Annotated in this window: 47 protein-coding genes; 15 read left to right on the plus strand and 32 right to left on the minus strand. The window is 52.6% G+C overall.

Annotated elements, in window-relative coordinates:
- Nucleotides 1–104 precede the first annotated feature (104 nt).
- From METAL_RS19435 to METAL_RS19530, 20 genes are all read right to left on the minus strand, one after another.
- On the minus strand, nt 105–902 hold the full coding sequence (locus METAL_RS19435; protein WP_005375184.1) for a DNA/RNA non-specific endonuclease: 798 nt from the start codon (nt 900–902) through the stop codon (nt 105–107).
- A 446-nt stretch (nt 903–1,348) separates the two neighbouring features.
- Complete coding sequence (locus METAL_RS19440; protein WP_005375186.1) at nt 1,349–2,029, minus strand: hypothetical protein; 681 nt, start codon at nt 2,027–2,029, stop codon at nt 1,349–1,351.
- Nucleotides 2,030–2,159: 130 nt separating this feature from the next.
- A complete protein-coding gene (locus tag METAL_RS19445; RefSeq protein WP_005375187.1) occupies nt 2,160–2,378 on the minus strand; it encodes a helix-turn-helix domain-containing protein in 219 nt (72 codons plus the stop codon).
- A gap of 92 nt (nt 2,379–2,470) precedes the next feature.
- Entirely contained in the window at nt 2,471–2,974 is a 504-nt protein-coding gene (locus METAL_RS19450) for a siphovirus Gp157 family protein (RefSeq protein WP_005375188.1), read from the minus strand.
- A 1-nt stretch (nt 2,975) separates the two neighbouring features.
- The gene (locus tag METAL_RS19455; protein WP_005375189.1) at nt 2,976–3,797 is read right to left on the minus strand and encodes a hypothetical protein; all 822 of its coding nucleotides are present in this window, start codon (nt 3,795–3,797) and stop codon (nt 2,976–2,978) included.
- 70 nt (nt 3,798–3,867) lie between these two features.
- Nucleotides 3,868–4,719 (minus strand): DUF932 domain-containing protein, encoded by an 852-nt coding sequence (locus METAL_RS19460; protein ID WP_005375190.1) that lies wholly within the window; start codon nt 4,717–4,719, stop codon nt 3,868–3,870.
- A 68-nt stretch (nt 4,720–4,787) separates the two neighbouring features.
- On the minus strand, nt 4,788–5,093 hold the full coding sequence (locus METAL_RS19465; protein ID WP_005375191.1) for a hypothetical protein: 306 nt from the start codon (nt 5,091–5,093) through the stop codon (nt 4,788–4,790).
- A gap of 76 nt (nt 5,094–5,169) precedes the next feature.
- Nucleotides 5,170–5,463, minus strand: a complete 294-nt coding sequence (locus METAL_RS19470; protein WP_005375193.1) for a hypothetical protein — start codon at nt 5,461–5,463, stop codon at nt 5,170–5,172.
- Between the two features lie 177 nt (nt 5,464–5,640).
- On the minus strand, nt 5,641–6,219 hold the full coding sequence (locus METAL_RS20210) for a hypothetical protein (protein ID WP_051040513.1): 579 nt from the start codon (nt 6,217–6,219) through the stop codon (nt 5,641–5,643).
- Nucleotides 6,212–6,586: a hypothetical protein gene (locus METAL_RS20215; protein WP_213069554.1), complete on the minus strand. Its 375-nt coding sequence runs from the start codon at nt 6,584–6,586 to the stop codon at nt 6,212–6,214. The genes METAL_RS20210 and METAL_RS20215 overlap by 8 nt, the downstream gene beginning before the upstream one ends.
- A 597-nt stretch (nt 6,587–7,183) precedes the next feature.
- Entirely contained in the window at nt 7,184–7,801 is a 618-nt protein-coding gene (locus tag METAL_RS19480; RefSeq protein WP_245549554.1) for a retropepsin-like aspartic protease family protein, read from the minus strand.
- Nucleotides 7,802–8,280: 479 nt separating this feature from the next.
- The gene (locus METAL_RS19485; protein ID WP_005375196.1) at nt 8,281–9,048 is read right to left on the minus strand and encodes a hypothetical protein; all 768 of its coding nucleotides are present in this window, start codon (nt 9,046–9,048) and stop codon (nt 8,281–8,283) included.
- Nucleotides 9,049–9,141: 93 nt separating this feature from the next.
- The gene (locus METAL_RS19490) at nt 9,142–9,591 is read right to left on the minus strand and encodes a hypothetical protein (protein WP_005375197.1); all 450 of its coding nucleotides are present in this window, start codon (nt 9,589–9,591) and stop codon (nt 9,142–9,144) included.
- A gap of 84 nt (nt 9,592–9,675) precedes the next feature.
- Nucleotides 9,676–9,975, minus strand: a complete 300-nt coding sequence (locus METAL_RS19495) for a hypothetical protein (protein WP_005375198.1) — start codon at nt 9,973–9,975, stop codon at nt 9,676–9,678.
- Nucleotides 9,968–10,618: an AAA family ATPase gene (locus METAL_RS19500; protein WP_005375199.1), complete on the minus strand. Its 651-nt coding sequence runs from the start codon at nt 10,616–10,618 to the stop codon at nt 9,968–9,970. The genes METAL_RS19495 and METAL_RS19500 overlap by 8 nt, the downstream gene beginning before the upstream one ends.
- Before the next feature lie 77 nt (nt 10,619–10,695).
- Nucleotides 10,696–11,226, minus strand: coding sequence for a hypothetical protein (locus METAL_RS19505; RefSeq protein WP_005375200.1), 531 nt, complete (start codon nt 11,224–11,226; stop codon nt 10,696–10,698).
- A gap of 74 nt (nt 11,227–11,300) precedes the next feature.
- Complete coding sequence (locus tag METAL_RS19510) at nt 11,301–11,846, minus strand: hypothetical protein (protein WP_005375201.1); 546 nt, start codon at nt 11,844–11,846, stop codon at nt 11,301–11,303.
- A 41-nt stretch (nt 11,847–11,887) separates the two neighbouring features.
- The gene (locus METAL_RS19515; protein WP_005375202.1) at nt 11,888–12,373 is read right to left on the minus strand and encodes a putative molybdenum carrier protein; all 486 of its coding nucleotides are present in this window, start codon (nt 12,371–12,373) and stop codon (nt 11,888–11,890) included.
- Nucleotides 12,374–12,946: 573 nt separating this feature from the next.
- Nucleotides 12,947–13,528 carry a cold shock domain-containing protein gene (locus METAL_RS21910; RefSeq protein WP_005375203.1) on the minus strand — a complete coding sequence of 194 codons (582 nt, stop codon included), beginning with the start codon at nt 13,526–13,528 and terminating at the stop codon, nt 12,947–12,949.
- Nucleotides 13,518–13,814: a DUF6794 domain-containing protein gene (locus METAL_RS19530; RefSeq protein ID WP_005375206.1), complete on the minus strand. Its 297-nt coding sequence runs from the start codon at nt 13,812–13,814 to the stop codon at nt 13,518–13,520. The genes METAL_RS21910 and METAL_RS19530 overlap by 11 nt, the downstream gene beginning before the upstream one ends.
- 214 nt (nt 13,815–14,028) lie before the next feature.
- Here METAL_RS19530 and METAL_RS19535 point away from each other — a divergent pair, with 214 nt between their 5' ends.
- The 11 genes from METAL_RS19535 to METAL_RS20225 all read left to right on the plus strand — a co-directional run bounded on the left by METAL_RS19535 (nt 14,029) and on the right by METAL_RS20225 (nt 31,991).
- The gene (locus tag METAL_RS19535; protein WP_005375207.1) at nt 14,029–14,322 is read left to right on the plus strand and encodes a hypothetical protein; all 294 of its coding nucleotides are present in this window, start codon (nt 14,029–14,031) and stop codon (nt 14,320–14,322) included.
- A 466-nt stretch (nt 14,323–14,788) separates the two neighbouring features.
- Nucleotides 14,789–15,721, plus strand: coding sequence for a tyrosine-type recombinase/integrase (locus METAL_RS19540; RefSeq protein ID WP_005375209.1), 933 nt, complete (start codon nt 14,789–14,791; stop codon nt 15,719–15,721).
- Between the two features lie 409 nt (nt 15,722–16,130).
- On the plus strand, nt 16,131–18,218 hold the full coding sequence (locus METAL_RS19545; protein ID WP_005375210.1) for an AAA family ATPase: 2,088 nt from the start codon (nt 16,131–16,133) through the stop codon (nt 18,216–18,218).
- A gap of 314 nt (nt 18,219–18,532) precedes the next feature.
- A complete protein-coding gene (locus METAL_RS19550; RefSeq protein ID WP_005375212.1) occupies nt 18,533–19,114 on the plus strand; it encodes a recombinase family protein in 582 nt (193 codons plus the stop codon).
- A complete protein-coding gene (locus METAL_RS19555; RefSeq protein WP_005375214.1) occupies nt 19,108–19,368 on the plus strand; it encodes a WGR domain-containing protein in 261 nt (86 codons plus the stop codon). Before METAL_RS19550 ends, METAL_RS19555 begins: the two co-directional genes overlap by 7 nt.
- Nucleotides 19,369–19,380: 12 nt before the next feature.
- Entirely contained in the window at nt 19,381–24,495 is a 5,115-nt protein-coding gene (locus METAL_RS19560) for a DEAD/DEAH box helicase (protein ID WP_005375215.1), read from the plus strand.
- Nucleotides 24,492–27,365, plus strand: a complete 2,874-nt coding sequence (locus tag METAL_RS19565; protein WP_005375216.1) for a helicase-related protein — start codon at nt 24,492–24,494, stop codon at nt 27,363–27,365. Before METAL_RS19560 ends, METAL_RS19565 begins: the two co-directional genes overlap by 4 nt.
- A 19-nt stretch (nt 27,366–27,384) precedes the next feature.
- Entirely contained in the window at nt 27,385–27,624 is a 240-nt protein-coding gene (locus METAL_RS19570) for a DUF2281 domain-containing protein (RefSeq protein WP_005375217.1), read from the plus strand.
- Nucleotides 27,624–28,022 carry a type II toxin-antitoxin system VapC family toxin gene (locus tag METAL_RS19575; protein WP_005375219.1) on the plus strand — a complete coding sequence of 133 codons (399 nt, stop codon included), beginning with the start codon at nt 27,624–27,626 and terminating at the stop codon, nt 28,020–28,022. Before METAL_RS19570 ends, METAL_RS19575 begins: the two co-directional genes overlap by 1 nt.
- Before the next feature lie 9 nt (nt 28,023–28,031).
- The gene (locus METAL_RS20220; RefSeq protein WP_051040515.1) at nt 28,032–30,455 is read left to right on the plus strand and encodes an Eco57I restriction-modification methylase domain-containing protein; all 2,424 of its coding nucleotides are present in this window, start codon (nt 28,032–28,034) and stop codon (nt 30,453–30,455) included.
- Nucleotides 30,456–30,479: 24 nt separating this feature from the next.
- Nucleotides 30,480–31,991 (plus strand): hypothetical protein, encoded by a 1,512-nt coding sequence (locus METAL_RS20225; RefSeq protein ID WP_213069553.1) that lies wholly within the window; start codon nt 30,480–30,482, stop codon nt 31,989–31,991.
- Nucleotides 31,992–32,072: 81 nt separating this feature from the next.
- Here METAL_RS20225 and METAL_RS19585 read toward each other — a convergent pair whose 3' ends face one another.
- Nucleotides 32,073–32,360 carry a hypothetical protein gene (locus tag METAL_RS19585; protein WP_005375221.1) on the minus strand — a complete coding sequence of 96 codons (288 nt, stop codon included), beginning with the start codon at nt 32,358–32,360 and terminating at the stop codon, nt 32,073–32,075.
- Nucleotides 32,361–32,733: 373 nt separating this feature from the next.
- On the opposite strand from METAL_RS19585, the gene METAL_RS19590 reads away from it, so the two are divergent.
- On the plus strand, nt 32,734–33,180 hold the full coding sequence (locus tag METAL_RS19590; protein ID WP_005375222.1) for a LexA family protein: 447 nt from the start codon (nt 32,734–32,736) through the stop codon (nt 33,178–33,180).
- On the plus strand, nt 33,180–34,457 hold the full coding sequence (locus METAL_RS19595; protein ID WP_005375224.1) for a Y-family DNA polymerase: 1,278 nt from the start codon (nt 33,180–33,182) through the stop codon (nt 34,455–34,457). The genes METAL_RS19590 and METAL_RS19595 overlap by 1 nt, the downstream gene beginning before the upstream one ends.
- A gap of 235 nt (nt 34,458–34,692) precedes the next feature.
- Here the strand turns inward: METAL_RS19595 and METAL_RS19600 are convergent, their stop codons facing one another.
- The 6 genes from METAL_RS19600 to METAL_RS19625 form a co-directional block, all read right to left on the minus strand.
- The gene (locus tag METAL_RS19600; protein ID WP_005375225.1) at nt 34,693–36,588 is read right to left on the minus strand and encodes an anti-phage dCTP deaminase; all 1,896 of its coding nucleotides are present in this window, start codon (nt 36,586–36,588) and stop codon (nt 34,693–34,695) included.
- Nucleotides 36,589–36,970: 382 nt separating this feature from the next.
- A complete protein-coding gene (gene recD2 / locus METAL_RS19605) occupies nt 36,971–39,172 on the minus strand; it encodes an SF1B family DNA helicase RecD2 (RefSeq protein WP_005375226.1) in 2,202 nt (733 codons plus the stop codon).
- Nucleotides 39,173–39,260: 88 nt separating this feature from the next.
- Nucleotides 39,261–39,479, minus strand: a complete 219-nt coding sequence (locus METAL_RS19610) for a hypothetical protein (protein ID WP_040578614.1) — start codon at nt 39,477–39,479, stop codon at nt 39,261–39,263.
- A gap of 197 nt (nt 39,480–39,676) precedes the next feature.
- Entirely contained in the window at nt 39,677–40,786 is a 1,110-nt protein-coding gene (locus METAL_RS19615) for a metal-dependent hydrolase (RefSeq protein WP_005375229.1), read from the minus strand.
- Nucleotides 40,787–40,827: 41 nt separating this feature from the next.
- Nucleotides 40,828–41,751: an ATP-binding protein gene (locus METAL_RS19620; RefSeq protein ID WP_005375230.1), complete on the minus strand. Its 924-nt coding sequence runs from the start codon at nt 41,749–41,751 to the stop codon at nt 40,828–40,830.
- On the minus strand, nt 41,744–42,397 hold the full coding sequence (locus tag METAL_RS19625; protein ID WP_005375232.1) for a hypothetical protein: 654 nt from the start codon (nt 42,395–42,397) through the stop codon (nt 41,744–41,746). The genes METAL_RS19620 and METAL_RS19625 overlap by 8 nt, the downstream gene beginning before the upstream one ends.
- Before the next feature lie 66 nt (nt 42,398–42,463).
- Between METAL_RS19625 and METAL_RS19630 the strand changes: the two genes are divergently transcribed.
- On the plus strand, nt 42,464–42,691 hold the full coding sequence (locus METAL_RS19630) for a hypothetical protein (protein WP_040578615.1): 228 nt from the start codon (nt 42,464–42,466) through the stop codon (nt 42,689–42,691).
- A 21-nt stretch (nt 42,692–42,712) separates the two neighbouring features.
- On the opposite strand, the gene METAL_RS19635 is transcribed toward METAL_RS19630, so the two are convergent.
- The gene (locus METAL_RS19635; RefSeq protein ID WP_005375236.1) at nt 42,713–42,955 is read right to left on the minus strand and encodes a DUF6868 family protein; all 243 of its coding nucleotides are present in this window, start codon (nt 42,953–42,955) and stop codon (nt 42,713–42,715) included.
- A gap of 126 nt (nt 42,956–43,081) precedes the next feature.
- On the opposite strand from METAL_RS19635, the gene METAL_RS19640 reads away from it, so the two are divergent.
- Nucleotides 43,082–43,438, plus strand: a complete 357-nt coding sequence (locus METAL_RS19640; RefSeq protein WP_005375237.1) for a hypothetical protein — start codon at nt 43,082–43,084, stop codon at nt 43,436–43,438.
- Between the two features lie 40 nt (nt 43,439–43,478).
- Here the strand turns inward: METAL_RS19640 and METAL_RS19645 are convergent, their stop codons facing one another.
- From METAL_RS19645 to METAL_RS19660, 4 genes are all read right to left on the minus strand, one after another.
- A complete protein-coding gene (locus tag METAL_RS19645; RefSeq protein WP_005375240.1) occupies nt 43,479–43,682 on the minus strand; it encodes a hypothetical protein in 204 nt (67 codons plus the stop codon).
- A 223-nt stretch (nt 43,683–43,905) separates the two neighbouring features.
- Entirely contained in the window at nt 43,906–45,225 is a 1,320-nt protein-coding gene (locus METAL_RS19650) for a replication initiation protein (RefSeq protein ID WP_005375243.1), read from the minus strand.
- A 771-nt stretch (nt 45,226–45,996) separates the two neighbouring features.
- The gene (locus METAL_RS19655; protein ID WP_005375244.1) at nt 45,997–46,218 is read right to left on the minus strand and encodes a hypothetical protein; all 222 of its coding nucleotides are present in this window, start codon (nt 46,216–46,218) and stop codon (nt 45,997–45,999) included.
- A 7-nt stretch (nt 46,219–46,225) separates the two neighbouring features.
- Nucleotides 46,226–47,167 (minus strand): DNA-binding protein, encoded by a 942-nt coding sequence (locus tag METAL_RS19660; RefSeq protein ID WP_005375245.1) that lies wholly within the window; start codon nt 47,165–47,167, stop codon nt 46,226–46,228.
- Nucleotides 47,168–47,177: the final 10 nt, after the last annotated feature.

Below are 47,177 nucleotides of genomic sequence, written 5' to 3' on the forward strand. Positions count from 1 at the left end.
CTAGCAGGTGGTAGATGGGTTAAGTGTAGCAGGTAAATTGCACTATTAAAAGTGTAATTACGGTAATTACATAATTATCGTAATTACCGTAATAAGTGTAATTCTTAGCTTTTATCACATCCTGCCGGGATCATCCAGGAGGTCGCTGGCTTGTCGTGCTTGGCATAGTCCGCCACGGGAATCTGCTCGCCGGTCAGCTGCTCGATCTCGTCGACGGTGACCAGGTAGCGGTCCAGGTTCCGCCTCGTCGCCTGCGCCGAATTCGGAATCACCCAGGCGATCGCGCGCTCGTCCTGGCCGGTGCCTCGAATAATAACCTTCCAGAAGGCGTCCGGTGTCGCTACGCCGTGCGACTCCAGAAAATGGTCGTCGTCCGGGTTGTCGCCCCATATCACCCCGCCGATCACCAGCAGCTCGTCGATATCGCGGTAGCATTCGACGATTTCCTCGGTCAGCAGCCACGCGCCCCGATTCATTTGGGAAACCTGAGGCAGAATATTGGTCATGAAATTGCTCTGCCTTATCGCGACCGGCGAGGCATCCAAATGGTTGGCCGGCACCTGGTGGCCGCGGTCGTAGCCGCCGCCATAGGCGGCCGCGCTGGTTTGTTGGCATTCGGGCGGTACGTCCGGATCCAGCCTAAAGCTCGATGCCCTGGCTTCGCTCCCCATGTCGTGCTGCGCGTTGTATTGGAACTTCATCGGCCCGCGCCGCGCGCAGTCGAGCCAGACCATGAAGCCTTCGTAATCCAGTTTCAGGACATTCCCGCCGGCGCGGACTCCGCCCAAACCGGCATCAGGAAGCGCCGTAGGCCTCGCTCTCTGCGATATCGGCGCCGTCATGCATGCAGCCAACAGCATCAATAAAGTCGCCGCTATCGCGCTTTGCTTCGTGATTTTCACTTGGTTTCTCCGTAGTCTCAGGCAAAAGGCACCTATGATACGGCGGCTCAGGCCCCGGCGTCTTTAATCGCTAATTAACCGCTTTTTAGCCGCGCGGCGATTGAGCGCATAAAACGCCGGCAGGAAGCCGGCGAAAGGAATCAAGGAAGATTCCTTTTTTCTAACTGAAAGGAGGCTGATTAAGTTGATCCACCTAACGGCATCAAGTACCGACGCTTATGCGCGAGGTCAATCCGTCCGGGCGGCCTCGGTTTCCGGCGCACCAACACTTATTTTCAAAAAAGAAGGGATTATGGGGGACAGGCAAAAAGAGGCTCAATCCGGAAAAATAAGCGTAAATTAAGGATTACAGCGAAGGAATAAACGGCTTACACGATGATTCCATAAGGCACGGCTATCCGTGCCCCGGATATCAGGAGTCAGGAAAAAACGAAGGTTTTTATGGCTTACGGGTCGGAATCACTGAGAATAGACTTGAGTTTTCTGATCGCCGACATTGCGGCGCTTTCGGTGGGGTCAAAGATGTTCGCCTGGTTGGCGATCATGTCGGCGACCAGGCTGATTTTAGCGGCTTGTTTCTGTTCGTGCTTCCGGTTGCGTTTCCGTTGTCTGGCTGTCGCCCGTTCGCGCTCGTGGCGTAAGCGGGCGCTCATGCCGAGCAGTGCGAACAGCTTGGCCGATATTGTCCGGATCGCGGCGTAGCCTTTGTAAGCCGTGTCGGTGAGCTTTTGGCAGAGCGGGTGCACGGTGATCAGGCCGGCCCTGACCAGGTCGGCGGCCGCCCGTTCGGCCCGGCGCAGGCTCAGGCCGCTTTTCTCGGCGATGAACGGCATCGAGATGCCCTGGAAGGAAGTGTCGTTTTGCGGGATCCCGACGCGGAGCGACACCAGATCGAGGTAGTGCAGCAGGCAGCTGAGCACCGCCAGGCAGGCCTCCCTGCGTTCCGATCGCTGCTGCCGCTCGGATCCATTGGCCAGATTCAAGGATGGAATCGTCGCGACTGGCGCGCGATAGTAGCGGCGTATCTCCGCGATCGCTTTTGAAATGATTTTAGGGCGCGTATGCTGCTTGGGCGGTTCAAACCAGCGTGGCTTATCTGGGTCATGGCCGCAATTGTTTCCCTGCATGATTTACTGCGAATGCGTTAGCGGCGTCTCATGTGATGAATAAAAGGGTTTTGGTCAAAATAGACTAAGGATAAGTGCTAGCGCAACCCGAAGTGCGGAAAGTGTGATCTATTTCCGGATTTTACTAGGATCAATGCCGTGGCTTTTTATCGGATTCCGGCAGCAAGTCGACGACGGCGCAGCCAAGGGCTTTGGCAATGCTCCTCAGGTTCCATATGGTCACGTTGTCGCTGATGCCCCGCTCGATCTGGCTGATCTGGGATTGCGACATTCTGGATTTTTTCGCCAGTTCTTCTTGAGTCAAGCCGGCCTGTCTTCGTCGCCGTTTAAGAAAATCGCCAATGTCCATCTTTTGCCCGCGGAATCTGAAAAGCTTCATATAGTAATAAAAAACGAGGAATAAAAAAGGGCCGCGAGAGCGGCCCTTCGAAAGCACCGGGTTTACTTAATCACCAGGCGCGTGCCGTTGACCAGGCTAGCGCCGGCGACGGACTGTCCCGCCAAGATCGCTTTCTTGATCGCGGCCTTGTCGATCTTCCAGCTGACGATCTGCTCCTTGAACTGTTCCGGGACGGCGGCTTCGTCCAGGATATTCACCGCGGGCGGATTGCTCTGGACCGACAGCTTGAAGTATGGGCATTCGATCTTGGTAATGCCGGCATGCTCCATATTGCCTTTCAAGTAATCCTTCATCCATTGCGCCCGGCTCTCCAGGGCTTTCCGGCGCTTCGCCATCTCCGCTTCGGCGGCCTTGATCGCCTCGGCCGCTGCCTCCATATTACGCAGGAACTTGGCGACGTTGACGGCCTTGTCTTCCAGTTCTCCGGCCAAAGCCTCCAGCGTGTCGTTGACCGCTTCGGCCGGCAGGTCCATTTCGGGATCCGTCAACGCTTCGAGAGCTTGCAAGTAGTTTGCGCTCAAGCTGTATAAAGTCAGTTTGTTCATATTATACCCCCGCGAATTCATCGAGTTTGCTGTAAAGCCGGTTGTAGAAGTCCTGATTCAAATCCAAAAAGTTCGTGAAGCGCTGATGCGAAGCGTTGAACATCCAGGCTTTGACCCGCTGCCGGTCCAGCCCGAGCTCCTTTATCCGCGCCTCCAGCCTTTGCAGCTGGCCCTTGCTGATGCCGTCGAAACCGTTGTTCAGCTCGTTTTCCGCTTGCTGGATGCTCTCGGCCTCGCGGCGCTGCATCATGTCCTCGATATCCTGAGTGAAGACCTCCGAAAGCCCGGCCATGCGCAGAGTGGCGTCGATGTGGGCGGATTTCTCGGCCATTTTCAGCGCCTTGTTGATGTCGCCGTTGTCCTGGGAAATGATCCGGGCCCCTACGCCGTCGGCGACCACGCGGCCGGAGGCGTCCAGGATTTCGCAGCGGATGATGATCTGGCTCAGCTGGGCGCCGTTTAATGCGGCTTTCTCGTAGTCCGGCAGCGTCGGATAGCGCACGGTCAGGCCCAGCATGCCGCAGATTTTTTCGGCGCCGGGCTTGAACAGGCTCGGCTTGCTGAAATGCGCCGGATTCTTGCAGTCCTTGCCGGCTTGGCACTTGCTCCGGTGCACGACGTGAATCCGTCCGAAGTCCAGGCCGTCGACCAGGGCATCCCGGATCCAGCCCATCAGCGCGGCCCGGTTCTGCTTGCGGCGATCCAGGCCTTCGCGGAAGGTTTCCGCCGGCAGGTCGAGCGGGTTGGCGGCGATGATCGCCGTTTTAGGTTCGGCCGGTTTTTCAATCGTGGCCGGAACCACGGCTTGAGAAGATGAATACATGACAATAACTCCTAATGTGCGAATGGAATGAAAGCCGGGAGCGAGCGGCTACAAGCTCCCGGCCGTTGGGTTAATTTGCGCCGGCCAAAGCCGCCATTTCTTCGGCAAGCGTCCAAAGTGCGCGGTTTAAGCGGATGTTTTCCGACACGCTTTTAATTTCGCGGGTCGTCGTGCGCCGGCCCTTGACGTTGCGACCGGACAAGCCGCCGCGTAGCATGTTTTCTTGCACCCGGTTAAACGTGCGCCAAAGGTCGGTGCCGCGATCGTCGAAGCGGCGCGCTTCATTAAGCTGCTGCGGTACGACGGGAATGTTTTCTTCCGGGTCATAACGCAATTGCAGTGCGGCACGGGCAAAGGCTTGTTGATGCTCGGGCCTTAGCTCAATTTGCTTCATGATGTCTTTCGATGCGTCTACGCGCTCGAACTCGTCAAGAATATTGAAAGCGCCCTCGATGACGTTGCCGACTACATTCCCTGAATGACGAATACGGAAATCTTCGACCGTATCGCCGCAAATAAGCCCGTTGTGGCAAACGAAGCGGAAACAGCCGGCCAGCATTTGATAGCTTGATGTGCCGTCGTGCGAGTTCACCAAAATGATTTCGTTGGCTTCCTCGCCGTTGATTTGGCTCGAATGGCGGAAACGAAGCATGTGCTTGGTGTACGTTGCTTTGCCTTCGATGCGGGAACCCGCTTGGCAAGCCATGAAAGGCTCGAAGCCTTCACGGCGAAGACCGTTTACAACCTCGATTGTTGGGATGTAAGCGTAGCGGCTAGAACGCGATTCATGGGCCGATTCGGCAAACACGGACGGCGCCGCGCGAATGATGTCGTCGTCGGACAGCGGCTTATCCGAACGGACCAGACCGGAAACGCTTTTGAACGATGCGGCCAAACTTGGTTGGTGATTGAATGAATTCATGATCAATACTCCTAATGTGCGAATTGAAAACGACGGAGCCGGGCGGCTACCCTGCCCCGCCGCAAGGGTTAATATTCTTCGGGGAGAAGAATCGTTGTTACTGACCGGTCCGCTTCGGTGATTATCCAAAGCCTGACCGTGTCGAACCGGTAGGCCGAGAAGAGGCGGGATCCGGCTTTTAATGCCTCGTCGTTACTCCGCTTGTCCTCGGCGCACAGCTCGCCCCAGTCGCCGCGCTGATGCCGGCTGAGCAGGGCTATAGGCGAAATTCCCATGCCTTGCATGACGACCAGAGCGCCGGGAGTGGCGAGAGTTCGGCCCAGCGCGAAAAGCGGTTGAACCGGTTTAACTTGATTTGCTGCGTGAGTTGTCATAATCTGAATACTCCTAATGTGCGAACATTGGAAACGTGCGAGCCAAGGCGGCTACCCTGGCCCACACAAAACCACCCTAGAACGGCGCTGCTTCGGATTGATTACCCGAGGTAGCGGCGTTCGCCCTTCCCTTGATCGAATCGATCATATTCCTGACCGCCTCCACGATCGTTTTACCCGTCACGTATTGCGGCTCTTCGCCGTTCGGCGAGGAAACGAATACCGCCGCCTGCAAGCCGTCGCCGCCGTGGTCATAGGACCAGTTATTGACGGTTACGCAAACCGAGCGCCCCCTGATGCCGGCGCCCTGCAAGGCGGTTTTCACCACGCTTACCGCGCGGCGCTGCTTGTCTAAAATAGTCACAAACATAAAGCCTCCAAAAAAGAGAGTTAAAGGAAGGAATGCCGATACTCTGGTATTCCGCGCCGGTTTTTCGCCTGCCAGTTGATCAGGCCGGCAGGCCAACGAAACCGGAAAAGTTGTCCCCGCTTTCTTCCGTTTATACACCCTGAGCCTAGCGGGAAACAGGTGTCTATGATCAGTTGCCTAAGTGAAAATATCTTTCTGTTTTTCCGCCCAGACATAGCCTCCGAAGGCGCCGCAAGGCACCCAGGAGCCCGCCCCCAAAAGCGGTAAATTTGAACCGGGAAAACCGACCGGAACCGCCACCACCGGCAGCCGGCGCGAAAGCGCGCAGCGGCACGCCAAGAGCGATCCGGGCGAGCTGGGCGAGCCGAAGAACGCCGCCAGGCCGGCATCGGCTGCATCGACCACTGCCCGCGTGCGGCCGGCCAGCCGGGAGCGCAGCGGGACCGAAGCCGCGCCGCCCGCCCACCAATGGACGCAGCCGCCCGAGGCCGCGAAGGCCTGCACGCTCGCGGCCGCCGAAAACGGGCCGGCGCTTTCGCCGGCAGGACCGAAGGCGGCGAAGCAATGCACCAGGGACGGCGGCACGGATCCGGGCACGGCCGCCAATAGCGCCGCATCGGCACCGGAGCAGCAGCCGACCGCGAACGAAGCGCCGGAGCTGGCCAGACCCGATGCCACCCGGACCACCAAGGCGGAGCCGGCCGCAGGCAGCGCCCGCGAACCGGCCACCGCGACCACGCCCGGCAAGCTAAACACCGAGAGCCCCCAGAGAAGAGAGCGCGGGCATTGGCGGCAGAGCCGCGCAAGCGGCCCGGCAAGAAAGGCCGGAAGGCAGCGCGACCTTGACCGCGAAAGCCGGGGCCGGCAGGCCGCAAGCGGACCAGACCGCAGAGCCGGCAGCGCCGGGCCGCAGCCACACCCGCCACCCCAGCGCCGAAACGCCGCGCGCGAAAACGGCCGCCAGGGCGAATGAGCCGAACGGCACGAACAGGCAGGCCGGAGCCGGCGACCAGCCCGCGCCACCAGGCAAGGCCCGGCGAGCCCACACCCAGCCGCAGGACAACGGCCGGGCGACAACGCCAGCGCCGCGAGAGGAACCCGAGACAGAAACGAAACCAGCCATAAACACCCCCAACATTGAACGAAGAGAACAAACCCGGAGCCGCCGCCCACCGCCGCAGGAGCGGCGGAAGGGCCGCCGGGAGCGGCCCGCAGGGACGGCAGGGACAGCCCCGGGCCGCACCCCCCGGCGGGAGGGGCGGCGGCAGGAAAATACGCCGCCCGCAGTGAGCACGGGTGCAAGGGCGGTTGCGCAGCGAAGCGAAGCAGCCGGCGAAGCGTACCCTTGCAGCCGCGCGCAACGGAGGGCAAAGTATTTTGCCGCCGAACCCCCGCTGGGGGATGAGTGAGCAGGGAAGCAAAATGACCGGCATGGATGCCGCACCGCATGAGCACAGGGATGTGCGAACTCAGGGACTACAGGGATGTGCAGGGATAGCGACCTTTCCTGAAGGTTGCTGATTGAGCGCAGCCGAGGAGCTTCGGGCGGCACTCACACGGACGTGTGTGCCGCATGGCCATGGATGGCTATGCAGGGGCTTGGGGTGGGCTGGGAAAAAGCAATTCGTTTGCGTCGGCCGCTTTTTCCGGCGCGGACGAGTTGCGGGTTACGCGCGACAGACTCCGTTTTCCGTCTTGCCGCCGGCGGCAATCGTTCAAGTCAATGGTCGCTGTAAATCGTTTTACAGACCTGCCGTTCGTCGCAGATCACCTTCTTTTTCACCGTCACCGGTTTTGGCGCTGGCCGTTGTGTGTGAGGTTTCTCAAGATCGGCGGACCATGCGTTTCGGGCTTGTCTTATTTGCTGATTATTGGTTTCCAGCGTCAACGTATTGCCGTTTTTGGTCATGCGAAAATACTTGAGCGTGTTCATGCCGATCAGGACTTCATCCAGGTAAGGATTAATCTGGGCATTCAGATCCCGCATCGTGACATTGCCGATTTTGAAGCTGTTGATTTGCGTAAGATGATGAGTAACCTGGCCGCCGGCGGTGTTCGAATAAACTTGGCGGCCAAAAGGCAAGCCTGCCCGGATCGCCATATTTTTCGGTATCACCGTCGATGTCGCCCCGGTATCGATCAGAAAGGGCATAGGGACGTTGTTCACCAAAACCGTGCCCCGGAAATGGCCTTGCCGGTCGGTTTTCAAGGTGATGCCTCCAGGAGCGACATGAGGCAATTTAATTTCCGAAGTTCTCCGGATTGGATTAATGGGCTTTCCACTTTTGATCCTGTCCAGGATAGCGTCGGAGCCATACCAAAGCGCCGCAAGCGTCAAAGCTGGAAACAAGAGGTATTTGAGTCCTGAGCTTATTCCTTGCCTGTTCGACGGGGAAGAGTTTCTATATCGATCCCGGTAATAATCGCGGTCCTGTATTCCCATTTTTTCGTTAATTGTATGGATCCCAGTCTCAAGTATAGACTGTAACCGCTCAGTCGCTCCTCGGAAGCCTTCGGGAGTGGTTCAAGCCCAACGACAACGCCGAAGCCTTGGGGGCTAACTGACAGGGACGTCTGTTAGCCGCGGTCCAGGGACGGCTTCTGCTCGTAAGTGCGGGGTTGGGAAAGAGCGAGCAATTCGGGAGGGCCGAGGTTAAAAGCGGACAGGGACGTTTGCTTTTAAGGCGGCCCGGACGAGTTGCGGATTAGTGCAAAGGAAGACCGAGGGCAATGGACAGGGATGTCTATTGCCCACAGCCAGGGACGGGTTTTTAAGCGAGTTGGGCGACAGCCGAACGAGCGCTGCGGAGTTCTTGGTTATGTTTCGGATTTTGGCTGATCACCGCATTTCCACAGAATCAAACCATTGATGACGCCTCGGGCCGATTTATGGGGCTTGGCGTTGATCAGCGACATCAGCGAGCCGTTCAGGATGTCCAAGGCCTCCGGCTTCTCGGCGTCCACAAGGCGCTGATGACGGCTCTCCCCTGCCCTGCATTGGTCGGGGATCCAGCGCTGCGGGAAGGATCTCACGCGAAATCCTCTCGTCGCCAGCCGCTCCGCGACCGACGGCTTGCCGGATTTCACCAGCCAATCGACTTTTTTGAGAGTGTGCAGCGCGCCGATCAGGACCAGAATCGGCCTGTCGCTGGCAAGGCTTGTGAGCCTTTTCGCCATCCATTCGTCTCGTTCATGCGGATTGTCCAGGCCGGCGTCGATCGCGACCACGCTGAAGCAAGGCGATCGCGTTTTCAACGTCGCCAAATGTCCGATCAATTTCCGCATGGGCAGATGATCGATCGAGGCGGGAATGTCGATATCGGAAACCGAAGCGCCGTTGTTCAATACGCGGTCGATCGCGGGCTGTTCGCTGTCTGCGATTTCCAGCGCCAATATCGGGCATTGCCCGCGCTCGATGGCGGCGGTCACCAGGTCCTTGACGAGCATAGCCGATTCGATGCGCTTGTGGGATTCGCCGATAAAAGTGATTGAGCCTGGCGTCATGCCGTCCAGGATCGGGTCAACGTTTCCCGCGCGGAGCTGCAGGGACAAAAGAAGGCAAAACAGCGCGGACAAACGGTGCATGGTCAGGCTCCTCCTGAATAGCTATGGTCTGGCGGCTAGCTTGCAAGGTAAGCCGCTAAATCAGTATAGCCTCTGCCCGGCCGCTTGCTCGGCTCATGTCTGCGATCCGGACTGATCCTCGTAGTTGCGCAGGATATCGGCAGGCACACGGATGCCGGCAGACTTCAATTGCTGCGCCTTCTCGATCACTTCGAGACGCCTATAATCCCTGTCCGCGCGCGAGCGCCGGAAGTTCGCGAATGCGCTCAGCATCGCGACTATCGCGGTGACCACGGCGCCGATCAAGCCGCTGGTCAGCACCGCCTGAATCTTTTCGAGCCTTTGGATCTCCTCCCGGAGTTGTCTGCTCGCGGTTTCGCCTCGGGCGATCGCTTCCTTGAGCGAGCGGATTTGATCGGTCGCTCCCTCTCCCTGCGGCGAGGCCTCCACGACCCTGCGCCCGTGTTCAAGCTCTTCATCGAGATGCCGGGCGATCTCCGGATGGCCGGCGAGCGGCATGAGAAGGCAGGTTGCCGCAAATATTCTCAACAAGAAATTTCGCATTGTCATGCCCTCCCCTCTGTCGGTCTTTCGGCCAAGCGGCGGTATCGGATGATATGGAATGGTATGATACCATTCCATATCATACTATTTGGTTAACTCATTGATCTTGCCGTCTATTGCCTCCTGCAATACGCGCAAGCAGAACTGTTGCATACTGTCCGGCGTGTGCTCGCCAATGTAGCGCAGCTTCAACAGGTAAGGCTCGGGCAGGCGAAGATTGAAAGATTTCGTCACATCATCCCTGACGCCGGGTTCTTGCCATGGATAGGTTTCTTGCGGCCGGTCAGCTGTCGGGGTGGTTTTTTTTCCGCTCTCTGCGCCTGTTAAAAACGCGTCCAAATCCTGCTTGGGTTTGCTCGGTGGTCTGCTTTTCAGATTACTCATTGCCGTACACCTCTTTGTAAAATGTCTCCATTTCTTCCGCCGCCTTGGGATCCTTCGGGCTCAGCTCGGAAACAGCCATGCCGTCTTTCGCGGCCTTGCGGTAGGCGATGCGGTCCCGAATCGTCACGTCGGCCAGGTCGAGATTCGGGAAGTCGGCGACCAGCAGCTGGCCCGCCTGGTCAGACTCCCGGACGGAAGGGTTCGTCGACGAACGGCTGATGATCACCCGCGCCTGCAAGCCGGGATTAAATCCCCTCGCCGTCTCGACCAGTTCGTCCATTTGCCCCAATGTCCAGATGTCGAACTGCGACGGCTGGATCGGGATGTAAACTTTTTCGGCTATGACCATCGACGAGCGCAGCTCTACGGAATCGCGGCCGCCGGCGTCGATGATGATGTCGTCGTAGCGGGTGGCCAGGTCTTTTACCTCGGCCGGGATGCCCTTGCCGAACTTTTGCACGCAGGCAACCCGCGGGGTGATTTTCTCCTCGTCACGGCTCTGCGCCCAATAGTTCGCGCTGCCCTGGGGGTCGGTGTCGATCAGCAACACGTCGCGGCCGGCGAGCGCGCGCATCGCCGCCAGGTTCGTGGCCAGCGTCGTCTTGCCGGTGCCGCCCTTCTCTCCGCCTATCAGTACAATCATGCTATATCATCCTATATGATGCCATGTGATATGGAATGGTATCATATCATGCCATTCCATATCATTTCGAAAAGCCCTTAATCGGGCAGCGTCAAGCCGCCGCACTCGATGACCACGGCATTTTTCAACATCAGGGCCGCCGACGGGTAAGCTTCATAAATGCCGCCGATGGCCTGGTAATAGCCGATCGTATCGAACCGTTCGGCGGCTTGCTGCTTGACCAGCTTGGCCAGGGCCGACCGGAACGCCGGCGACACCGTGACTATGCGCAAGCCCTTGACGATCGACGTCCCCGATTCGAGCAGGACCAGATGGAACGGCAAATAGCTGCCGTCGTCGTCGACGCTTTCGCCTTGCGCCAAATGGATCGTGAAAGCCAGGTCGGACCAGTCCAGGAAGTCGTCGATCTTGAACAGGAAAAAGATCACATTCGCGTCCGCGAACAGGCCGAACGAAACCGGGCCGTTCAGAAAGTTTTCGATGTCGTTTTCGGAAACCGAGAACTTGAAGGCCAGTATCGGGGCGCCGCCATTCAGCAGGATGCTCATGCCTTCATCGGCCAGGTCGCTCTCGAATCTTTCGCCGATTGTCAGTTTAAGGAAGTCCATGGGATGGAATGAGGTGGCATGGAACAATACGATATGGAATGGAATGGAATGGTATCATGCCATTCCATATTATGCTATTTACCCTTGGCGTGGCTGTACAGGTTGTTGAAGAGTCGGATCACCACGAAGATCATCGTTTGCGTCGTCTTGATCGCTGGTACCCGGACCGGGTTTTCCGAGGAGAAATCGTCGATCGCGGCGTTCATGAAATTGACCAGGCCCATTTGCCCAGTCTCGTCGAGCGAGCGCTGCCGCAACCGGTCCTGCAGTTTCTCCCTGATCTTCTCGTCCATGTGCCTGTCGGCCATCAACGACTGCAGCTCCGCGTCGAGCAGCATCGCCTGTTTCTCCAGCCAGTCGAGGTCCATGTCTTTCTGCGAGGGCAGGGGGCCGAAGGCCTTCCGGTAAACGCAAATCACGTCGAAGCAAAGGTCCATGAACAGGTTCGCCATGTCCTGGTTTTGCTCGGCGATCACCATCGGGAATATGCAGAAGATGGTTTGGGCTAGGGCGGTTTGATCAAGTCCGAATTGCTCCATGATCTTCCGCCCGGCACTCTCGTCCATGCTTTTGGCGTATTCCAGGGCTTGGTATAGCTCGCGTTCGGTCAGTTCGTGCATGGCTTCCTCTTCGGTATGATATGGTATGGTATCATTCCATATCATACCACTGATAACGGATTATGGGCGCTTAAAAACTGCATCAAGGCCTGGTAGGCGTACCCATAGGCCGATGCCTCCTCGCTGGTCCTCGGTCCCGCGACATTCAGGGAGGTAATCGAATGGCCGGCGACAAAGACCCGCATCCGCTCCGCTGCGCGCTCCGGCGTCAATTCTGCCCCGTCGATCAATATAAAGGGTTTCTTTAATTCTAGGCAGAACCGCAAGGTTTGCTCGGTGCCGCCAGTCGTAGCGTCGAAACAAATGATCGCGGTCCCGTCGCTGTCGATCACGTTCTGCAATGTCCTTTTCTGGTAGTCGGCGCCTTTCAGTTCGGTAACAGGGTAGTGCAGGGGAATTGCGCCGTCCTCTGCCAATCGTCCTTCCGGACACCAGCCGCCGCACTCCGTCCCGGTTTCCAGGGCTGCGTCCAAAGCCGCGCGATCGACGCCGGTCTGACCTCCGGAAACAATCTTGATTGCGCTCATGCTTGGCTTGCCGGGTGGTATCAAATAGTATGGTATGGAATGGCATCATACCATACCACTTTAGAGGTGATGCCTTGCGTTAATCAACGGATTATAGTTCTGCGCTCCGTGCAGCCAGGCGACGACATCCGGCCGCCAAAAGCCCCGCTTATGACAAAAGCGGACGGCGGACGTGAATATTGGACTTTGAAAAGCGGCAAGTTGGCCAGCGGCGAGTTGGGGGTTTTTGGCGGGCGGGGGAGGCGGCGGAATCTAATGCTCGTGCGGGACGCACGCCTTATTGGGATTGCGAAGCGCAGGGATAGCAGTCTTTCGGAAAGTTCGGTGTTTGAGCGTAGCCGATGGGCTTCGGGCGGCACGCACACGGACGTGTGTGCCGCGCAGCCAGGGAGGGCTATGCCAGGGCGCTTAATGGGGCAAGGGGCTGAGCAATTCGGGAGCGGGATAGTGTAAAACAGGGACGTTTTGCGCTTCCCGCGGACGAGTTGCGGATTAGCGCGGCGGCCGTGCCGGTGGTCGAGGCCTTCGGGTGTCGATCAAGCCTGACTACAGCGCTGGAAACTTGGCGGCTCGCTAAAACTGGTTCTCACACGGAATACCGTCGCCATCGCCATCCATTTTAGTACCTGGGCAATTACGAAGATAAAATATGGCCTCTTCATAAGAAGTCATTTCCGAACACCATACCTTTCCTTGGCATTGAAAATGTTCCATTGGCTCCATAGCAACTGCTTCAACGGGAGTCGTATCGAATTTCTTTGTGGGTACTTTTTTATAGATGAAGACCGCTACCCCAATAACAACCAGAATAGTGAAAAGGCCGTAGCGGCTTCTCTGAGGTTTGCCGATTCTTTTTGATGGGGTTCTATGAGAACGGTCTTTGACGGGGGGCCGGTCTTGTGTAATTTTCTGTGCTAAAGGGGCTATCGTCAGGGTCTGGCTTACTCCTTCAATTCTGGCATTGGCGGCGCAGGCCTTTCCCTTAGCGTCAAAGCTGGTGTGGTAGTGGATAACATCACCAATGATGGGCTTCCGGCTCATTCCCTTTAAGGCCGAAATATGGATAAAGAGATCTCCTTTTCCATTTTCCTGTTCTATGAAGCCAAAGCCTTTATCATCAAACCAGCGGACTAACTTCCCTTTCTCAGCCATCATATTTCAATCTTGACCATAGTTTATTAATAATCGCCCGTGATGCGTCATCCGGATGGATGCAGTTGCAAGAAGCCAGCAATTTGCTATTCGGATCATGTAGACCAAAAGCATTCCTGATCGCCATGCCGAGCCCAAAGTGCAAATCGATCAGATCTTCCTCGCGCATGGCCGCAATGGCAGTTTTCTGTTCATCGTCAAGTATAGACATTAAACGCTCGATGGCCTCGTCCAGCGACTCCGGTGGTTTCGCATGTTGCTGAAAAAGGTCTGTCCAATTTTTGGTCAATTTGACTTAGCTCCGCTATTTGCCATTAATTCCAATGTATACGTAGAAGGCTTATCCACAGATTTTGTGGATAATCATGCTGCCGGCACGCCTCTACTTTGGTGAATAAGTCACAAGATTGGCGTGAAAGGATCACAAGACTTCAAAGCCGAAAGCGATAAACTGAAACCGTACTGAAACACCACCACTTAAACATTACCACGAGGATAACACCATGAAAACTACTTACGCCGCCATTGCTTTCGTTATGATGACCGTTGCCGCCGGCAGCGCTATGGCCGAAGGCTCCAAAATCGAAAAATCGACCCTGATCAATGCTTCTCAAACGACTAATTCATTGAACGCGGCGATCGGCGAGAACGCTTCCGCCAATACCGGTTCGATCAGCATCAAAGGTTCGCAAGTCTCAAAATCGACCGTAATCAATGCGTCCAGCACGACCAACTCGTTGAACGCGGCGATCGGCAAGGGCGCTTCTGCAAACACCGGCTCTATCGATATCAAGTAATCCCGGATTTCGGTCCACTGTTGTTAATGTTGTTAAGGAGGGAATGGACTCCTTCGATCCGGCAATCCTTGATGCTCCAACGATTGTCGGATCGAATAGCCAGGACTCGGCCAGGACGTTTCCAGGGAGCGGAGAATCGGCACTGCATGGCGGTGCAAAGCTTATCTTCAAGACTTCCTGTCAAGCCCGCCATCGAGCGGGCTTTTTTTTGCTGCGGACAGGCGATTTGCGCCTATCAGATGCCAGTTATTTACTAAAACAAAAGTTTTAGTAAATTTAGTATGATTTCATATCATATCATCGTGTTTTTGTTTCCCTTAATAGGCCTTTTTTTGCAGAGCGCCTGAATACTTACGTTTTTGCATTCTCATAAAACTACTATAAAATAGTAATTTTAGTGAATTGAGTTTCCGGGCCGATGGCCGGAAATTCCCGATCAGGTTTCCAAACGCGGCAAGGAGACGAGATGACCAACCAAATCGAAATTTCCTTCGAACAAGTCAGAAAAGATTTCCTGGGCTTTTTGAAATACACCAAGGGGCACTCGGACACGACCTGCTACAACTACAACTCCGATCTCGGCATTTGGCGGCGCTGGCTCGACGATGCAAAACTCGATTGGCGGAGCTGCAAGCCGACCGACCTGGAAAATTTCGTCTCGCACCTGTCGCGCGAAGGGGTAGGGCCGCATGCGGTCGCCCGCAAAGTTTCCTGCCTCGCTACCTTTTATAAATGGGCAAAGCGGAACAGCCTGGTCGCCGACGACCCGGTGTACCAGGTCGAGAAACCGAAACGGCCGCGGCGGATCCCGGTCTGGCTCGAAGTCGAGGAACAAAACGCGCTGCAGAAGGCGACAAGGAATTACGACGACATCCCGGACAACGTATTCGGCCGCAGCCGCGAGTCGGCGCTGAAAGTCCGGCAGCGCTACGAACTCTTGTTCGAGCTGATCCAGAAGTCCGGTCTCCGGATCAGCGAGGCTTTGGGTTTGAAGGTCCAGCATATTCGCGTGGTCGACGGCGTCGCCAAGTCGGTCCGTGTGATCGGGAAGGGCAACAAGGAGCGGCAGGTGCCGCTGCCGGAAGCGTTCGGCCGAGTGCTGGCGTTATCGATCGCGGGCAAGACGCAGGAGGAATATTTATTCGCGAAGAAGCCAGGCGGCAAGCCGGCCGGCGCCCATGCGGTTAGAGCTTATTTAAAGAAGTTGATCGACAAGGCCGGCATCCAGAAGAAGGTCACGCCGCACAAGCTCCGGCACACCTACGCGACCCGCCTTTTGGAAAAGGACGTGCAGTTGGTCGACATCCAGGCCTTGCTTGGGCATGAAAGCATCGCGACGACACAGATTTACACGCATGCGGGGCAGGAAAGATTAAGCAAATTGGTGGCGGACATCTAAGGCCTGTTGTCATGGAGCCCATTTATCCTGAACGGCACGATCCTGAGCAGAACCTGCACCGGTTTTGCCAGCTGCACGTGGTTCCCGGTATCTTCGGTGATTGGTCGCCGGTTCGGGAGTGAAGGGGGCTTAATTGTAATGGGAAAATCTGTGTTATCCATAAAACGGCCGTTTTTGAGAGGTAGCTAGGAACTCATAACCTTCGTACCCGTACGCTCGATTCAGGAAATTGGACCTGGGCAAATAAGTGTGCGTTGACTTGCTCTTGGGGTGCCGAGATAGAGCAAAAACACTAAATTCCCAATTTGAATAGCGGAACGAGATCCAGGTTGGAGTCGACGCTTTGGGTACCGAAGACGGCGGGATATAATCACCAGCATGAGTTTACAAATCTGGTAAGGGGAATTAGATGAAGTTAAAGCAGTTTCGCGTTACAAACTTCCGTTCCGTAGAGGATAGCGGTTGGATCGAAGCTGAGAAGGTGACGGCGCTCATTGGCGTGAATGAGTCGGGCAAGACCAACCTTTTATTGCCGCTATGGAAACTCAAGCCCGCACTCGACGGAGAGATTCAGCCAACTTCGGACTTCCCCAAGACGATGTTCGGAGCAATTCGTAACTCGGCGGGCGATTATCACTTCATTAAAGCTGATTTCTGGACCGGAACGTTGTCGGGCAAGATTTCCGCCAGGGCCGGGATAAGCGAGGATGATGCGAAGATTGTAAGAGTCATCCGATTTTTCGATGGCAGTTATTCTGTTGAGTTCCCCGGTTTTCACCGTCAAACCTCGATCCCTCGCACGGAAATCATAAGTCAGCTTGAGGGCTGCGCCACTAATATTAAGGCTGGACAGGCACTGAAGCAGGAAAAGGAACTGCAAGTACGTCTTGTAGAAGAATTGGCAGACATCGTGTCCCAAGTTCCGGCTGATGATGAGTTGCGGGTGATTAATCTGGAGGCTGTCAAACAAAAAATTGACGCGCTAATCCCCGAGGAACCCGCAAAGACCAGTGCAATCGTACCAATCATAGGACAGTTATCTGACTGGCTGGACGAAGCTTTTGAACGGATTTCATCGCCTCAGCCCGGCGACAAGGAAGGAGTCAACGAACTGGTTGTTTCCGCAATTCCGTCATTTGTTTATTACTCGAATTACGGCAATTTGGACTCTGAGATCTACCTGCCTCATGTGGTCGAGAACCTAAAGCGTGACGATCTTGGATCAAAGGAAGCGGCAAAAGCACGAACTCTCAGGGTATTGTTCAGCTTTGTCCAACTACAACCAGAGGAGATCCTTGAGCTTGGGCGGGATTTCAAGGATATTCACGGCCAAAACCGAGAGCCCACCGCGACCGAGATTGCGGAGATTGCTGAGAAAAAGCGTACTCGCTCAATCCTGCTTCAGTCGGCGGGGGCAACACTGACGCAAAAATTCCGCGATTGGTGGAAGCAAGGAAACTACCGATTCCGCTTTGAAGCCGATGGCAACCACTTTCGTATCTGGGTCGCTGATGATCGCCGCCCGACAGAGGTCGAGTTAGAGAACCGCAGCACCGGTCTGCAATGGTTCCTGAGTTTCTATCTCGTGTTCCTTGTGGAGAGTCAGGGCGATCACAAGCGTTCCATTCTATTGCTCGATGAACCCGGGATGTCGCTCCATCCGTTAGCACAACGCGACTTGTCGGCGTTCTTTGAAAGCCTTGCAGGTACAAACCAGATTCTCTACACATCGCATTCGCCATTCCTTGTCGATGCAGACCGGCTGGAAAGAGCTAGGAAGGTCTATGTCGCCGCTGATGGCACAACGAAAGCCACTGCCAATCTACGACATAGTGAGGGTAAGGATGAACAGGCGGGCGCCGCCTACGCTGTTCATAGTGCACTAAACCTGAGCGTTGCGGAAAGCTTGTTGGTTGGGTGTCAGCCGATCTTAGTCGAGGGCGCATCGGATCAACACTACCTTGCGGCGATCAAATCGCTACTGCTTTCTGCTGGAAAGATCAAGCCCAAGCGGGAACTTGTGTTCCCGCCTTGCGGAGGGACGAAAACGGCACGCGTTGTTGCAAGCATCCTGACTGGTCGCGACGAAATGCTCCCGAAGGTTTTGCTTGATAGTGATAGCTCGGGAAAGCGGCTTGCGGACAGTCTCAAGGGGGAGCTATATGCGACCAACCCGGAGCGAGTTTTATTGGTCGCAGATTACGTTGGTTTCGAGCAGGCTGAGGTAGAGGACTTGTTTCCCCCTGAATATCTCGCGAGCGAGTTGGACCGGATAGAGCGTGAGCCGGACGAACGCTTGTCCGACGTGATCAAGGAAGGGGAACCGTTTGTTGGTCAAGTGGAACAATGGGCGAAGAAACAAGGAATCGTCTTGGCTCCACACTGGAAGGTGCATCTTGCTGTTCGAGTGAAGCAAATGGCGTTGTCGCGCGGTATCGGCGACATTCCCGGTAATATAGTCGAAAAATGGGTGAAGATGTTCGAAGCGTTTGGTTGAGACTTCTTATCGCTATGTACAGTTCTGTAGCGACATTGAGAAATCAAAAATCAGTAGTCTTTTCTCAATTCTTGTTTATGCTTAAAACTCCTCTGCACAAGAATGAGGCTTAGGCATGGAACCCGATACATTTCATGTCGTTGAACATGGGTTACCTCATCAGAGCACTGCCGAATGAGGTCATTTTAAGCAGTGCAAACGACTTCTGAAAATGACAAAGTGCAGTCGGCTTATGAAAATGACATTTTCTCAAAGCGGTCCCTTGAAACTTGTCTCTGAATAATTCATACTGCAGATGAGTTTTCGGAGGTTTTATGCTCGTGGGTTACGCCCGTGTTTCTACCCAAGACCAGAATCCCGCGCTGCAGCTGGATGCGCTCAAGGCCGCAGGCTGTGAAAATGTGTTTGTCGAAAAAGCCTCCGGTGCCCAGCGTGATCGGCCGGAGCTGTCAGCGGCGCTGGGCTCTCTCAGGGCAGGGGACAGCTTAGTCGTATGGAAACTCGACCGCTTGGCCCGTTCGCTGAAGCAACTGATCGAAACGGTAGAGCTACTGGAAAGCCGGAGTATTGGGCTCCTATCGCTGACCGAAGCGATCGACACCACGACCGCCGGCGGGAAATTGATCTTTCATGTGTTCGGCGCCTTGGCCGAGTTCGAACGTTCGATTATCCGAGAGCGCACGAAAGCCGGTCTGGATGCCGCTCGCGCTCGTGGCAAAAAAGGAGGGCGCCCCCCATCTTTGGCCGCCAAAGACATTGCGGCGGCGAAGGCCATGCTGTCCGATCCTGATATTACGATGGAAGAGGTGGCTAGGCGGCTTCATGTTGCTCCTTCTACTTTGTATCGACATATCCCGGGGGGACGGGGAGCGATCAGAGAAACTGAGCCATGCTGACACCGGTCGCTTATCTCGAAGCGCGAGATCCTGCTCGCAATATTCACCGCGCCTATTCGATTGCCTATGGCCAGGATCTCTTCGGCAACTGGATTGTGGAAACCACTTACGGACGTATTGGAGCCAAAGGGCGGACTATCGTGACTATCGTCGGCAATGAAGACGAGGCACTCAAGTATGTGCAAAAATCGCTTAAACGCCGGCAAACTGCCCCCAAAAGAATTGGCGTCGGCTATGAAAATCGCCAAAGCTGAAACGGATAACACATGAACATTTTCCAAACCCATGCTCGAATTGTTGATGACTATGCCAACTACATCAGCAGTTTTTTAAACATTGCCGATTCTGCCATCAGAGATCACGTCGAAACAGAATTAAAGCAGGGAAAGCTTTGGCCCGAGCCTCTTTTACAATTCAATCCGTCCTTCGAGATGGCCGGAGGCGTCAAGGAGCTTACCGAAACTGGCATACTCCATGAAGAGTTAGCCGATATTTTTAAGGGATACAGCCTGTATCACCATCAATTACAAGCAATTCAGTTGGGCGCGCAGAACAAAGACTTTGTGGTCACGTCGGGAACGGGATCTGGCAAATCACTGACCTATATCGGCTCGATTTTTCACCATTTGCTTTCAAATCCAAATCAGCAGGGCATCGTTGCCGTGGTGGTTTATCCGATGAACGCACTGATCAATTCGCAGTACGAGGAGTTTGACCGCTATCAGAAAAATTATGAGCAAGCCGCGGGCAAGGCATTCCCCATCACTTTTGGCCAATATACCGGTCAAGAAAAAGAGGAAAAACGTCAGCAGATGCGTGAGAATCCTCCGCAAGTCTTACTGACGAACTACATGATGCTCGAGCTTTTATTGACGCGAATGCGCGAGCGCTCCATTCGAGATGCCATCTATAGCAACCTGCGTTTTTTGGTCTTTGATGAGCTCCATACTTATCGAGGCAGACAGGGTGCTGATGTAGCCATGTTGATTCGCCGTATTAGGGCTAAATGCTTGCAGGATGTCATCAGCATTGGCACTTCCGCCACGATGGTGTCTGCAGGTGACGGCTCTACACAACGAAGCGAAGTTGCTAAAGTTGCCACGACATTATTCGGCCGTAAGTTTTCCCCCGAACAGGTGATTAACGAAAAGCTGACTCGATCACTGGATTTAGAAGACGGCGTGCCGACCCAGGAAATCCTGGCTGCAAGCATTGCCTCAGGGATTGTTAAAGCATGGCCTGTAGAACGTTTGAAAAAGCATCCTGTCGCCATTTGGCTCGAAAATCGAGTGGCACTGGACGATAGCTACAGTGAACTGCAGCGACGCAAACCGCAAACGATCAGCAAGATTGTTGAGTCGCTTACCACCGATTCAGGCATGGAAAGGGCGATTTGTAAAAGCTTTCTGATCGACCTGTTGCAATGGATAAGTTGGGTTAATCAACAATTACAAGCCAATGGGGGACGCTATACCTATCTGCCTTTTAAATTACACCAGTTCATTTCTCAGACCGGGTCGGTGTACACCACGCTTGATCAGGATCAGAACCGCTATATCACATTAGAGCCAGGTGTTTATAAAAAGGACGAAGGCGATAAAAAGCCGATATTTCCGAATGTATTCAGCCGGGCCAGTGGCCATGCCTTTATCTGCGTTTCCCGTAGTGGCAATCGACTCGAGCCCAGAGAGTTTCGTGACAAAAGTGAGGATGACGAGACCGAAACGACAGATGGGTATCTGATTATTGGCGAAGATATCTGGGAGCCTGTAGAAGATTTGGAATTTTTACCTGATGCTTGGCTAGTCAAATCAAGGAAAGGTCCGGATTCAAAGAAGAAGCCCTTCTTTCCAGTTAAACTTTATTTTGATGAATTTGGCAAATGTTCTGAGTCTGAGCCGCTGAAATGGTGGGGATGGTTCATGAAAGCGCCGCTCTTGTTCGATCCGACCGGTGGCGTTTTCTTTGATACAAAAACGAACGAAGGCACTAAACTCACTAAATTGGGCAGTGAAGGGCGAAGCACTTCAACAACCATTATGGCCTTTTCGATCCTGAATCAGCTTAAGGAAGCCGGTTATCGCGAAGAAGACCGGAAACTGCTGAGTTTCACAGATAACCGGCAAGATGCCGCGCTGCAAGCCGGCCATTTCAATGACTTTGTTCAAGTGGTCCGTTTACGTGCGAGTATTTACAAAGCATTAACTGACGCGCCTGAAAATCGATTGACTTACACGACCCTCGGTGAGGCCATGTTCAATGCGCTGGGATTACCGTTTATGGAATACGCCAGCCGCAACGATGAGCCCACATTCGTGAATGTGAAACGCAAATATGAAGAATGCCTGCAAACTTATCTCAGCTATCGGGCGATTGCCGATTTGCGCCGGAGTTGGCGAATCGTTCTGCCTAACCTTGAACAGTGCGCCTTATTGAATATCGAGTATCTTGATCTTGAAGAGGTCGCCGCAACCGAATTAGCTTGGGCAAAGGTGCCTTTACTCAATCAACTCAGTACCCATGAGCGAAAAGAGTTTCTTGCAACCATTCTGGACTTTTTTAGACTGGAATATGCGATTCACAGTGAAAACTATTTAACTCAATCGAAGCTGAAAGAGCACGAAAAACAGTTTCGGGAGATGCTAAGGTCGCCTTGGGCTTTGGATCGTAATGAAGAGTTACGGGAACCGTTTCATATACGATTTGAAACCCTGAGCAAATCGGCTCGTATCTCGACCAAAAGCATGGGGCCGACCAGTTCTTTGGGAAAATTTATCAAACTTTACGCCAAGCAGTATGACCCTGACCTGAGCCTAAAAGGAGATCACTATCAACACTTGATAACCTTACTGATGGACACGCTGGAAGATGCGGACTATTTGAAATCTCAATTAGTGAAAAGCGAACAAAACGAAGACGTCAAAATCTACCGGTTAAAGATCGAGAAAATTGTCTGGACGCTAGGCAATGGGCAAACCGTGAAGCCGGATGCGATCAAACGCCGTTCCTATAAAGATCAGCTGTTAAAGCCAAATGAATTCTTTCGTGATATGTATCGGCAGAGCTTTACCCAGGGAAAGCGGCTCCGTGGCGAAGATCATACGGGTCAATTAGGGACAGACATTCGGATCGAACGCGAGGATCTGTTCAGACAAGGCAAAATTAGCGCTTTATTCTGTTCGCCAACCATGGAGCTGGGTATCGATATCGGCGGATTGAGCGTCGTTCATCTCCGTAACGCACCGCCTAACCCGGCTAATTATGCGCAGCGTTCAGGCCGTGCCGGCAGAAGCGGGCAGGGCGCCTTAATTTTTACCTATTGTTCCAGTTATTCGCCCCATGACCGGCATTATTTCCAGTACCAAAGTGATTTGGTTGCCGGGGCAGTGCAAGCACCACGTCTGGATTTATGCAATAAAGAATTGCTGCAAACGCATCTGAATGCGCTAGCCATTTCTGAGATCGGCATGCCAGGTTTAGAAGAACAAGGCGGCGCTAAGCCGTCCATTATGCGTTTTGTCGAGGATGATAATGACAAAATGCCACTTTCTTCAGAAGTGAAAGCCGGCCTTGAAATTCCCCCCCAATTATTTGGCGAAATCAAAGCAACGTTTACGCGTGTTATCCGTGATTTTTCTTCTGATTTGGGCAGCGAAAGGTCGGCATGGTATACCGATCAATGGGCCGATCAAAATTTGTCCAGATTGCCAGGCTATCTTGACGAGTCTCTCAATCGTTGGCGGCGTCTCTATCGCTCGGCAAGGAACATCCTAACCCGAGCCACCCAAAAAATTGAGAGCGGTACCCTAAGCTTAGGTAGCGATGAATACAGGAAGCACAAAAGGAATCTGGATCAGGCGACCCGTCAATTAGACTTATTGCGTAATGATATAGGGGGGAGATCTACTGAGCTGTCTGAGTTTTACCCTTATCGTTACCTAGCTTCAGAGGGTTTTTTGCCCGGCTACAATTTCACGCGTTTACCCTTGCGGATTTTTCTGCCGACAAATGATTCATCTGGCGAATATATCTCGCGCCCTCGCCCGATTGCGTTGAGGGAGTTCGGTCCATTGAATGTGATCTATCACAACGGCAGGAAATACCGCGTCTCACAATTGATCGTACAAGATGCCGAGTCAGCAACGACTGAAGCAAAGGTCAGCAAAAAATCAGGGTATTATTTGACGGGCGAGCAAAAGGATTTAGAGATATGCCCATTCACCGGCGAAAACTTGGGGGATAACGCCAACAGCGAACATCTGCATCATTTGTTGGAAATGTCCGAATCCCGTGCCGAAGAGCGCGATAGAATTTCTTGCGAGGAAGAGGAACGCGTTTCGATGGGCTTCCGTGTTCAGACCTATTTTTCGGTGGATGGAGGTCAGCTGGATCGAGTAAAAAAAGCCGTTGCCAAAACCAGCGAGCAAGGTCTCCTCAATTTACGCTATATTCCTGCCGCTCGCTTGGTGCATGTCAATCATCAATGGCGATCGCAGCAAACCGAAGGATTTCCGGTGGGTATGATTTCCGGTGATTGGGCCAGTTCAATGCCGGAAGCCGATGCCAATCTCAGGGAAGAGTACCGGCGTGTCAAACTGTGGACTTCCAATCTTGCCGACGCCCTGTACATCGAGCCCACGCAGCCCTTAGGATTGAAATCAGAAGGCGTGATCACTCTGCAGCATGCCTTGAAGCGTGCTATCGAAAACGTTTTTCAAGTCGAATCAAACGAAATTGGCGTCATTACCGTAGGGGAATTAGACTCACCAAATATCCTGATTTACGAGGCCGCCGAAGGCAGCCTTGGCATTCTTTCCCAATTCGTAGAGAATGTCGACGTTTTCCGGCAAGTCATTGACCAGGCGATCAGCATTTGCCGTTTTGATGATGAGCACTACAAAGGGCCGGCCAGCTACGATGATCTGCTCAGTTATTACAACCAGCGCGATCACAAAGTCATCGATCGCCATTTGATTGCCGATGCGTTGGAGAAATTGCGTATTTGCAACATCGAAATCCAAACCAACTCGAGTTTCTTAGATTACGATGCGCAATACCAAGCCCTGCTCAGGAACATTGATCCCTGTTCATCGACAGAGAAAAAGTTTATTGATTATCTGTACGAGAATGGTTTGCGCCTGCCTGACGCCGCCCAGAAACGGGTTGATGGCTTATTTGTACAACCGGATTTTTATTACGAATCTCGGTTATGGGTATTTTGCGATGGGACGCCGCATGACGACCCGGCCATAAAAGCCGACGATGACAACAAACGCCAAGCGATCATGGCAATGGGCGATGAAGTCTGGGTGTATTACTACCAAGACAATTTGGCGGAAACCATTACTGCAAGACCGGACATATTCAGAAAAGTACGATGAATAATACCCTACTGCAACCTGGAAAGTTGGTGTCACTGCGCGGCCGCGACTGGATCGTATTGCCTTCCGATGACAAGGATTTGCTGGTCGTCAAACCACTTGGCGGCAGTGACGATGAAATGACCGGCATCTATTTGCCATTAGCCATAACTTCCGATCAGCCAGTGGACGCCAACTTTTCCCGGCCTTCGCCCATCGATCTTGGCGACATTGCGACGGCCAAATTGCTCTACGATTCTGCCCGTTTGGCGTTTCGTAACGGCGCCGGCCCATTTCGATGTCTGGCCAAGCTCTCGTTTCGTCCGCGTTCCTATCAGATGGTCCCGTTGATTATGGCCTTACGCCAGGACCAAGTACGGTTATTGGTTGCTGATGACGTTGGGGTCGGAAAAACTGTCGAAGCGTTATTAGTTGCAAAAGAATTGCTGGAACGCCGCAAGATCAAGCGCTTTGCGGTCGTCTGTTTGCCGCACCTATGCGAACAGTGGCAGGCAGAGATTCGCGACAAATTGGACATCGAAGCCGTCATCATTCGATCAAATACGCAAGCTCGGCTGGATCGGCAAATTCAGGGCGATACCAGCGTTTACGATTACTACCCCTACCAGGTGATCAGCATTGACTTCATTAAATCCGATGCCCGGCGTGATGTGTTCATTGAGCAATGTCCGGAACTGGTGATCGTCGATGAAGCCCACACTTGCGCGAGACCTACTGGTGCCTCTAATAGCCAGCAACAACGCTATCATCTGCTCAATCGCATCGCCCGGAAACCCAACCAGCAACTGATTTTACTGACGGCCACGCCACACAGCGGCAAACCGGAAGAATTTCAATCCTTGTTGGGTTTAATTGCGCCTGAATTTGAAACCCTCGATCTGCCCAACTCCAGCCAACACCAACGCCGTGAACTGGCTCGCCATTTCGTACAGCGTAAACGTGCCGATGTCGAAAAATGGCTGGATGAAGATACGCCATTCCCGGAGCGCGAAGCCTTCGAATGGTCATATGATCTCTCCCCAAGCTATGCGGCATTTTTTGATCAAATCCTCGATTTTGCTCGTAAGCTGGTTGCACCTCAGGCAAAAGAGCAGCGTCAGCGCGTACAATACTGGACGGCGCTTGCCTTATTACGCGGTGTAATGTCGAGCCCCGCGGCAGGCATCGAAATGCTGAATACGCGCTTATCTGGATTGACCCTGGCGGAGGAAAACGATGCAACCGGCGAAATCATTCAAGAATCCACTGAAAATCCGGTCGGCGACACCGAATTCGGTTTTGAAGGTGATAACGCCCCCACCCAGGTCGTCGAACGCAATCAGTGGAGTGCTCAACAACGTCAACAACTGCGCTATTTTGCCGAGAAATTGCAGGATCTCAGCAATATCAAAACCGATCAGAAACTCGCGGCTACCGGCTTAATCATTGAAGATTGGCTAAACCAGGGCTTTAACCCGGTCATCTTCTGCCGCTATATTGCAACCGCCAATTATGTGGGCGAACAATTGGCACCTCACCTGAAAAAGAAATATGCCAAGCTGGACTTGCAGGTGATTACCAGCGAACTTCCTGACGAACTGCGCAAACAGCGCATCGAGGAAATGGGCAGGTCCGGCCAACGCGTTTTGATTGCGACCGACTGCTTGTCCGAAGGCATCAACTTGCAGGACAGTTTTACCGGCATTCTGCATTACGATTTGCCCTGGAACCCTAACCGTCTGGAACAACGCGAAGGACGCGTCGACCGCTATGGCCAGCTCGCACCCACGGTCAAAGCCTGTCTGCTATATGGTTCCGACAATCCCATTGACGGCATTGTGTTGGATGTCTTGTTGCGTAAAGTCCGTGAAATCAAACGGGCAACCGGCATCAATGTGCCGTTTCCTGAAGATTCGCAAAGCATTATTGATACGATTACCCAGGCGCTGCTGCTCAATCCTGACCGCAAAATCGTCACCCACAAACACAGTCCATCAGGCTACCAGGCCCAGCAAACGCTATTTGATTTTTGCGAATTTAATGAAGCGGAAACGGCCAAAGCCGCGATTACCCGCAAAGTTGACGAGGCGGCCGAGCGCGAAAAAACCTCGCGCAGCATCTTTGCTCAAAATGCGATTAAAGCCCAAGAAATCGAAGCCGACCTACGCGAAATCGATGAGGCGATCGGTGATCCCAGAGCGGTAGAAGCTTTTGTGACTTCTACGATGAATCAATTGTTGGGCGTGCAATTGACCGTTACGAAACAAGGCTACCGCATTGTCACAGCAAACTTGCCCCCGGCATTGCGTGATTTGTTGCCTCACGGCGACGTGATCAACATCAGCTTCCAGTCGCCAACACCGGAGAATCATCACTACCTAGGGCGCAATCACCGCTTTGTCGAACAGCTGTGCCAATTAATTATGGCCAATACGCTTGCCAGAGTCGACAATAAAGCCGCCCGCGCGGCCGTGATCCGGACGCGGCAGGCCGCAATCAAAACCACGTTGATGCTGTTCCGTTGCCGTAATGTAATCGAACAAATCAAAGCCGGTTATCAGATTGTCGCCGAAGAAATGCTGCTCTGGGGATGGCGAGGCACGCCACAACAAAAAGAATTTCTGGATCATGAGACGGCCAAAAAATTGCTGAACGAAGCCCGAGCCACATCCGACTTGTCATCTCAGGCGCGTGCCAGTTTTCTCGACAACGAACTCAAATTGCTGGCCCTATTGGATGATGAATTTCAAAGAGTCGCCGAACAACAGTCCAAACACTTAGTCGAATCGCATCAACGATTTAGCGCCTTAATGGACAAACAACAGTTTCAAGTCGTCTACCCGGTATTGCCGATGGATTTGTTGGGCATTTATATTTTATTGCCGGAATGAGAAAGAATAGGAGCATCGTATGTCACTAGCCGAAACAATTTACCAACACAGTCTTAACCTGCCCGAATCGGTTGCCAAAGAAGCGCTCGATTTTATTGTCTTTCTGGAACAACGTTATGGAATCAAAAAGAAAACGGATTTAGCCAGCGATACCGAGGCTTTTCTTGCGGCAGTTACGGGAGGACTGAGCGATGATTTCCCTGACGATATTACGGACGAAGATTTAGGGAGCGATATTCCTCGCCAGGAGTTGAATTGATGCCTTATTTGCTGGATACCAATGCCGTGATTGCTTTAATGAAGCAACATCCCAAAATATTGGAATTTGTTCGCCGAGTCGGGCATTCCGAACTCCGCTTATGCGCCCCGGTGGAAGCGGAATTATGGTATGGAGTTTATAAAAGCGCCCGCATAGAGGAAAATCGTGCACGCTTGCTGGCTTTGTTGACCAGAATGATCAGTTTGCCATTCTCAGACGAAGCAACGCGACATTTCGGCGAAATTCGTGCCGAACTTGTCCGTCAAGGCACCCCCATCGGCCCCTATGATCTGCAAATAGCAGCGATTGGCCGTGCCTACAACCTTACGGTCGTGACTCACAATAGCCGCGAATTTACGCGCGTACCCGGTTTGTTGGTGGAAGACTGGCAGGCCTAGGACATACGCATGAATTACCCCAGCATCCGCATCGAAGGCGCCATTCTGTCGCCCGATATTCTTGAAGGTCTGCATGACGACACGCTTGGTCAGCGTCCCGCCGATTTCGGCCTGGAGAGCGGCTTAAAAGTCAAAGATGAAATCGCTCGCGCCTGGGCCGATGCGCAAGACTACTGGCGGATTTTCCAGCGCAAACTCGACACGCTGAAAACGGATAGCCCTGCGACCACCGAAACCCGCAATCTCTGGATGGTGCCGCTCTTGGGCTTACTCGGTTATCAACTGGAATATCAACCCAAAGCCGCCGAACTCAACGGTAAAACCTACGCGATTTCCCATCGTGTCATCAATCGTGCCCATACGCCGTTGCACATCATCGGTTGCCGCGAACCGGCTGGCCTGGATAAAAAACCCGAGCGCACTCACATCGGCACACCGCGCATGTCCGCGCACGGCTTGGTGCAGGAATATCTCAACCTACATGACGAACTGTATGGCATCGTCACCAACGGGCGGGTATTGCGTTTGCTCCGCGATAGCTCGCGCCTGGTCAAACTCACCTACCTGGAGTTCGATCTCGACCGCATCTTTACCGATGGCCTGTTTGCCGACTTCGCTATTCTCTATCGGTTATTGCACGCGACCCGTTTACCAATCAGTCACGACACAGCCGCTGAGAGTCTGCTGGAGCTTTACCATCAGGATAGTCTTGAACAAGGTACTCGAATAAGGGATGGACTGCGTAAGACAGTTACTGAGGCACTTGAGATACTAGGAACCGGTTTTTTGTCCCATTCCAAAAATGAAGTATTGCAACAAATGGTCAAAGAGGATCATTTACGCCCGGATGTTTACTTCAATTATTTGTTGAGGCTCGTTTATCGATTGCTTTTTGTTATGGTGATCGAAGAGCGAGGTGTTGTTTTTCCAATAGAAGCAGAGCCACGCTTCATTGGCATTTATTTTCAATTTTATAGTGTTCAACGTCTCCGCCGGTTAGCAATCACTCGTGGGCTCAAAACAGAGAGATTCCAAGATGCCTGGGCCTCGTTATTGTCGACTTTCCAACTTTTCGAAAAACCTGAACAGGCTGCTAAATTTGGAATGACTGCTTTGGGTGGGAAGCTCTTCCATCCTGAAAGTTTGGGCCCTCTCTCAACCAGTTATCTGAGCAATGCGACATTATTTAGTGCGCTGGATCGCCTTTGTTATTTTGACGATCCAAAGACAGGACAACGTACTCCCGTCAATTTCGGTGCGCTGGCGACTGAAGAATTTGGTTCTGTTTATGAAAGTCTGTTGGAGCTTCACCCCCAAATAGAAATATTGCCAACGTTTTCTTTCGGGTTCCTAAAAGCAGCCGGTAACGAACGAAAAACCAGCGGTAGTTACTATACGCCGACTAGCCTAGTCGACTGTTTATTAGAATCAACCCTCGATCCGGTCATAGAGACACGTATTAAGAATTACGCAGAATTAGGTTTTACCAGTGCAGAGAAAGGATTGCTAGCTATCAAGGTTTGTGATCCTGCTTGTGGTAGCGGCCATTTCCTTATTGCCGCTGCTCAGCGTATTGCAAGACGATTGGCTTTGTTACGTTCTAATGGAGATGAACCTGCGCCAGATGTAATGCGTCACTCATTACGGGAAGTTATTGGTCATTGCATTTTCGGTGTAGATATCAATCCTATGTCGGTAGAACTTTGCAAATTGGGTTTATGGTTGGAAGCAGTGGAACCAGGTAAACCACTGACTTTCCTCGACCACCACATAAAATGTGGCAATAGTTTGTTGGGCGCAACCCCCGCCGCCATAAAGGGCGGTATACCCGATGAGGCATATAAACCTCTAACTGCTGACAGTAAAGAAGCTGTTAACTGGATGAAAAAATTAAACAAAGACGCTACAGTTGGCCAAGGTGATTTGTTTGAATTTATTTCTGAGGACGCTTCACCAAATATTGGAGATTTGACCGACGTTGTTACCAAATTAGAGAACTTATCGGACGAAACGGTAGAGGCGTTACAAGTCAAAGAAAACTTATATAAGGAAATTGTCCAAGGAAATAGTTACGACAACGCCCGTCTATTGCATGATGCTTGGTGCGCTGCATTTGTTTGGCCTAAAGATAAGATTGAAATTGGCAAGGAACTGACAACTCAACATTTGCGTGACATTGAACGCGATGCTTTCAGCATTTCGCACTGGACAAAAAAGAAAATACGCCAACTCGCCGAGGAATATCGATTTTTTCATTGGCATTTGGAATATCCTTCGGTGTTTGGCGAGAATAGCGAAGGCGGCTTCGATTGTGTGCTGGGGAATCCACCTTGGGAGCGAGTAAAATTACAGGAGAAAGAATTTTTTGCGGAACGTAGCCCAGAGATAGCAAATGCGATCAATGCCGCGTCCCGTAAACGTCTGATAGCCTAGCTAAAATCTGATAATCCCTTACTGATGGCAGAATTTCAGCTCGCTGCTCGAAAAGCTGAAGGGGAAACTCTTCTTTTACGCGATAGTGGACAGTACCCTTTATGTGGTCGCGGCGATATTAACCTTTACGCAGTGTTTGCTGAAATCGGACGACTCAGGTTATCTGCAAATGGTCGAATGGGTATGGTCCTTCCTTCTGGTATCGCTACCGATGACACTACCAAGTTCTATTTTCAAAACGTAGTCGAAACGCAGTCATTGATTAGCCTATTTGATTTCGAAAATAAAGGCTTTTTTTCTGGTGTCGACAGCAGATACAAATTTTGCCTATTTACTGTTGGTTCAGGTCGCAAACCCCCAATGGGAAGAAAGGAAAATGCAACAGCAGAATTCGTTTTCTTCGCACATTCAGTGGATGATCTGGATGATAAAGAACGTCGTTTCACTTTGAGTAGCAATGAAATCGCGCTACTTAATCCGAATACGCTTACTTGCCCCATCTTTCGCTCCCAACGGGACGCTGCTATCACTTTATCGGTTCATAAAAACCATAAAGTTTTGCTACATGAAAACAAAATTAGTCCTGACGATCACCGTATACGAGTTACTCGTATGTTTGATATGAACAAGCAACGTGATCTTTTTAAAACTGCTGATGAACTCTTGGCCGAAGGATTAAGGTTTGTTGATGGTTATTACATTGGGAATAACTCTAAATATGTGCGTTTGATAGAAGGAAAAACATTCACTTCTTACGATCACCGTTTTGCTATTCCAGGGGTTAGAGCAGAGGGCGGAATTAGAACAGGTACAGCCACAGAGTTAACCGAAAGCCAACATGAAACGCCCAGCTATCTTGTTCAAACGGTTCTATATCTTGAGGAACAGAAGCTCAATGAATGGGCCAATGGGCGGTTAACTCGTAAATATGTCCTCGCCTTTATGAATATTACTAGTGCTACAAATCATCGAACTTCGGTTTGCACAATCCTTCCTGATGTTGCAACTGACTATTCTGTTCGAATTATTATACCTGCTAAGCAGGATGCGCTTCATATGGCTTGTTTGGCTGGTTTGTTTAATTCATTTGCATTCGATTATTTAGCTAGACAAAAACTTCAGGGGCTAAATTTTTCAGACTACATTACTTATCAATTAGCGGTTCCTAGTAAGACAATTTTAATTGCGAATAGCGAATTTTTAATATCTAGAGTATTAGAGCTTACATATACAGCTTTTGACTTAAAAGATTTTGCACAAGATTGTGGTTTTGACGGGCCACCGTTCTGCTGGGATAAATCTAGACGTTTTCAATTGCGTTGTGAACTTGATGCAATTTTTTTCCATATATACGGCATTATTCGTAAAGACGTTGAATATATTATGGAAACCTTTCCTATCGTAAAGCGGAAAGACGAAGCCAAATATGGCAGCTACCGTACCAAAAATACGATATTGGATATTTATGAAGATTTAGCAGAAGCACAACGCAGCGGACAAACCTATATCAGCAAACTTGACCCCGCCCCCCGCTGATCCTCGATGTTGCCATTCCAGCACGTCCAAAACTTAATTGAGGATCGCATGCTAAACACGATGGTTGTCAGTTATTGCAAGCTAAAGGAATAGTCTTTGTGACAATGTGTTTTTTTTGATTTCCATCGGGTACTGGCACCGCATTATGGCACTTGATTTGACCACGCGGAACTCGTTCGCTTGGACGATACCCGTGAAAGCCATGAAATCTTTGATCGCGTTTTCGTAGGCGCGGCGGGTGCAACGATTGGTCAGGTTCGCGAACCATTCGACTTCGGGGGGCACATCGCTCAGGCGCAAAAAATCGGCGGCCGTTAACAGACGACTTGGCGATGGGATAATTTGGACGGGATTTTTGGGGTCAGTCATCGGCTCAGTTTACTCTTGATAATAGGTTATCAATAGTTAATTACGTGAAATAGGGCAGAGCATCTTGATGAAAATCTGGCTATGATGGAATGCTTTGCTCTCACGGAGAGCAATACTATTTGTTCCATACCTCCGTAGACTCCACTGAATACTCCTCAGTACACACCGGCCTAATCTCTACATGCCTCCCGTCGAATACGCTTTCAACAGCCTTTGCATGACGCCCGCCGAAATTGGGCGATAATTCCCCCGCGACGCCGGAGCTCGAAACCCGGCAGCAAGTTATTTTTGAATTCTTGGCAATTAATCAAACCCCCCTTAGAATTGGAGAGCAAAAAGAGAACATGGAAACAACAATTTTCGCTTGCGCATTATGTATCAATCGCTTACAGACAAATTCCTGACCGGTTTATGCCGGCCCTTCCGGCTTCGACAGCTAAGGCTCCCCCTATTTTCTGGCAAAGTGGCAGCCGGCTTCCCGTCGCCGGCGGACGATTACGTCGAGAAAACCCTGGACCTGAACGAGCTGCTCGTGAAAAAGCCGGCCGCGACCTTTTTTGCTCGAGCCCAAGGCGAGTCGATGCTCGGCGCCGGCATTCATCCGAACGATATCCTGGTCGTGGACCGCTCGATCGAGCCGGTACCGGGCAAGATCGTCATTTGCGCATTGAACGGCGAGCTGGTCGTGAAGCGCTTGAAGCGTGGGGCAGACCAATGGATTTTGGCTTCTGAGAGTCCTTTCTACCCGGATATCCTACTCCACGAAGAACTGGAGATGGTGATCTGGGGTGTCGTGACCAACGTGATCCATGCCGTCTGATGCGGCCGCTTCTCGCCCTGGTCGACTGCAACAATTTCTATGTCTCGTGCGAACGGGTGTTCCGGCCCGACCTGGTCGGCAAGCCGGTGGCCGTGCTCAGCAACAATGACGGCTGCATCGTCGCCCGCAGCCAGGAAGTGAAGGACCTGGGCATCAAGATGGGCGTGCCGGTGTTCCAGGTGCAAAACCTGATCCAGCGGCACAAGATTCAGCTGTTTTCGTCCAATTACACGCTCTACGCCGATATGTCGGCGCGAGTAATGTCCACCTTGGAAGAATTCACACCCAGCATGGAGGTGTATTCGATCGACGAGGCCTTCCTGGACCTGACCGGCATCAGTGATCATGATCCAATCGCCTACGGCCAGCGGATCAAGAAAAATGTATTACGCTCAACCGGCATCCCGGTCTGCGTCGGCATGGGGCCGACCAAGACGCTGGCCAAACTGGCGAATTTCGCGGCCAAAAAATGGAAGCAAACCGGCGGCGTGCTGGATTTATCGGACCCGCTGCGCCGGGAAAAGCTGATGCGGATCGTGCCAGTCGGCGAAGTTTGGGGTATAGGCTCGCGCACCGCCGCGAGACTAAACCAGCTCGGCATCCATACCGTCTGGGACTTGGCCAGGCAGCCACCGGACAGAATTCGGGACCAGTTCAATGTCGTCGTCGCCCGCACGGTGATGGAGTTGAACGGGATTCCCTGCCTGGAACTGGAAGAGATCGCACCAGACAAGCAACAGATCGTCTGTTCAAGGAGTTTCAGCCGACGATTGACAGAATACCGGGAACTGTCCGAAGCCTTGGCCGAATTCTGCAGCCGGGCCGCGGAAAAACTGCGCCACCAAAACTCGGTTGTCGGCCATATTAGCGTTTTCATCCGCACCAACCCGTTTAATCCCAACGAGCCGCAATATCAGCGGGCGGCTGGCATTACGTTGCCTTCGGCGACGCAGGATACCCGCGTGATTGTCGGCACGGCGAACCGCTTGCTCAAGGAGCTGTTCCGGGAAGGCTACCGCTACCAGAAGTGCGGCGTGCAGCTGAGCCGGATCCAGCCGGCATCAATCCCTAACCAGACGGATTTATTCGATTCGGCGGCATTCGCGCAGGCCGAGAGTGGAAAGCTCATGCAGGCCGTAGACCGGATTAACCGGCGCTTTCCGAAGGGCATTGCGGTGGCGGCCGCTGGTTTTGATAAAGCCTGGAAGCCGAAGGCGGAGCGGATTTCGAGGCGCTATACGACAGATTGGCGGGATTTGGTGGGCGTGAAGTGTTGAATGCCATGGATGAGCGTTACCGGTCATTTTCTGCCGATCAAGGTATGTTCGGGAATGACTGGCGTATATCAGAAACCGCCCAATATAAAGCTAACCGGGCGCGTCCTGGAAAGCTAAAAATAAGACCGCTTTTTATCTCACTCTGGTTGAGCTAAGTTAAATGTTAGCCATTGGGTTCCAAGATAATAATCGTAATCGTAGCCCCGATGAAGCGCAGCGGAATCGGGGCTACTTGCTATGTTTTATTCGAGCCGCTTTCGAGGCTCTCCTCCTGATTAAGCAAGCCCTTCTCTTTGGCCACAAGGTTCTCCATTTCTTCTTGGGTAATTAAACCACTATCACGGAGAGTCTGAAGACTTTCCGAAATCTTTTCTGATCGCACGCTCTGCTTCCAGCTGTTATCATCGAAATATTCCAGCTCGTCCTTATAAGGAAGAGTCGGCTCATACAACTGATGATAGCCTTTTCCTACCGCACCTCTGAATTGGACAAGCTCAGGGCACTTGCTTCCTATAGTTATCACATGCTGCCTTGATATTCCTGGATATGGATCAATAAATACAATCTGACTTATACCCAACTGGTATGCTTTTTTTGCGCACAATTCGCAAGGACTCGCGGTAGTATAAAGTTTACCGCCCTGAATTCCCTCGCCACCATACTTGGAAAGCTGAAGGAAAGCATTTTCTTCAGCATGAAGGGATCGAGTGTGGACTTGGTTCCCTTTCCTATCCAAGCTATTCCTAATATCCTTGAAGCAATAAGACAGGTTCCGTCCGCATAACAAATCATCGCGAGATGCAAACGCATCTTTACGCTCAGAAGCGCGCTTACGAAATTTTTTATTATTTCTCTCATAGTCACTGTAGACAAGAGGATCAAAACTATGCAAAAGTCCTTCTAGGGATCGAAGAGAACAGGGAACTTGCCCAGATGGCACATCGTTCCAGCCGACAGCTTTGATAGAGTTATCAATATCGGTTACTACAGCGCCGACTTGCCGAGAAATGCAACCCGAGTTGGTCTTCGCAGTGTAGGCGATCTGCATCACCCGTTCCATTGCAGTAGGCGGCACTAAACCTGGATGAATCATAAGCGAAACATACCATGCGATCTGTGCCTTCAGTATATTGTTGTTATCAAGTTCATTTCTAGGGTTGAGCAGGTGTATATCAGACATCTCGATACACCGCTTAACATTCTGCGCAACGAACTCCCCATCCTCTAATGCGGAAGTACCCGATTCCGCATCATCGATTTTTTTAATTCTGTCTTCATCGAATTTTCTTATATTTCTAAGGTAAGCACTTCTGTCTGTATCTGGAGCATTAATTGATACAAGATAAAATGCGGAATATCTTTCTCTAAAGAATCTTGCTTCATACGGGTTTCGTATTGCATCTATTACAACGAAGGCGCTGCCGAACGACTTCCTAAGAACTTTTATTATTCTGTTGATTGTCTCTGGGAGATGAAATATTTGCTCAGGATCAAAAGAAGTCTTCTTGTAATCAACTGAAACTTTCCCGATCTTTCTTATTGAGTTGCCAGCAGCTTGGTATGTCTCCACATACAGCCCGGGGAGAAGAGAATCAAGATCTTTTTTAAATCCTGCCGTAAAGTCTCTATAAGAAACTAGGCTTCTCAAAACCGACATTTTCTTCAGATCTTCCTGCCTCAGATCCTGGTCATGATCCAGAATGCTCTGAATAATACGCTGATTGCGGCGCACATTAATATCGTTATCGTATACTCCTGAAGCGAGCATCTTTTCAACATCTTCTGGTTGAAGCCTTCCCGCCGGATCACAGGCGGCTATGAAAGAAGAAATGTCATCTCTTGTCATCGACCTAAGATAAGCAGATATTAGATCACTAACTTTTATGGAGAAAAATCTTTTCCAGTTTTTTCTCGCATAGCGACTCAGGATATCGTACCTTTTTGCATCCAAACCCTCATAGAAGCTTCGGCCTTTATATCTTAACCCCGCCAAATCCGGCACATCTGGATCATCGCCCTGCATAATAGAAGCTGCGGTAGTGCACCCGGACCCCGTACGCCCCGTAAGCCCGATGACTATAAATTTACTTCTTTCTAGAAAAAGCTTGGACAATGAGCCTGCATCATTCATCACGTATAATTACCTACGCAAAAATAACCATATATATTTTATGGTTTTCCAAGAATATTGTTATTAAAAATCAAAATATTAGATAAGTCTTATTGCCAGCTAATTTTGTATAGGTAATTTCTATTTGACTTAAAGCAAAAATATTCATATTGCCGGATTTCGATGGAATAGTTTCTGTATATAGCCCTTTATCGACTAGATATACGGTTTATTTTTATCATATCACTTACTGACGTTCCCCAGTAAGCGGACGTTAGTAATTTCCGTTGAAAGTCGCTTTTAGGGCGGTATCGGCTATTCACAACATTCTCCCCAAAGTCTTCGGGGTTTCCACCACCAGCCCCCCACCCGGAAAAGCTCAATTAAACTACAAATAGCACTTCTACGTCACGGCACGACCCAACCGCTCAACCAAATTCGTCAGCCGCTTCTGCGATCGCTGTGTTCTAACCGCCATGCCCAAGGCCTTCGGCTGCGCGACGATCACCACCAGCTGCTTCCCGCGCGTGACCCCGGTGTAAAGCAGATTCCGCTCCAGCAGCAGATAATGCGACATGGCCAAGGGAATCACCACGACCGGATATTCCGAGCCCTGGCTTTTATGGATGCTGGTGGCGTAGGCCAGGCTGATCTCGTCCAGCTCGTTGAATTCATACTCGACCAGCCGGTCGTCGAACTGGATCTGCAGCAGGCTTTCCTCCAGGTCGATCGTCTGCACGGTGCCGATATCGCCGTTGAACACCTCCTTGTCGTAATTATTGACGTTCTGGATCACCTTATCGCCGGGCGCGTAGGTCGAGCCGTATTTCGTGATCTTCGGCTCGCTGTCGCCGTTCAGGCGGGCCTGCAGCTCGACATTGAGCGACCTAGCGCCTAGGCCGCCCCGGTTCATCGGCGTCAGCACCTGGATATCGTTGACCGGATGAAACCCCCAACGCTTCGGAATCCGCTCAGTCACGACATGGATCAGTTTGGCGAACACGTCTTCCGGCGTGTCGGCATAAATACAGTAGAAATCGGATTTTTCGCCGCTGGTTTCGGCTTTCGGGATCTGCCCCTGGTTGATCTTGTGGGCATTCACGATGATCTGGGATGTCGCCGCCTGGCGGAAGATTTCGGTCAGCCGGACCGTGGGAATCTGCCCGGAGGCGATAATATCGGCCAGCACAGCGCCGGGGCCGACCGACGGCAACTGGTCGACATCGCCGACAATCAGCAGCGCCGCCCCGGACGGCACCGCCTTCAGGAGCTGGTTCATCAACACGACATCCATCATCGAGGCCTCGTCGATCACCAGCACATCGAGATCGAGCGGGCTGTCCTCGTTGTGCTTGAACGCGTGTTCCTGGGGATCAAATTCCAAGAGCCGGTGCACGGTCTTCGCTTCCAGGCCGGTCGATTCGGTCAGGCGCTTGGCCGCCCGGCCGGTCGGGGCGCACAGGCCGATGTTGACGCGCTTGGCCCGGAGAATCTTGAGGATGCTGTTGACCAGCGTGGTCTTGCCGACGCCGGGGCCGCCGGTGATCACCGAGACCTTGTTGCACAATACCTGAGCGACCGCGGCTTTCTGCGACTCAGACAGCGTCAGGCCGGTTTTCTCCTCCACCCAGGGGATCGCCTTGGCCGTGTCGATATCGCCCCACGGCAGAGTTCCTTGACGCAACCGGAGCAGATTTGAGGCGCATCCGGTTTCCGCGCGGTAAAGCGGCGTCAGGAACAGCGCTTCCTGGCCGTCGATCAGCTCGGAAACCAGGTTTTCCTCGGCCAATTCCTCGGCGATCGCCTGCACGATCACGTTTTCAGGGATCTCCAGCAGCTGCACGGCCATTTCGATCAGCTTGTCCCTGAACGCTGCGCAATGGCCGTCGCCGGACCATTCCTGCAGCGCATGCCGAACGCCGGCCTGAGCGCGGATCAAGGATTGCATGCCGATGCCGAGGCGCTGGGCCAAACTGTCGGCGGTCTTGAAGCCGATGCCATGGATGTCCAACGCCAACCGGTAGGGATTTTCCCTGACCTTGTCGATCGCCTCGTCTCCGTAGGTCTTGTAGATTCGGACCGAGCGCGAGGTGCCGACGCCGTGCGATTGCAGGAACACCATGATTTCGCGGATCGACTTTTGCTCGGCCCAGGCGGAAGCGACTTTCTGCCGCCGCTTCGGGCCGATGCCGTCCAGTTCCTGCAGGCGTTCGGGTGTCTGCTCGATCACGTCGAACACGTCAACACCGAAGGCCTTCACCAGCTTCTTCGCGAAATGCGGGCCAATGCCCTTCACCATGCCGGAGCCGAGATATTTCTCGATCCCTTCCAATGTGGTCGGCGGCACGCTCTTCAGCTCGTTGGCCTTGAATTGCAGGCCGTGCTGCCGGTCGTTGGCCCAGACGCCCAAGCATTCGAGGAATTCGCCGGCCGTCACGCTGGCCGCGGAGCCGACGACGGTCACCAGGTCGCGGTGGCCTTTAACTTTCACTCGCAGCACGCAGAAGCCGGTCGCCTCGCTGTGGAAGGTGACGCGCTCGATCGAGCCGGACAGGCGTTCAGACGAATCGCGGTTTTGAGGAGGTGCGGGAGTGCAAGGGGTCATGGATAGCTTGGCGATCGAAGTCGCACGATTATAGTGCTTGCCAAACAAGATAAGGAGTTTGAGGGGCTTAAAACCTTATGGCGTTCGGTTATTGTTCGTTAGCGCTGCCTCCTTCTTCGCTTTCTACTCGCGTGCGATCGCGGATCCAAATCTCGATCCTGTTGTCATCCGGCCCAAAGCCGCAAAACACATCCCGATCGGGCGACACTTGGCTGTACCACCATGAAAATTCGCTCTTGTAGCAGAGGCCGAGAACCCGCCATCCTTCGGCCTGCATTGCCTGAAAATCCGCTGATTTAAACGTCATAGTGCCCTGCCTTGTAAACTTCTGAATCCCGCGTCTCGGCCAGATTATAGCCGGTCCGGGACGATGTAGGGAAAGCAGCTTGTCCTATGGGAGCTCACCCAATCGTCGTTCGGCATCGGTTGGGAAATGACCCTCGCCAAAAGCCAGCCGAAAACAGGTCTTTGCCGAACCCACCAGTAGGTTTCCGTTTGTAGCCATTAAAACATCCCTTCCAAGACGCCAGGCGTCTTAATTTCTCCGCCGTCTCCATTAAAGCTCAACTCCACCGCCCTATCTCCCGGCCTAAACCAAAACTGTACGATCACTTCGCCCCGGATCGCCGTCAGGTTCAGGTAATCCCGCAAATCATCCGCCTTCGCGTAATGCAGCCTGACCTTATCGCCGCCCCAAATTACCGGGTGATAAGCCTCGATCTGGCTCACGTTGACCACCTTGTCGGCGTCGACGTAAAGCTCGCCGAGCAGGTAATAGCCGTGGTTCGCTTTCAGGTTTTCGACAAGCCAGCGCAGCGACCGGCCTTTCATGTCCACGCGTTGCGAGATCACGCGCAGCGGCTCGCCCTGGATCAGCACCGCGTCGACCGGATACAGGTTGTGCTGGATCTGGCTCTTGCCGACCGAGCGGGCCTTGCCGTTGTGTTCGATGATCAGTCCGCTTTGCCAGGCGCCGAGCACCGGGCAGTTGCACTTGATGTGCTCCAGGGTCAGGTTGTCGATCGCTTTCAGTTCCAGCGTGTACCAGTTCAGCCCCTGCACCTCGACGAACTCGTCATAGGCGATATCGAAATCCTTCAACAGCTGATGCAGGCCGCCGCGCAGACCCAGACCACTCAAGGGATAGAGCCCCACGCAGAACACCAGCAACGCGCAGAGGACGATCATTTCGGCCTTGCTGCCGACCTCCAGCCGGTATTTCATCTTGCCCGGCATCACCACCCGGATCGGCGACGGCCAGAACAGATCCACGCCGCGGATGTTCGCCATGTCGATCTGGATATGGCTCCAGTACCCCCCGACGATCGACCAGAAGCACAAGGGATAAAAGAAATAAAGCGGCGTGGCCAGCGCCGTCAGGATCGCGACGCCGATGACTGAATGGGTGATCGTGCGGTGGCCGAAACGCTTTTCGAGCGGCACCGACAGAAAGAACAGCGGCCGGCCGACTTTCGAGGTCGGGATGTCGATGTCGGGCATGAACGAGAAGAACACCGCCAGGCTCCAGGAAACCGGATCGGTCGGGTACTCGAACACGGCCGCGCCGCCCAAATACAGCGAGGTCGCGAAGCCGGCGTGGGTCGCGGCTAGCATCGCGAAAGGTATGATATGGAATGGTATGATGTCATATCATACTACCGCCCTACTCCCTTGAACACAAAGAAGCGGAAGGTCAAAAACAGCGCGGTTCCCAGGCCGCCCATGATGTACAGCGTCTTGTCGCCGGTGCCCATGCCGACGTAGCGCATCGAGACAATCACCGCCCCGAGGATCATGATCATCGGAGTGAAATCCAAATAGCTGATACCGGCCTCGTGCCGCATCTCGCGGACCTTGCGCTTGTCGATGATCCGCTCCTTGCCCGACTCGTCGAGCATGTCGTAGACCGCCTGCGGCACCCCGCCCGCTTGTTTGATGACGTGGCTGATGTACAGGTCAGGCGATTCGATCAGGACGCCCTTGATGTCGATGTACTTCTTCACGATCGCCCGCACCACTTCCGCCGGCAGCGGCCTGACCTCGATTTCCTTCATCTTCCACCAGAGCTTCCGCACCCGGTTCTTTTTCTCGGAAGCGCAGCCGATCACCTGGGCATGATCGAAGATCGCGAGCCAGAACGCCATCTGCGTCGGCGTCAAGGAGGTCAGGTCGTCGACCGCAATGATCGGCTTGCTCTCGGATCGGGCCAGCGCCGGAATGATCGCTTGCGTCAGATCCCGCATGCTCATCCGGTTGACGCGGTTCCTGATCGCCTTCCAGTCGATTTGCGCCGGCGGCATGCCGTGGAATTCTGCCGGCAGGTCCAGTTCCTTCGCGGTGAGCAGACCTACAGCCAGCATTTGCCGGGCCATGTCGACGAACTGCCCTTTGGCCTGGTGGTCGTGCAGCCTGATCAAAAGCTCGATCCTGTCGGCCGCTTTCTCCAGCGCCGCTTTCAGCACCGCCGATTTGCCGATGCCGACAGGACCCGTCAGAATCACATGCTTGCCCTTGCGGATTTCGGCCACTAGGTCGGTCACCAGGGCCTCCCTCCCCATCAACCCGACAATCTCATCCATCGTTGCCCTCCAAGGTCTCGGTCTTGCCTTCTAAATAAGCCAACAGCGTCCGCCATTCCGGACCGGCATAACGGGACAGCTTGTAGCGCTGCGTCTTCGCCATGACGGCGATCTTCGCGCTCAGCGCGTCCTCGTCGTTCAGCTTGCTGCCGATCGTCCACAGCTGGTCCATTTCCGACGAGAAGCCCTGGTCGATCCTCTCCTTCAACCACAACGCCTTTTCCTTGAGGAACTTGCGCCGGACTTCCGAGGCGGCGAGTTCGGATTCCATCTGCCGCAGCTGGGCGATATCGAGGATCACCTTCGCGTGCAGGTCGTCGATTTCCTTCGCTTCCGCGACCACTTTCAAGGCCTGTTCCCTCTCCTCCTTGATCGACGACAGCGGGATATTGAATTGCAGGCCACCGTAGGCCGTGTAAGGATCGTCCCGAAACTCGGTGCCGCCATAGCCCAGCCTTGCGCTCAGGGACGTGTTCCGCAGCGCCCAGGTGACCGCGTCGGGCTTGGCGTAGGCTTTGGTGACGCCCCGTTGCGCCTGGATGATCGGGTTCGCCCGGCTGATGAAGGTCAAAACGGCGTCATCGTCCCAGGCAGCTACCCGGAGCGGGAAGAATAAAGCTACAATAAGGACTGTTCGCACAATCATAAATGCATTTTTGTTTAACAAAAGTGCTATTTTGTTAAACGTAGTTTAACTTTTGTAGCCGCAAAAGTGAATATAAAAGAAGCAGAAATTTTGATGCAGGCAGGCGTCTTAAAGACGCCTGTCATAAAAAAACACGTCCATGAGGATGGCTGGGTGGTCACCCTGGACGGCAAACACAAGATGAACCCGGCGCTGGAAACCGCGCGCGGTCACGTGCGCGTGTTTAAAACGCTGGATGCCGCGGTCGGAGTGCTGTTCGATCTGGGGTTTGAGAAGGTGAATGTCGTCCGTTGAGGTAGCGGCATAGCGAAGGCCTCAGCTGGCGATAAGCAAAGCCAGGTAAGGCGCGAGACAGAAAAGGAAGATGCCAATTTTGTAGATCGCCATGCCCGCGTAATGGATGGCGTCGAATTGTTCAGCCGGCAAATGAAACCATCGCCCATGCAATCGATGCACCCAATCATGGGCGGTAATGAATACTGAGGCCCAAAGAAGCAGAACGCCGTAATTTATGACGGTACACCATAAAAAGAAGTCACTCAGTAATTCAATTTTCACGGGCGCGCCTCCTGAAGAGCTGACAAGTATTTATAAAATGGGTAGTCGCAGAATTCGGACAAAATAGTACGCTAAAAGCGTTATCTTACCTGATATTTTCCAGCGACGATTACGCAGGAGTGACAAATGAGCGATACATCCTGGTCCTACGGTTGGGCATTTTATAAAACTGGCCGCACCGGCAAGCCGCCGGCGGATATCGACACGGCCGAGCTGCGGGATTGGGTGAAAGGCTTCTGCGCCTCAATGGCCGACTACGACCTGGACACCCCCCATCCCAGCATACAGGCGGCGCTACTGCACTGCGGGATCGACGACGATCTACTCGAAACGTGTTTGCAGACCGCCGAAGCGATACTCGAAGAGAATTCTTTCAACCGCTGGCCCTCGGTGCCCGTGCGCGGCTTCGGCACCGGCAATTTGAGGACGGGGCCTTTCGTGGTCGTGCTATCGGACGCGGCGAACGATGAAACAATGGAATAAATATGTTGGAGGAAATCAGCAATTTGTGGCAATAAGACAATCACTTATTGAGCTGTCTGCCAGGCGTCATCTTTTCAAGATAAGCAACCCATTCAAGACGCGTATCTTTGTGTAAATCCTGCCAAAGCGGGCCGTCAGGATAGGCCGCTCTATAAGCTGCAATAGCTTTGCGCTCCAAATCCTTTACCCCGCTTTCGGCAACCATCAGCGGTATATCTTGATCTATCGTTTCATTTCCATCCATCAGCTTTCTCCTCGTTACCATAGTCTAGCCAGACTATTATCAGCAATCTGAGTTTAGCGATCCTCCATAACAGATAAATCCTAAGTCCTACGGAAAAGCCGCACCCAAAACCAAAGCTCAAAGGCGCCGCCGATAACAATCGCTATCCCGCCTAAAGACGAATAGCCAAGCACATAAAACGTCAAGGCGACCAGCAGAATCGCAACAGTTATGAGGTGATGCTTCATGCGGGACAATTATCCTGATTTCTCGCACCACGCTCTTTTACCTTCAGCCAAGCCTTGAATTCTGCAGGCTTGATCTTCGGTGCCAAGCGCTTGCGCAGCCAGGCTAAAAACTGCATCCGTTCCAATTTGTCGCGAAACTCCGCCGTTTCGGCATTGCAAGATTTCGCTTTTTCTGGCCCGGCCTCGTCGATATAGCGCTGCACCCAAACTCGTTTGTCATCGATCGATAAGGCGTTAACGGCCTCGTTGGTTCGCTCACGCACATACTCGGCTTCCAGTTCGGCACGCCGCTTTCCTTCGGCCTCGCGCTGCTCTGCCTCAATTTTGGCCTTGGCCTCCTGCTCTTTCTTCTCTTCAAACGGCGTTTTGCCTACCACGGCGTCACTCTCGTAGAGGGTGCGGATATAGCCGGCCGTCGAGCCTTTGACCTGCTTTTTCCGAGCCTTGGCCTCAACGTACTCGACAACCTGCCGGGCTCGTTCTTCGTCTTGCAGAATCCATAGAATGGCAAGCCGTTCCCCTATTCCGTGATCCAACAGGCGCTTGAATATTCCGGATTCCCGGATCGCCGCATGGTCGTCCTCGATCATCGGCTTTAACAACGTTTGTTGCGGGTTTTCGGTAATCAGGAAGCGGACGGCGGCGATTTTTCGGCCTTGTTTTTGAAACTCGGGCTCCAGCTGGATATCGGAGACGCGGTTAATTTCTTTAACGGATGGCTTAATAACGCGCTCGTTCAGGCGATAGAAATCATCATACAGCGCGGCGTCGGCCCCCATGATGCGGCGAAACCGGTTCAATTCCCACCAGCCGGTGGATCCCACCGTTTTATAACGCAGGCAATTTTCGTAAAGCGTCAATGCGTAGCCGCCATCGAAACGCCGCTGCACACCGATATTGATCGTCGCGTATATCTCTGGATCATAGAGTCGTTCGGCAAGATATTCATCGTAGCGGTAGGTGCAGGTGCCGCCATTGATTTCGCCATAGGACAGCATCGACATGACCCGCCAAACCTCCTTGCCGCCGTCCTCCATCATGTTGAACTCAATGGTGGTCGATGCCAGTTTGCGCAGCACATCCTGAAGGCGCTCGATGTTATTGCTTTCGTCCCAGCCGAGCATCGCGCACAAGTGTTTCACGGGGAGTGTATGCGTGCGCTTGGTCAGCAAAGCGTCATAAGCGTTTAACAACAGCACGTTCGCCGTCTTGCGCTCGAGCAACGTCATCTCGCCGCTGGTGTGGATCGCGGCAACATGCTTTTTGACTTGGTCGTTTGAAAATGCCAAGCTAACGTTGTTTTTCTTCTTCGCCATGAAGGGATTATATCAAATATCACTTCATAGACAACGATTAGTAAGTGATAATTAGGTGATGTTTTAACCATCCCCCAAACCCTCACCTTTCGATCAATGATCATCCCCTAAACCGTGATATTTCACTGGCCAAACCGTAGCGAATGCGCTGGCAACATATTAAATACACTTTTATAATCAACTTGCTACAAATAAAACCCTGGAGATTTGGATGCATCCCCTAAACAGTGATATTTCACCCCCTAAACAGTGATATATTCCTTCAGAAATGCCAGTAAACCATTCAAAAAAATTAAATTTGTTTTTTAATTCATATGCTTAACATAACATAAAAGAAAAACCAGAGCCTTCCCCTAAACAGTGATATTTCATCCCCTAAACAGTGATATATTCCTTCAGAAATGCCAGTAAACCATTCAAAAAAATTAAATTTGTTTTTTAATTCATATGCTTAACATAACATAAAAGAAAAACCAGAGCCTTCCCCTAAACAGTGATATTTCATCCCCTAAACAGTGATATTAAAACCAGGCTTTATCCCCTAAACAGTGATATTTCATCCCCTAAACAGTGATATAAAACCGTTGTAAACCTTGCTGAGCAAGAGTTTCAGGAAGCTAAATATATTTAAATATGTTGTTTATTAAACATACTTAAAACAACAACAAAGAGCTGTTGTTGTTTTCTTTGATGGATCATTGAAAGCTCCCATCGAAAAAAATTTTAGGGACCGGAAAAGATAAAGAGAGCAACGATCAATTTGTCGTCATATCACCAATTTTCCTCGATCCACTTGCCGATGCCCTGTTCCGCATCCTCTAAAAGCGCTTCAATAGAAGGGTAATTGCTTTTTCCCTCCCAGACCATCCCGCCTTTATCAAAGGCGACAGCGACAGCCTCCATTTCCCGAGTATATTCAATGTTCAAGCCGCCGCCGGCATTAACCAGGTCGGTGATGTTGGGATATTTGATAGAATTTTCAATATAGGACATCTTCGCTTTATTCCGGCTTCGCTTTCTTCTCAAGGTTTACATAAACCTCTAACTGCCCTTCCAGCTTGGCGACCTGCTTTTCGGCATCAGAAACCGCTTTGTTCGCGGTTTTCAAATCGGCTTTGGCTGTCTTTAATTCGGCGTTTGCGGCCTCATAGCGAACAGTCAGCGTCTCAATCTCGACGGTCCGTTTCGATAGATCGGAGTCCTTTGCCTTAATGTCGGTTTTCAATTGCTCGTTGGAGCCGGCAGCGGCGTCCAGAGAGGTTTGCAGCTTGTGCACCTGCATATCGAGCGTCCGGATTTCCGCGTCTTTCTGCTTGATCGCCGCCGCATGCTGTTTTTGCAGCTCCTGTTTCTCCTGACCAGCGGCTTTATTTGCTTCTTCCAGCGCGGCCAGCTGCTTTTTCAGTTCGGCGATATCGTGCTGCAACCGGTCGTTATCCTTCGATAGGCCAACATTAACCTTTTCAGCCTCGTTCAACTTGGCGACGGCTTGAACATGCGCCCCCTGCTCTTCCGCCAATTCAGCTTGAAGTTCGGCCAATTCGTCTTCCAGCCGGTCTATCTTCATGGCCTGGGCGTCTGAGAATTTAAAGGCTTCTTCGACTTTGAGCTGGTTCGCCTGCTCTGCCTGTTTCAATGCCTCTCGCTGGATCTCAAGCTCGGCATCAGCGATGCCTTTAGCTGTATTCCACATCCGCTTCAGCAGGTCTTCACCGTCCTTGGAAAGCTCATCAGGCAGCCTGACGACCGTCGGCAAGGCATCCGCCTTCAGCGCTTGCGCCTCGTCAGAAGCATTCCAGCTGTTCAGGTACTTGGTAATGGTACTCAGACTGCCTCGGCCTAACTTCTCATGCAGGCTTATAGCCCTTGGACGCTCGCCCTGGGCGGCAAGTTCGACACAAGCGGCGTGGACTTCTTCTTCGGTCAGTTTGGGGGCGGCCATGGCGTTACTC

Source organism: Methylomicrobium album BG8 (genome assembly GCF_000214275.2).
GTDB classification, from domain to species: domain Bacteria; phylum Pseudomonadota; class Gammaproteobacteria; order Methylococcales; family Methylomonadaceae; genus Methylomicrobium; species Methylomicrobium agile.

Excerpts from the sequence above, each read along its gene's own strand:
- METAL_RS19440 (WP_005375186.1), bottom strand. The coding sequence starts at position 2,029 with ATGCAGGGAAACAATTGCGGCCATGACCCAGATAAGCCACGCTGGTTT.
- METAL_RS19445 (WP_005375187.1), bottom strand. The coding sequence starts at position 2,378 with ATGGACATTGGCGATTTTCTTAAACGGCGACGAAGACAGGCCGGCTTG.
- METAL_RS19450 (WP_005375188.1), bottom strand. The coding sequence starts at position 2,974 with ATGAACAAACTGACTTTATACAGCTTGAGCGCAAACTACTTGCAAGCT.
- METAL_RS19455 (WP_005375189.1), bottom strand. The coding sequence starts at position 3,797 with ATGTATTCATCTTCTCAAGCCGTGGTTCCGGCCACGATTGAAAAACCG.
- METAL_RS19460 (WP_005375190.1), bottom strand. The coding sequence starts at position 4,719 with ATGAATTCATTCAATCACCAACCAAGTTTGGCCGCATCGTTCAAAAGC.
- METAL_RS19465 (WP_005375191.1), bottom strand. The coding sequence starts at position 5,093 with ATGACAACTCACGCAGCAAATCAAGTTAAACCGGTTCAACCGCTTTTC.
- METAL_RS19470 (WP_005375193.1), bottom strand. The coding sequence starts at position 5,463 with ATGTTTGTGACTATTTTAGACAAGCAGCGCCGCGCGGTAAGCGTGGTG.
- METAL_RS20215 (WP_213069554.1), bottom strand. The coding sequence starts at position 6,586 with ATGGCTGGTTTCGTTTCTGTCTCGGGTTCCTCTCGCGGCGCTGGCGTT.
- METAL_RS19485 (WP_005375196.1), bottom strand. The coding sequence starts at position 9,048 with ATGCACCGTTTGTCCGCGCTGTTTTGCCTTCTTTTGTCCCTGCAGCTC.
- METAL_RS19490 (WP_005375197.1), bottom strand. The coding sequence starts at position 9,591 with ATGCGAAATTTCTTGTTGAGAATATTTGCGGCAACCTGCCTTCTCATG.
- METAL_RS19495 (WP_005375198.1), bottom strand. The coding sequence starts at position 9,975 with ATGAGTAATCTGAAAAGCAGACCACCGAGCAAACCCAAGCAGGATTTG.
- METAL_RS19500 (WP_005375199.1), bottom strand. The coding sequence starts at position 10,618 with ATGATTGTACTGATAGGCGGAGAGAAGGGCGGCACCGGCAAGACGACG.
- METAL_RS19505 (WP_005375200.1), bottom strand. The coding sequence starts at position 11,226 with ATGGACTTCCTTAAACTGACAATCGGCGAAAGATTCGAGAGCGACCTG.
- METAL_RS19510 (WP_005375201.1), bottom strand. The coding sequence starts at position 11,846 with ATGCACGAACTGACCGAACGCGAGCTATACCAAGCCCTGGAATACGCC.
- METAL_RS19515 (WP_005375202.1), bottom strand. The coding sequence starts at position 12,373 with ATGAGCGCAATCAAGATTGTTTCCGGAGGTCAGACCGGCGTCGATCGC.
- METAL_RS21910 (WP_005375203.1), bottom strand. The coding sequence starts at position 13,528 with ATGATGGCTGAGAAAGGGAAGTTAGTCCGCTGGTTTGATGATAAAGGC.
- METAL_RS19535 (WP_005375207.1), top strand. The coding sequence starts at position 14,029 with ATGAAAACTACTTACGCCGCCATTGCTTTCGTTATGATGACCGTTGCC.
- METAL_RS19540 (WP_005375209.1), top strand. The coding sequence starts at position 14,789 with ATGACCAACCAAATCGAAATTTCCTTCGAACAAGTCAGAAAAGATTTC.
- METAL_RS19545 (WP_005375210.1), top strand. The coding sequence starts at position 16,131 with ATGAAGTTAAAGCAGTTTCGCGTTACAAACTTCCGTTCCGTAGAGGAT.
- METAL_RS19550 (WP_005375212.1), top strand. The coding sequence starts at position 18,533 with ATGCTCGTGGGTTACGCCCGTGTTTCTACCCAAGACCAGAATCCCGCG.
- METAL_RS19555 (WP_005375214.1), top strand. The coding sequence starts at position 19,108 with ATGCTGACACCGGTCGCTTATCTCGAAGCGCGAGATCCTGCTCGCAAT.
- METAL_RS19560 (WP_005375215.1), top strand. The coding sequence starts at position 19,381 with ATGAACATTTTCCAAACCCATGCTCGAATTGTTGATGACTATGCCAAC.
- METAL_RS19565 (WP_005375216.1), top strand. The coding sequence starts at position 24,492 with ATGAATAATACCCTACTGCAACCTGGAAAGTTGGTGTCACTGCGCGGC.
- METAL_RS19570 (WP_005375217.1), top strand. The coding sequence starts at position 27,385 with ATGTCACTAGCCGAAACAATTTACCAACACAGTCTTAACCTGCCCGAA.
- METAL_RS19575 (WP_005375219.1), top strand. The coding sequence starts at position 27,624 with ATGCCTTATTTGCTGGATACCAATGCCGTGATTGCTTTAATGAAGCAA.
- METAL_RS20220 (WP_051040515.1), top strand. The coding sequence starts at position 28,032 with ATGAATTACCCCAGCATCCGCATCGAAGGCGCCATTCTGTCGCCCGAT.
- METAL_RS20225 (WP_213069553.1), top strand. The coding sequence starts at position 30,480 with ATGGCAGAATTTCAGCTCGCTGCTCGAAAAGCTGAAGGGGAAACTCTT.
- METAL_RS19585 (WP_005375221.1), bottom strand. The coding sequence starts at position 32,360 with ATGACTGACCCCAAAAATCCCGTCCAAATTATCCCATCGCCAAGTCGT.
- METAL_RS19590 (WP_005375222.1), top strand. The coding sequence starts at position 32,734 with ATGTATCAATCGCTTACAGACAAATTCCTGACCGGTTTATGCCGGCCC.
- METAL_RS19595 (WP_005375224.1), top strand. The coding sequence starts at position 33,180 with ATGCGGCCGCTTCTCGCCCTGGTCGACTGCAACAATTTCTATGTCTCG.
- METAL_RS19600 (WP_005375225.1), bottom strand. The coding sequence starts at position 36,588 with ATGAATGATGCAGGCTCATTGTCCAAGCTTTTTCTAGAAAGAAGTAAA.
- recD2 (WP_005375226.1), bottom strand. The coding sequence starts at position 39,172 with ATGACCCCTTGCACTCCCGCACCTCCTCAAAACCGCGATTCGTCTGAA.
- METAL_RS19610 (WP_040578614.1), bottom strand. The coding sequence starts at position 39,479 with ATGACGTTTAAATCAGCGGATTTTCAGGCAATGCAGGCCGAAGGATGG.
- METAL_RS19615 (WP_005375229.1), bottom strand. The coding sequence starts at position 40,786 with ATGCTAGCCGCGACCCACGCCGGCTTCGCGACCTCGCTGTATTTGGGC.
- METAL_RS19620 (WP_005375230.1), bottom strand. The coding sequence starts at position 41,751 with ATGGATGAGATTGTCGGGTTGATGGGGAGGGAGGCCCTGGTGACCGAC.
- METAL_RS19625 (WP_005375232.1), bottom strand. The coding sequence starts at position 42,397 with ATGATTGTGCGAACAGTCCTTATTGTAGCTTTATTCTTCCCGCTCCGG.
- METAL_RS19640 (WP_005375237.1), top strand. The coding sequence starts at position 43,082 with ATGAGCGATACATCCTGGTCCTACGGTTGGGCATTTTATAAAACTGGC.
- METAL_RS19645 (WP_005375240.1), bottom strand. The coding sequence starts at position 43,682 with ATGGATGGAAATGAAACGATAGATCAAGATATACCGCTGATGGTTGCC.
- METAL_RS19650 (WP_005375243.1), bottom strand. The coding sequence starts at position 45,225 with ATGGCGAAGAAGAAAAACAACGTTAGCTTGGCATTTTCAAACGACCAA.
- METAL_RS19655 (WP_005375244.1), bottom strand. The coding sequence starts at position 46,218 with ATGTCCTATATTGAAAATTCTATCAAATATCCCAACATCACCGACCTG.
- METAL_RS19660 (WP_005375245.1), bottom strand. The coding sequence starts at position 47,167 with ATGGCCGCCCCCAAACTGACCGAAGAAGAAGTCCACGCCGCTTGTGTC.